Genomic DNA, 57,671 nt, shown 5'->3' with positions numbered 1-57,671 from the left:
GGGTTCTAATAGGGCTGCGAGCTATCTTGTGTTTAAGCGTTGTGGCTAGAAGCGCTTGGAAAGTTGGATGCCATAGCGTCTCGGTGGGGCGTAGTCCACCACGGCGACGTCGCCGCCGAAGCGATTGGCTCGGTTGAGCCGAAGCTCGTCAGTTAGATTCGAGGCAAGCAATTTGATAGAAAAGTTGTCGTCGCGAGGGTGCCAGGAGAGCGAGGCATCGATAAGGGTGAGGGAAGGTTGCTGCGCGAATTGATAGGGTTCGTCGTTTGCTCGGTAGCCGTCGTTATAATGTATAGAGATTCTGGGGACAATACGACTGTCGTTGGCTAAGTGATGGTCGTAACTCGCAAATAGCGATACGGAAAGGTCGGGGGAAAAGGCGACTTGCGTGTCGTACAGCTGGAACTGGTTGGGAGTGTTGCCGATCGTTTTTCCTCCGGTTTGGAAGGGGTTGGAGGATACGAAATCGTCGTAGCGGCTATTTGCGACTGAGGCTCTTGCTCCCAGATGGAGTTCTTCGATCGGTAGCCAGTCGAATTCTATCTCGAGACCGGTGGAAGATATTGAGCCTACGTTGTCTACGACTCCGAGTGTTGTGCCGTCTTGGTCGATGAAGGTTGTTGCGAGGAGGTCTTCATATTCGTTGAAGAAGAGAGCGGCGTTGAGGCGAATTCGATCGTCGTCGGAGGTCCTTTTGTAGCCGATCTCGAACGCGGTCACCGTTTGCTCGTCGTATTCATCCGTTCCCGTTTTGAAATTTCCAGCCATGAAGCCGGTGGTCCCTGTGGCGTAGAGGAATGTCTGGTCGTCTACGCTCCATTCGAGTCCGGCTTTCCAGGTCGGGCGGTTCCACTTGTGGTCCGAGTCTTCCACGACAGGGCGAGTGAAAGAGAGGATCGTAGGCGTATCGGTATTAAGACCGACGAGCGACCATGTTCGATTGTCAGCGGTGTACCTTGCTCCGAGTATGAGGTTTAATGAGTCGGTGATCTTGCTGGAAATTTGAAAGTAGGGAGCAAGGGACTCAGTCTGCATCCTTAGCTCCTCCATCCAGCTTGCCCATTCGTTTCGCGGAGGGGCGGTGGGATCGGGAGCGTTGTTGACCAGAATGGAGAGTTCTCGCCAAAGGTAGGCGTAACCCAAGTCCTCCTTGAGATAATACACTCCAAATATCCAGAGCAGATCGCGGTCGTCCGGGGAAATCAGCTGGAGCTCGGCGGTGCTGGTTTGCGAGTCCATACGTTGGCCACCGGCCGTTGAGTTGTAGGTTGAGAAGTCACCATCCTCTAATCTTTGGTCGAAAAAGTCTGAGTGCCCGAGAATGAGTCGCGCTTTGATTTCGTCGAAATTCTGCTCCCATTCGAGAAGGAGAGAATTCTCTTCGATCAGCTGTTGGGAAGGGTAGTCGCTATTGATCTGATAGGGATTTAACGATGCTTCAGCTGCTCCGTCGTTTTGAGGCGTATTTGCGAAGTCCATACCGGCTCCGGTTGTGCCAGTGGAGTTACCGAGCGTTTCGGACTTTCCGATGAGTGGAACAAGAGTGCCGAAAGGGCTGGTGAGGCCGCTTGCCGCATCGATTGGAATGCCGATAGGTTTGTATCCAAATGAAGCGTACCCGTTTGAATCTTCCTCCCAACGCTCGATTTTAATTCTTAAGCTGGTCTCTTCCGAGGGCGACCAAAGGAATTGCCCGCGAGCGAGGAACCCGTCCCGGTCTCCGAGCGATTTTTCGGAGTCGTAAAGATTTTCTATGTAGCCGTCCCGTGTGGTGTCGGCGATGGAAAAGCGAAAGGCTGAAGTATCGCCGACCGGTAGGTTCGTGAAGACTTTGGCCTCGACCAATGAATCGCTGCCTATGGAGAGGCTCGCCGCAGACTCCGTCGTCCCCAGCTCTGGTTTGTGGCTGAGTGCGTTTGTGGCGCCGCCGTAGCTGTTACGTCCGAAAAGGGTTCCCTGCGGTCCGCGAATGAATTCGACGCGCTCGAGGTCGAGGTAGGGGCGCATGGTCTGGGCGTGTCGGCTTTGGTAGACGCCGTCGTTGTAGGAGGCGAGAACGAGGTCGTTGTGTTCGACCTGCTGGGTTCTGGCCCCGCGCATCGCGGGCCTAGGGTCGTATCCAGAACGTCCGATCACTAGCCCGGGAACTTGAGACTCTAGGTCTAGGAAGCTTTCGATTTCCCAATCAGAGAGGTTTTGACCTTTGATTGCTGTTACTGAGAGCGATGCTTTTTGCGGGTCTTCCTCACGCTTTTGGGAGGTGATTTTGATCTTCAGCAGTTCGTCCAGGCTCAGGTCGAAAAGATCTTGGCCGAGTGTCATTAGCGGCATAGTGGCCGCAAGCATAAGCGTCATTTGGGTCCGCGCAGGCATGGGTACGAAAATGGATGGGGCAAAAGTCGTTCGTTCCTATCCCGCACATGAATTTGCGAGAGATTCACTGCTAAGGCACCAGATTTCGATAAGATGTCAAATTCGGCTGGAATTTTCAGGCGGACCTTTTGAAAGGGAGAAGGAATTGCGACTTCCTGAGCCTGAACTCTTAGGTGCTTAAAGCAATTTGTTTTGGCTTATCACTTCCTTGTACCAGTGGGCGGTGAGCTTGGGAATTCGTTTTTGCGTGGGATAATCAGTATAGCAGAGACCGAAGCGTTTGGTGTATCCGTCCAGCCATTCAAAGTTGTCCATGAAGGACCATAGGAAGTAACCATGGATCGGGTTTCCGTCTAGGATGCCTCGGTTCAGTTCAAGAAGGCATTGTCTGACGTATTGGCGACGGTGCAAGTCGAGGATTTCTCCTTCTGGGGTGGGCACGTCGTCGTAGCCAGCCCCGTTCTCAGTGATGTAGATCGACTCTATGCAATAGAGCTCCTTGAGGAATTTGGGTCCCCAGTAGAGGGCTTGGGGGATAAGCTTCAGCCAGTCCGCATCTGCGGCGGGGTACCCATCTGGAAAGGGGAGGATGTCGAATCGAGAATCCGTGCCCGCCCTGCAATAGACGCCCGTGTAGCAGTTGAGGCCGAAGAAGTCCATCGGGCTACAGATGATTTGTTGATCCTGAGCTTCCATATCAGCCGCGTTTTCTTTGGCGATGCTATGGTAGAGTTCCCCGTAGCCACCTGAAAGCAGGGGATCGGTGGAGCGGAAATTCAGATGACGGAATGCGGTTGCCGCGGCGCTTGCGTGCGCTGAGGTTTCGAGAAAGGGTACTGGGATGGTGCTATCGTCAGCGATTCCTACTCGAGCGCCCGGTCCTCCATGTTCACGGATAGCCCCAACGGCGAGGCCGTGGGCGAGGAGGGCGTGATGGTAGGTTTGGTTGACGACTTTCTCGCTTTCAACGATTCCAGGAGGACGAAGCACATCTCCGTAAGCAAGAACCGTAAAGCAGCGCATCTCGTTTAGAGTGATCCAGTTTTTGACATGATCGCGAAACGCTTTGACGGCTGATTCGGTGTAACGAAGGAACGAATACGCGGTCTCTCGATTTCTCCAGCCTCCTTTGTCCTCAAGCCCTTGAGGAAGGTCCCAGTGGAAGAGAGTGACCCAGGGAGTGATTCCGTTTCTTTCGAGCGAGTCGAAGATGCGTTTGTAAAAGTCGAAGCCCTTGAGATTGGGCTCGCCATCCCCCGTTGGGAATAGCCTTGGCCAGGCGATAGAGAGTCGGTAGTCTTTGATACCCATGCTCCGCATGAGAGCGAAGTCCTCTTCAAAGAGGTTGTAGTGGTCGCAGGCGACGTCGAGGTTCGCTCCCCCCTCGATCTTTCCAGGAATGCGTGCGAAGCGATCCCAAACCGATTCGCCTTTTCCATCCTTGAAGGCAGCTCCCTCGATTTGTGGGGCTGCGGCAGCAGTACCCCAAGTGAAATTTGCAGGAAACTGTAGTGAGTTCATAAATACTTATTGTTGTGTTGAAGCGGGTTATGTCCAAATCTAGGGCTGGACGGATTTTCTCTTTAAAATTGGCTGCTCAAGATAGGCAGAGATGGGAATGGGTGGGGCAAGCCATTGGTCTATTTGACGCGTAAAATTGATTTAGGAGCGCCTGACTCTATTGCGGTTGGTACTGGACGTGGGAAATGTGAGAAATGCTTGCTTGCCTAGGAGCATGAGCTGGTTTTTCGGCCATGAATCTTAGAGCAGATGGAATGAATTTAGAAGTTCACCAACGTTGGCAGATCTGTCTTTGGGTTGTCGTTTGCCTTTTTGTTTTCACAGAGATGAGGGGCCAGACCGATCCGAGTCGCTTTGAAGCGGACATCGTGGCGTTTGAGGAACGGGACCAAGAAGCGTTTCCAGCTAAAGGAGGGGCCTTGTTTGTTGGGAGTTCCTCGATTCGCAAATGGACGACGCTGGAGGCGGATTTCGCTGGCTACCCTGTGGTTAATCGTGGATTTGGCGGGGCACAGTTTAGCGACGTTATGTATTTCTTTGATCGTGTGGTGTTGGTCTATGAGCCGAGGGTCATTTTCATTTACGCAGGCAGCCACGACTTGAGGCGGAGCGATGGTGGACCGAAGGCGGTTTTGGAGAAGTTCATCGAATTTGAGAGTCGGGTGCATGCGGTCCTCCCGAACTGCCTCGTATGCTTTATCTCGATGAAGCCGAGTATACAGAAATGGGATACGATTGGTCTTGATCGGGAAGCAAATCGATTGGTGCGGAATTACACGGATAGTACCACTGGAACCGCCTACGTCGATATTTGGACGCCCATGATTGAGGAAGGCGAGCCGCCTCCTGAACACTTTTTCTTGCCCGACCTCAATCATCCAAGCGAGGAGGGGTATCGCGTATGGGCGGAAGCGATACGCCCGGTGCTGGAGGAGGTTTTCTGTCGTTAGGAAGTTCAAACCCTAATTGAAGCAAGGGGCTTGGAGGACTCGATGTCCTTCCTCTTTTCTATAATTGTAGGAAAGTCTCCGTAGGATCTTCACACACGGTAGGTGTGATTATGCGTTGGACTTGTCTAACGTATGCTGGAGTTGAATGCGCTGTTCATGGGGGAAGGCTGCTCACTTGAGTGAAGAGAGACTAAGAGTTGTCTATAGCGTTTTTTTCTTTGGAGAACAGGAATAGAGTCCGGTCGTTAATTATATTGGTGGGTTTCCAGCCTAGGGTCGTTGATATCAGGAACGGATAAGGTAGCCCCTTTGCGGTCCCTCTGCGTCCTTGCAACATCGGTGTGGATAAGCGGGCGTGGACTACGCCCTAACAGGGCATTATGGGAAGTGCTAGGAAATCTCTATTGGTACTGCGTTTCTCTTACTCAAGGAATGTGTAAATAGCACTTTAACGTTACAGATCGAACTGTACTGCAAAACGATCAAGGCGGTTCATATATCAAAATCTTTCTTTGGGGTATCCGAAGGATAGCAACGAGCCCTCCTTAAAATTCACAATGCTTATCAACAATTCCCTTGCAGTTCTCGTTTCGGTTTTTCTCTTTACATCCCATAGCTTTGCCAGTGAACGCAACCATAGCGCCTTGCAACCCAACATCGTTTTTATCCTTATTGACGATTTGGGAATTGACTGGGTTAGCGCTTATGGAGCTGCTCATAGCACTCCTAACATTGATTCATTGGCTTCTAAGGGTGTTCGATTCGGCACGGCTTGGACCGCTCCGATCTGTACGCCGAGCAGAGTGACAATACTGACGGGACGCTACAATGGTTACACAGGTTGGACTGAGCACTATGATGTGCCTCGGTGGGGTGGAGAAGGGCTCTCCGCGGATTTATTTCCAACCTGGCCTCAGTTGTTGGATGACGCGGGTTACACTACGGCAATTGTTGGGAAGTGGCAGATAAATGACCTGAGATTGGAGCCTGATATCCTCAAGCAGCACGGCTTTGACCGTCATTGTGTGTGGCCGGGGGTCGAATCAGACAATCCTCAGAGTGAAGAACGTTATTGGGATCCATACCTCCAGATTGATGGCGTGCGCCGCATCCATCGGGGTGCTTATGGCCCAGATGTTTGTCAGGCGTTCGCGTTACAGTTCCTTCGCGAAAACCATGATCGGCCTTTTTTACTCTTCTATCCCAAGATAGATGTGCACGACCCGATCGAGCCCACTCCATGGAATCGCGAGAATCCGCCTGATGAGTTGCCCGGCTTGTTTGGTGACGCGGTAACTTACATGGATCATCATATTGGCGAGATTCTCGATGAAATTGATGCTCTCGGAGTTTCTGAAAACACGATCGTTGTGTTTATGGGGGACAATGGGTCGCTAATTGGAGGAATCGTAAATGGTCGTCAATGGTCGCGGGGGAAGTCGTATACGACGAATGCTGGCGTTCAGGTGCCGTTGGTAGTAAGAGCTCCGATGTACACACGTGGGGGATGGGCGACCGAGGCTCTGGTTGATTCCTCTGACTTGTTTCCGACCCTGCTGGAAATGTCGGGCCTTTCCCAGGCAGGATTTCCAACCGATGGGCACTCCTTGGTGCCATTGCTGCAGCGGAGAGAGGACTACCGGCCTCGTGAATGGATATACGCGCAGCGCGGCGATAACAGAGTTGTGCGAGACCAACGCTACAAGCTCGATTCTGACGGACGTTTCTTCGATTTGAATCGCGATCCAGATGAATTAGAACCAATAGATCCCCATGGTTCAGTCGCGTCAAAAACCTCTCATGAGAAGCTGAGTTCGGTATTGGAGAGAATTCCAGCTACAGCGAAACCGCCTTTTGCAGAGTACTCCTCTGAGCGGCTCGAACAATATCTCGATAATTTGCGCAGGCAGAGGGATGGTGCGATAGAAAGGGAATAGACTGTCTGCCGGACGGACACTGGGAAAATGGGCCTGTGTGTTAGAGTGGATGCAGTAGCAGGGGGGGGCTTGGTTTCCGAGTTTCGAGAGCGTTAAACGGTTTTAAATATAGAGATACCCTATTGTGATTCGCTTGTTGACGTAACGATTTAAGCAAATCGTTGCATTTTAATGCATGTTTTAGCCAAAAAGATAGATATAAGAAATATGAAAAACCGTTTTTGCTTTTTTATCGTTGTTCTCAGTTCGCTAATTTTTACTCGTTTGGGTTTGGGTTCGTATGAACCTGAATGGGAGTCGTTAGATAAGAGGGAGGTGCCGGATTGGTGGACTGACGCCAAGTTTGGAATCTTTATACATTGGGGACCATACTCTGTACCTGCATTTACGAAGGTAGGGCAATATGCTGAATGGTACTGGAAAGATCTGAAGAGTCCGGGGCGGAAAGCTCATGAAGAAGTGTTAGGGTTCCACAATGACTTTTATGGAGCGAGCTTTACTTATCACGATTTCGTACCGAAATTTACGACCGAGCTTTTTGATCCGGATGAATGGGCTCAGCTATTTTCAGATTCCGGAGCTAAGTACGTAGTGCTTACGTCGAAACATCATGACGGTTACTGTCTATGGCCAAGCGATGAAGCAGATCGCTCCTGGGGGCGTCCTTGGAATAGCCTTGCGACGGGGCCACGGCGAGATCTATTGGGTGAACTTACGGCTTCGGTTCGAGAAGCTGAGCTAAGAATGGGAATATATTATTCACTGTATGAATGGTATAATCCGCTGTATGTTTCTGATGTGGATCTCTATGTAGAGAAACACATGATCCCGCAGTTTAAGGATGTGGTAAGCAGATACGCTCCTTCAGTTATATTCAGCGACGGAGAATGGGAGCATTCTGATAAAACTTGGAGATCTGAAGAGTTGCTTGCCTGGGTTTACAACGAGTCGCCCCGCAATGAGGAAATTGTCGTCAACGATCGTTGGGGTAAGGGCTCCCGGCATACTCATGGAGGATATCATACAACAGAGTACACCTCAGGGGTTGGAGAAACATCTGATCCGTGGGAAGAAAGCAGGGGGATGGGATATTCTTATGGCTTTAATCGTGCCGAAGCTATTGGTGATTACAAAACATCTCGCGAATTCATCTACATGCTTGTAGATATTGTGAGTAGGGGTGGTAACTTTCTACTTAATATCGGACCAACTGCGGATGGTCGTATACCCGTTATTATGCAGCAGAGGTTGATGGATATTGGCGAGTGGCTTGATGTTAACGGTGAGGCAATTTACGATACGAAGCCCTGGTTAGTCAGCTGCCAATGGTCTGAGGGTGAGCGACCCATTGAGAAAAGAGGGGAGTACATGGTTGAGTATGACATTTTGAAATTAACAGTGGAACCGGACGACGGAGTGGCCTACAAGGAAATTTGGTTCACTCAGAAAGATGATGTCTTATACTGTATCATGCCTCGGTATTCGGACGGTAAGATGTTTGTAGAGGATCTGACAGTAGAACCAGACTGTCAGATCACTCTACTAGGAATGAAGGAACCTCTTGAATGGACTCAGGCTGATCATGGGCTTGAAGTAGACCTTCCTGTAATGAACCCAAATTCCAAACCAAGTAAGTACGCATGGACTCTTAAGATTGACGGGTTGTCGCTCTAAATCTGCATGTATTACTGTAGTGCTTCACTCAGGAGTTTATCAAGTCAGCCTAAGAAACTGTCTACTAAGTGATTTTAAAACACTGATGTGCACTGATAACCACCGATATTTAAATGAACAGAATCCTGTTTTCTCTCAATCATCGATGTAAATCGGTGTCATCGGTGGTTCAATACGCGTTCTCATCAGTGTCGGAATTTTCATTTTCCGGACTTATTAGACAGTCCTAACGTGGTTCTGATCATGAAGCTGCTGGCTGAGGGAAGCAAGGAGAAGATCGCCTGAAGCAGCGGCAGCCACAAACGGGGTAGTTGACATTTAGATACCTTTAAGAAATAACCAAATAACGAATACGCCACTGCCTGAAGGTTCAGCTACCTTTTTGCGAAAGATTCCGGACACTGACTTTCGAGCAAAATGTAGGCTGGATTCATTCCTACCTCCGAATTGGATGGCTCAGGGCTCAAGACGGGGCGAAGGTCCCGCTTCAGCTTCAATCGCGATATTGAGCTGCGATGGGGGCGCTGCTCCTCGCATAGAAGCCCTGGAGTAGGCTGAGTGCTGAAAATGATTGCTGTAAAAACAGCCAATCGCGCAGTGAAATCGGGCGATGCGTTTTTGTATAAAGGTGGATGGGGGCGGGAATTGATGAATCCTTACTCAGCCTTTTCTGCCTGAAAACTCGATACCGTGGACTCGTCACGCTCGACCATTCCGATTCTTGCCGTGTGGCTCCACCAAGTTTCGAGTGCTTCCAAGAGCTCGTGGAGAATGGCTTGATGTGTGTGATCGTTCGCGAGGTTCTGCATTTCGCCTTCGTCTTCAGATAGGTTGAAAAGCTGCAGGCGCACCTCGCCACCCACCTCATATCGAATGAGCTTCCAGTGTTTCCAATTCACTGCTCGCTGAATATCGCGGTAGTGCGAAAAGTAAGGGGTGGGCTCCGTTACTCGATGTTCTCTTGGTTTTGTGAGCAGATCCACGAATGACTCTGCCTCCACTGTTGCCGGTATTGGGATGTCGAGCATATCGCAAAGGGTTGGAAATATTGAATAGGACGGTATATCGTTCTTGATTGGGTCCTGTTGGTCGACTCCGGGCCCCGCTAAGATCATCGGAACTTTAATACTATGCTCGTAGAGGTTTTGCTTTCCCAGCAAGCCATGGGATCCCATGGCAAGTCCATGGTCTGATGTGTAGATTATCAGTGTGTTTTCGTACTCCCCTGATTCTTTTAGCGCGCTAATGACGCGCCCTAGCTCGTTGTCGTGATGCTCGATGAGTGCATAGTAGTCCGCGGTTTGCCTCTGTACTTCGTCTTCGGTCCGAGGAAAGCTTGCCAGTTGTTCGTCGCGAATGAGTAGTTCGCCGTTGTCGAAGGGGTGCTCGGGCAAGAAGTTCTGCGGCAACTCTATGCGTTTGGCGTCATAGCGCTGCCGATACTCTTCAGGCGGGGTGCGAGGGTCGTGCGGGGATGTGAAGGCGAGGTAAAGAAAGAAGGGTGACTCGCCTTGTTCGCGCTTTTGCAAGAAATCGACGGCTCCATCCGCAAAAATTTGACTGGAGAAACCGGGGACCACGTGCGCTGTTTCCACTCCGTAATTACCCTTTGGACTGTAATCGTGCAGTAGGGGATTCTCGTGCTCGGACATTCCATCTAAGAAAATGTTGGTCCCTCCCACAAAGCTTCGGTTGAGCGACTTGGTGTCATTGTGCCACTTACCAACGACGTGAGTTATGTATCCGTTCTCTCTGAAAGTCTTGCCGATGGTCGTTAAGTCTTCGCGGATCTCTTGGTTCTCCGAATTGCACTGTGATCGGGGGTGTTTCAATGCTCGGTCAGGTGCTCTCCCTGTCATGATGGCGGCCCGGCTAGGTACGCAGACAGCAGGGTTGTGTCCTCCTCCAATGCGAGCTCCATTGATGAGGGTCCCTCGGTTTGCCAGGGCGTCTAAAACAGGTGTCGCGGGCCCTGATTCCCTGTTTCCAGCTATGCAGTCGGCGCGGTGGTCGTCTGCCACGATCAATAAGACATTGGGGCGAATAGTAACGGGCGAAGTAACCATGAGACCTGCACCATGGCCAGGTTGCTCTTCGGCCGGCAATTGGTCTCAGTGTTTAACAATAAAGTCCTTTTTGTGTGGCTCACACGACTGATCTGCAAGTTCACTTAGGTCTTCGGAGCGTTCCTCTACTTCGGGCTTTTTTTGGCTTTTCGGGGTGGTGCGGTCGGACCGTCGATCCAGTCGCCGTCAATGGTGGTTCCTGCTAAGCTATCAGGCATTCCGAAATCTGACCGAAGGAGACGAGAGTGAAGTAGGTCGATGCATGCAGCTCCCATTTCCTCACGGTGTTGATTTATGCCAGCGACAGGTTCGTCATTTACTTGTGTTTGCAGGCTGGCGAACGCGACGTCGTGAGGAATGGAGCGTCCTGATTCGAGGATGGCTTGCCAAAATTCGGGGGATGGGCTCAATACAACGTCAGGGTCGTATTGATTGATCCACTTATCGGTTTGCACCACGGGCAAACGAGCGTTCGGACTGCCCTCGACTATCAAGTTTGGTACCCGTTCTTTGGGGGCTTGATGTCTTATCTGCTGGATATACTGAGCGGCCTCCCATCGATTCTCGTTACGCTCGCTCAACCAGCTGAACGAGGCAAGACCCGGGCGATTATAGCCTAGGTTTAAAAGGTGATGCCAAGCTCGGGAGATGTCGGCGTAGTGATTGGGCGATACATGAGGAGTCGAGGGAAAATCGGAGTTTCTCTCCAAGGTAACTACCGCAAAGTGTTCCCAGGGGAAGTCTATCGCTGCCCATGGTAGAAGTATGGGGGCCAATATAACCCCTCTGATACCTCGACTCCTTAATATGTCTGCGGTCCGCTTGGCGTGAATTCCATTTTTTCCAATCCAAAAATGTTCTAGGCTATAGCCGAACTCTCCGGCCCGTTTTCTTGCTCCCTCCCAAGCTAGGCGCCCCACGCGAGAATCTATCCATTTCTCTCGGGTCTCCCAGCCGGTCACAAGTGCGAGGGCAGCTCTGATCTTTTTCGATTTGCTGCCTCGGTAATGGATTAGAGCGCTCAGGGCCGGGTCTGGTCGGTATCCCAAGCTGTCCGCGATTTTTCTAATTTGCTTCGCGTTTTCTTCGCTGATTCCGGGCTGGTTTCGCAGAGCTAAGGAAACGGCCATGACGCTAACGCCGGCTGCTTTAGCGACGTCCTTCTGGGTGACTTTGTTTCGGGAGGTAGGGCGGGGCATAAGGGGAGAGCTACTGCTTGCGGGGTCTGCTCTGTGGTTGTTTATCGAGCCGACCGTGGAATATTTAATGTTAAAGTCAAGGCGGCATCGCACTGACTGCTTGAGCTCAGTCTTAATGGTGGAGTGCTGCCTCTCCAAGTTCTTGGCAGTGCAAGCCCACCCCGCCCCTAATCGCATGAGACTTCAACAAAGGTTCCGAATCTGTACGCGCCACCTTGATCATTGGTCCGTGATTAGTCCGTGCCTGAGAAATTGGGAGTGAGGCAATTGTAACTTTGTACCTAAAAAACAAACTATATCACGAAGTATATGAAAATACCCTCAGTTCCGACTATTGCTTGCATCGATCTTATCGATGTTGTTCACCCGCCTGCTATCTTATGGGGAAAGCCCTTTTATATAAAAGATAACTAAGTGCATGGAGACCCGATAGATCTCTCTATTTATTGAAAAATACTTCAGCGGTTTGAGCATCTCCTGTTTTAGGGGGAGATAAAAGAACTGCATAATATACCTATTAAACTAAAAAAACAGTTAAGATGAATATCACTTATAGACTTTTTTTGGCGGCCGCCTTGGCTTTTGCTTCTGCGGAAGCTCAGACCGATGATGGCGAGCTCTTCATACTTGATCCTTTTACAGTTGAAAGCAAAGTCGAGACGGTCCAGGTCCAACAGTCGATCAGCTCGACGCGTTTCGCTTCTGACATAATTGATTTACCGTTTTCGGTGAACGTTCTCACTGATCAGCTTATTGAGGACGTTCTGGCTGTGGACCCTGAGGAGATGCTTCAATTCGCGGGGAATGTTGTCACTGGCGAAGGAAGTGGCAATTTTAACGGACTTTCGAACGGGCAGGTACGTCTGCGGGGATTTCCAACTCAATTCAACTTTGTTGACGGGTTCAAAGTGGGAACGGATTTTTCGATTCCAACCGGTTCCGTTGCGCGTGTTGAGGTTGTGAAGGGGCCTTCCTCGCTACTGTATGGATCAGTTCCTCCTGGGGGAGTGATAAACTACATCACTAAGACGCCTCGATCCAAGATGGGTGGGAAGGTCGCCTATACTTTGGGTGAGTTCGGTCACAATCGGGTCGAAGCTGAAGTTACAGGTCCAATATCCGAAAATGTTCGGTTTCTCGTATTCGGTAACTGGGAGGAAAGAGGTTATGAGCTGATTGGAGCCGAGCGCTCGATTCAGCAACTTACAACGATGCTCGAAACGGATTTCGCTGATAAGAAAGGCAATCTTTTGCTTACCTATTATGACTCGGAGGTTGATCAAGAAGGTATCGCCTATCGTTCGGGCTACAAGCGCAGAACATATGTTGACGAGTTTGGTCGGGAAATGGATGAAATTGACCCGGACTTCCCTGTGTTAGGCTACAATCAGAGAGACAGGGGCGGTGTCGCTAATCGGACGAACGAATCTCTGTCCGCACGGCTTCGTTACACTTTCAATGAATTCTATAGTTTGCGGGCTGCCTACCGAAAAGAAGATTTTAATTGGGATAACATCAATCAAACAGGCCTGCCTGCGGTGTATTTCAATGGGAATCTTCGACCGGTTGATTTGCCTGACCATCCGAATTACGGGTCAAGTCAGGGGCCAGTCTGGGACTCTGGGAATCAAATGGGATCCAATGAGAATCTGCAAATTAACCTATTGGCGAAATATGATACCGAATGGGGCCGCTTCCAAATAATGCCTGGCTTCGATCACAACACTCAAGACTTTTGGTTCTTCCGCTCTCGAGCGGGTAATATAGGCCCGGAGGGCCGTACGGGGAATTATCGTTCGCCCGGTAGGCGATCCGTGTTTTCAGATCCTGCTACTTGGGTCTGGGATGCTCCAACCGCGGAACAATATGTAGTAGACGATCCTGAAACTCCAGAAATTGAAGGTTACGGTTTGCTACGCGACAATGACGGAACGGAGGGCAGCTCTAAGGATCATTATATTTACGCTTCTGGTCATTTTCTTGATGATAGACTTACGCTAACCTATGGCTATAGAAATAGCGATTACGATTCGAGCACGCTTGGAACGGATGCGGTAGCCTTGGCTCAAGGACCGGAACGCTACACTGTGGATAGTGTAGAGGACTCTTCCTCGATCGAACAGGTGGGAGTGGTGTTCGGAGTTGTCCCTGAAAAACTGCATTTTTACGCGAACTATGCAGAATCCTTTGAGCCTCAGTTTAGAGGGATCAATCTACCGGATCCGGACGGTAACGCCTTTGATGGCGACTTCAATGGAGATGGCGTTTTAGACCCTGACCTGGCGGACAATGAAGTTGTTCTCGCCGAACCGCTCTTCGGGGAAGGTCGCGAATTCGGGATTAAGGGGAGTGTTTTTGACGGCAAGGTGACTTTCGGCGCCGCTTACTTCGAAAATACAAACAACAATCTCATTCGAAATATTGTTGTGTTGGTTAATTCTGATAACGTCGGCCAATTTCTTCCAAATACGAGTGATGAGGATATTGCCGCTTACTTGGCCGCCAATGACGGAGACACCTTTCTCAGGCTCGATGAGTTTCAGATTCAGTCTGGAGAGGAAGAGGCCAAAGGCGTTGAGTTAGAAGTTACTGCGACGCCGGTTGAGAATTGGAGTATTCGCATGACGTATACGAACTTAGATGCTAAGCTCGTAAGTGACGACACCAATCCGTTTGCCGAAGGTCGAGTCCTGCCTAATTCTCCGGAAGATATGTTTAATCTCTATACTCGCTATCGCTTTAATGAAGGTCGCCTCAAGGGGCTGTTCGTTGGGGGTACTGCTGATTATTTGAGTGGCCGCCATAGTCGAGCTCCGCAACAAGGGAGTGGAGGTACCTATTCTGCGGGCAGGACCTTGGTGAATCTCTTTGCCGGGTATAGTTGGAAAACTGAAAAGTTGACCTATAGGACTCAACTCAACTTCTCCAATGTTACAGACGAGTTCGCTATGGGGCCGGGGCCGAACTTTGGTCGCTTGATTCCTCGAAGCAGCTATCGATTGAGATTCAGCGTCAATTACTAGTAGGTTAACATTTGGATAATACTTGTAGCGGCTGCGTATAGTAGCCGCTCAATTTCTGATTAAAATGATTGGTTCATTTTCCGAAAATATCTTTAATATCTCTTGTTTTGCTCGTAACACTCGTACTCTGTTGGCCTCTTTATTTGCCTGTGTCGTTGTAGGAGTCTCGTGCGAAGGTAAGTCGTCTCGTCCAAACTTTATATTTATTTTAGCGGACGATTTGGGTTGGAGTGACACATCCGTTGCTATGGATCCCGCCGATAGCCGCTCGAGGTCGGATTACATAGAAACGCCCAACTTAGAGAAGCTGGCTAGTAATGGGGTCGTTTTCTCCAATGCGTATTCTCCTGCACCGCTTTGCACGCCGACACGAAGGAGTATCCAGTTTGGTATGACGCCGGCTCGCCAGCATGGAACTGAGTTTCTTGGAACGTTCGATCCTGCTCCTCATCTCTCGATTGCCCAGATGTTGAAGAAAATCGATCCTGCTTACTACTGTGTCCATTTTGGCAAATGGGGTTCGGTCTTTACGGGAACATTTCCTGACGCGGAATCGCATAAGCCGGGTTTGCCAGATCGATTGGGTTATGATGCGAGCGACGGGAAAACAGGCAATAACACAGGGGTATACTACCATCAGCGTCTGCAGGCTGCTGACCATCATCGAAACTTCAAGACCGAAGTGCTTGATGATCCGAAACTGACCTTCTCCGTTTCGGAACGGGCTTGTCGCTTTTTGAAGGAGCAGAACGAATCGGAACGTCCCTTCTATATGCAAGTCAGCTATTATGCAGTGCATACGGCTGCCAAGGCGAGACTAGCGACATTGGAGAAATATAAAAAGAAGGGACTGATCCCCGTCCAGGCTAGCGACGGCATTGCTCCTATGACTGAAGATATGGACGATGGGATCGGTATGATTCTGGATACGCTTACTGCTCTTGGGCTTGATGAGAATACGTTTGTGTTCTTTACTTCGGACAATGGGGGTGAGGTTCTTCCGGAGAAGTATCGGTCGGAGTTGGAGCGTGACCGCCTTGATCGCAGTCATCCGCTAAGGGGTTCTAAGCACTCGCTGTACGAGGGTGGTATTAGGGTTCCGTTTATTGTCTCCGGACCGGGCGTCCCGAAGGGAAGTCACTCCCTGGAATCGATTGTTGGATACGATCTATGGTCAACTCTATATGACCTAGCTGGAGGGGCTTTTCCAATTTCTGGGGAGATAGATGCTGCAAGCTTCCGCTCTTTGCTTTTGGATCCAGAAGGGGGAAGTATTGAACGACCGGGACCTGGCTTAGTCTTTCATCGCCCTAAGAATAAAACGGAACCGCAATCTGCTTTGAGGGCTGGGAAGTACAAGTTGATTGTGAATTGGGATACGCGAGGGGTCGAGCTCTTCGATCTCGATGAAGATCCTGATGAATCCAATGATTTGTCGATAGTCTTTCCTCAGGTTCGGCGAAGAATGCTCCTCGAATTAATCGCCTATCTTGAGGCGGTCGAAGCAGAAGGAGATATTGAGCTTTTGAAAGAGATTTTAGACTTTGATGGGCTCAATTAGCAGCGAACAAGATGTTTTATATATAGTATGTTTTCCTGAGTTATAAAATTATGAGTTTTTTGAGAAAAAGTATGGTCCATCTTGCTAAGGTTCTATTTGTCTGTTTTACGATTACGTCGTCGTCTGCTTCTGAAAGTCCGAATATAGTCCTAATCTTGCTAGATGACTTCGGTTGGAACGGAATGTCCGTTCAGATGGATGATCGAGTGCCTGATTCGAAGAGCGATTTTTATCAGACTCCTCATCTCGATGGAATTGCAGAGTCTGGAATTCGTTTCACTCAAGGTTATTCCTCGTCGCCCATTTGCGCTCCAACCCGCTATGCGATCCAGTATGGGCAGTCGCCCAGTAAGCTCGGGCGGGTCAGCAACTTTGGGCATGAAGCCAAGAAGATTGATCACGGGGCTCTATGGAGCCTTCCCAAAGCGGTCAAAGCTGCGAATCCTGATTATGTGACGGCTCATTTTGGAAAGTGGCACATCGCTACAATGCCGGCACTAGTGGGCTACGACGAAAGCGATGGGATCACCGACAACAAGGAAGGTTTCATGACCCCGGGAGAGGCGGAACATACGGTGAAGTATGTTATGGAGGATCCCAAGTTGTCCTACAGTTTGAGCCACCGAGCAGCGGATTTCATTTCCCGCCAAAACGAAAACGGTAGCCCCTTCTTCCTGCAGGTTTCCTACTACGCCAATCATACCAATGTAGTATGCTCTCCGGAGGAGTTCGCTCGATTTAGTGATTTGGAACCCGGTGAGATTCACGACAACGTGCATTATGCGGCTATGACGGCTGATCTCGATAATGGTATTGGAATACTCATGGAGCGCATTGAACAGCTTGGGATCCACGACGAAACATATGTCTTTGTGGTGGCGGACAACGGAGCTATTCCGGGATTTCCTCCGATCCCCAATGTTGAACGGAGTTTTAACCATCCGTTAAGGATGGGGAAGTGGGACCTGAATGAAGGTGGTATAAGAGTGCCGTTTTTTGTCCGGGGTCCGGGTATCACATCTGGAACCTTTAATCATACACCGGTGATAACACACGATTTGCTGCCTACGATTGCGGCGTTGGCGGGAAGTGAGCAGCCACGCCAACAGGGAGTGGAAGGCATCGATCTCGGTGCTCAACTCTTTCACGGGTCCGAGGATCCCGATCGTCTCCTTGTGATCAACTTTCCCCTTAAAACTGCTTGGGAGATGCACGATGCAACCACCGTCGTCCGTAAAGGAAAATATAAGACCATTCACTATCTGGAGGAGAATCGAATCGAATTGTTTGACTTGGAGAATGACATCTCCGAGCTGAACGACCTTGCAGACTCAATGCCCGAAAAGGTTCAGGATATGGATGCCGAACTTGAGTCCTATTTCAAGGGCATCGGTCGAGTGAACGTTTTGGTCACCAGAGACTAGTCAGGTTTCGCTGTGGAAACGCGAAGCCTTCTGAGAGTGTGTGTATCCCGGACGTTTATAGTTAAATGTCTGTGGGAGTGGAAGAGATGACGGCGTGCTGTCTGCATGCCGAGTGCTTAACCCCCAACCCCCCCAAAAAAAAATTGCCCCATGAAGAAAATTGCTCAGCTCCTTTGGACGACTGCGTTGGCTATGTTGTTCACGCCATCCGCCACCAACGCTTCCATTGTCTCAGTTTCCTCGGTCTTAGATAACGACGGATTTGAGGATGCGACCGATTTGAATCACTGGTCAGCAGAGGGAACCGCGACCGTTTCAATCACCTCGACAACTGGAAACGTATACGCAGGCGCGAAAGCGGCGTTGATTGATACGCCGGACGCGGCTTCTGGCCTAAAGCAGTCTCTAAATGGCAAAATGCAACTGGGTCGAAGCTATCTGGTCACCGCCCGGGTGAAACTGGACTCGACCGAAACCGAAGGTCGAATCGCAGCTCGGATCTTCGCCGACGTAAATGGCATCGAATATCCTGCGGATGGTGATATAAATCTTTCGATCTCAGACAGTGGGAGCGACTGGCACTACCTGAGTGGCACCTATTCGTTCGATACAAATGACAGCCCTGATGACCTCTACTTACTTATAACATCCGAGCTCGGACCGTTGAAGTTTTATGTCGACAATGTGGACGTGTTGCGTCTTGAGACTGGACTTTTTAATGCGTCTCCGGCTTCCGCAATCGGCGATTTGGGAGCCGAAACCACGAGAAGATTTATCAATATGCTTGGACTGTCCGATCAAGTAGCGGCCAGTAATAGGGATACTGTAAACGATGTGTGGAGCGTGTCTAGTGGCGTTTACACGCAACCTTTTCCCTACAGCTCATCGTCGGCGTACTATCATCCGATTCCAAATGATTGGACTGATTACGAATTGGAATTATCCCTACGAATTAACGATGGATCGGAAGCGGGTTTTAGCGTTTTCAATACGTCTACGGGATCCTATAAGGTATCTGTAAGCTCGAGTGAGGTATCGTTATCGAAACTGATCAGCGCGACGAATGTGCAGCAGTTGGTCGCGAGTGTAGATGATCCAATCAATGTGAACCAGTTTTATGACTATAAGGTGGTAGCGGACGCGACGAACGAGACTATTGAGGTCTATCGGGACGGGGTACTGAAGTTGACCTACTCGGATGGCGATCTCCAAGAGGGCGGGATAGGGCTTTCAACTTTTAGGGCGGATGCTTCTTTCGATGATATTGTCGTTTCGGAGATTGGATCCGGTACGGTTTTATATTCAAACGCTTTTTCTTCTTCGTCAGACGATGCGGGATGGTCGACATCGTATGCGACTCCATTTTCCAATGACATTGGAATTGGGGATGAGAATGTGCCTGCTGTATTAACTGTTTCCGGCTTTGATCCTAGGACTGCAGTTGGCGGTAAAATTTCGATACCGACCAGTACCTCTGATCCATCCGAGTCTGATGTTTTGGATTTGATCGAGGAGTTTGTCGAAAAGGTAGGCTCTAACTATTCAATTGTAGCTGTGGAGAACGAGCCGAACTACAAGTTTTCAAGCGCGGATCGGACACCAGATACAAATGGAGATTTTCCCGCAATCGAATGGATGAAGAAGGTTGCTCAGAGGGTTCGTGACACCATTACGGATCCTGCCAATAGTTCCAGTCTTGGCCATTTGAAGATTTCTTCGGGAAGTATGGATGGAGCTCTCAAAGCGTTTCATGATGAAGCTAGTTACCGCTCTTCTGTGGCGGGCGTCTTCCTGGATGCTATGATTGATTGGGCAAACTCAGATTCGAATATCGACTTCATCGATTTGCACATGCATGAAGCGTTGACGCAAGATGTTGAGAATAAAATAGCATACTTGAAGAATAGGGCGGACAAACCGTTGATTTCAACTGAGTGGTCTGAGGCCCGTGTTGCCAAGACTTGGATAAGTCAAGCTATCGATTCCTCATTCCTTTCAAGCTCTGCATTGCCAGCGAGTGTTAAGCTCGGCATCACAACGAATAAGGAGTACGTTCAGGCTTGCTATGTTAATCCTGTACCAAAGTTGGAGTGGGACGATTTTGTCTCTTCTGCTCCTTTGACGGAAACGTTTTTGCAGGAAGTCGTTGATATTTCCAATCGATCGGGGATCGTTCTCAACAATTATGGAGCGATGCGGCAATATGGCAGTCCGATGTTTGATTTGAAGCAGCTATATGCAAATTTGACGGTGGAGATATCACCTGCTCTGGCGTACCGGGCGAATCATACATATGTCACTCAGTTCGAGGGTTTAGATAGGACGCTCCCTGCGCCTGAAAACCAGATTTTCATTGATGGTTTTGAAGGCGGAGCAGGTAGTTGGACTGAGGTTCAGGGGACTTGGAGCGTTCAGACTTCACCTTATCGCTATAGTCAGGATGCCACCAACGGCAGCTCGGTTTCAGTGCGAGGCAGCGCGAGCTTGGGGGACTGCCACGTTATCACTGAAGTGACGCCCGTGACTTTCAATGGAAGCAGTAATTCAGTCGGCGTCTTGGCGAGGTACGTTGATAACAATAATCGCTATACAGCTCTCTATCGCCATAATTCGGGAGAGTTGCTTATTCAAAGAAAAGTTGGGGGCGTTCAGACAACCCTCGCTAGTAAGTCTTATTCTCTGAATACTGGCCAAAATTATCTATTTGAGTTTGGAGTAGTTGGTCAGAATTTGAAGCTATTCATCGATCACTCTCTCGAACTTGAGGTAGAGGATACCAATACGTCTCTCGATGTAGGTAAGGTCGGTCTGTTTACGTTTGGCACGCAAGCTACCTTTGATAACTTCGATCTACGAAAGGGGAAGTACTCTGATGACTTTAGTTCAGGCAGTGCTGCTGATTGGAGCACAACCAACGGCACTTGGGTGGTTAGCGGATCCGGAGAATATCAGCAGAATGCGACGAGTGGATCTGCATTCGCTACGTTGGACAGCATTCAGTGGACCGATTACGAGGTCGCTGTCGAAGTCACGCCGAAGGTGTTTAACGGGAGCAGCAATTCGATAGGCATCAATGTCCGATATTCAGATAGCGATAATCGCTATACTTTAATTTATCGGGACGCTACTGAGGAGCTTGTTTTGCTTAAAAAGGTCAATGGAGTGCAGACGATCCTGTGGGATATGCCTGATGTTGTTCTGAATGAGGACTCCAGTTATGAGTTTCGCGTGACGGTGAATGGAGATGAGATTAGAGCGTATCTGGATGGGCGACTCGTTGGAGCGGCAACGGATGGGTCTCTGACTTCGGGGGGAGCTGGCTTGTTCTGTTTCAATACCTCAGGAGAGTTTGACGATGTTTTCGTCAACGAGCTTTAGGTCCGAAGCTTGATGGCCCGAGAAGCGATCCTTTGATGGAGAGCTTCTCCGGTTCGCCTAGGTACTACCAATCGTGTTCGATTTTGCCTGTATACGTAAACTTAATACGCTGTGGCTTGTGGACAATAAGCGTCCGTCCTAGCGCGTGTTGACTTGGGCCTTCTTTGCAGTGTGAAGGCGTGAGTTCTTCGGCCTCGCGGGTCATCCAGTAGGGCAGCTAGTGAATATCTGCGCCCTTTGCTTGCCACCCTGCAGCAAGCTGTCGACTTCGTCGATCACGGGTGAACCGCGACGGGGCATTATGGCAAGCAAACGCTTCGCGCTTTCGGGCTTGATGTACCGAGATTCGAAGATCCGACATATGCATCGCAGGAGTCAGCAGCGAAGCAAGCTACGCGGAATGGACCCAGTTGCGATTCAAGGAGTTCCTGAGGTCGGCTGGCGGTTTGACGCTGTGGTGGCGGCAACACTACAGGATCGTGTGGATCATGGCGATTGATTTGCCAGCGTAGAGGCTGCGATAATGAACAGCCTACTTTTTATGCTCAGAGCATTCCGGTAGCATAGCAGATCAAAAGTGCTGGGGGGTAGACGCGTTAGGGCGTACGCTTACTTACAACGACTGTGGATGCAGCCCACGGTGGCTTACTTTCAGTGAAAGTCTCAGGTTACTACTCTGTTTACGAATTTAGTGTATTTAATGTTATAGTGCGTCGGCTGTTGTTCACTAAGGTCGTTCGATAACAACATCGATTCTACCAACCTAGGATAGGGGTTGGTATTTGTTTCACCTCGCCAGTATTCACAGTTTTAGACTCGAATTCCACCTCAATGGATACACTTCGTATTACTCAGCTAGACATTGCCATCGTGGCTGTGGCGTTTTTCACTACCATGGGGTTTGGCCTCTGGTTTGGTCGACGGAAGGTCGCCAGTTCGGAGGCTTTGTTTTTGGCAGACCGAGATGCTACATGGCCCTTAATCGGTGCGTCTTTGTTTTCCGCCAATATATCGAGCCAGCAGTTTGTGGGGCAAGCGGGGCTTGCCTATGCCATTGGCCTAGCAGCCGGGGCATTTCAGCTCGTGGGCGCGCTCTGTTTCGCCTTGCTCGCCATCTTCTTCGTCGACGTGTACCTCGGCCTGCGATTGCGAACGGCCCCAGAATTTTTTGAGAAGCGGTATCACGTTGGGGCTCGAATGTGCGTTTCCGGAATTAATTTGGTCATTATTCTAGCGGCCAATGTCGCGACGGCGTTATATGCGGGCGCAACTGTACTCGCCGATTTGGCTGGTTGGAATGGGGAAACTCAATTTGCCTTAGCCGTCGGGGTGATCGCCTTGGCGGCGGGGGTCACCACCATTGCGGGGGGCTTGCGATCGGTTCTTTGGATGGATTTGCTGCTAGCCACTCTTCTCATTACGGGTGGGGCGATCACTCTGGTTATGAGCATTCAGCATGCGGGAGGTTGGAGTGAGGCGACAGCAGTTTTCGATGCGGATGGAAACAGTTTCTGGTCGGTTATCCAGCCTTGGTTCCGAGAGTTTGGTTGGTTGCCTTTAGCGACAGGTGCGGTCATTCTGGGCGTCCATGGCCACTGCACGGATCAGGATTACGTTCAAAGAGCGTTGGCGGCCCGAAGTGTCTACCACTCAAAGATGGGCGCCTTGTTTGCGGGTGTCTTGAAGGTGGTTGCCCTGTTGATCATCGCAGCTCCTGGCGTCGTGGCAGCAAAACTGATGCCGGGCTTGGAGCATCCTGACCAGGCCTACGCTCGTGTCGTCGCGATGTATGTTCCGTCGGGATTGGCTGGCTTGGTGTTCGCTGGTTTGTTCTCGGCCATCTTGGGAACGGTTGCCGCGGGACTGGCAGCGTCCTCCTCGCTTATTTCTTTCGACTTTATCGGAAGGCTGGCCCCGGGCTTGTCTGAGCGACGTCGGGTGGTAATCGGGCGCATCGTGATGGCTTCGTTGCTAACTGTATGCGCATTGCTAGCGCCTTCAATCCGTGAGTTTCAAGGTGTCTATGTCTACATCGTTAGGCTAGGGGCGGCACTTGGACCGGCTGTGTTTGTCTGTGTCGTTGCGGGGATTTTCACTCGCCGTGCGTCGGGAAGAGGGGCGACAGCTACGCTTGTTGCAGGAACTATTTTCGGAGTGTCCGCTTACTTTATCCAATCGTCTCCCGAGATGGCGGAATCGCTGCCTTTGTACCTAAGAAGTTCCTTGAATACCAGTTTCCTCAACACGCTGTTTTGCGCGGTGGTCATGTATCTTGCGAGCGACCCGGTTGAAGGTGCGGCTCGAGCCGAGGTGGTACTCGAAGAACGGCGTGATGCGCCTGATCGGGAAACGATGACTGATGTCGAGCGCCGCAAGTATCGACTAGCTCTGCTGACCCTGGCGATTGTATGGAGCGCCACTCTGTTTGTGTTTTCGCCATGGGGCGTGGCAGGTGACAGAGAGGAGCCCCAATCGGCCCAGATCGAATCAACCCCTTAGCGACTATGCGTTTCTTTTCATTTTTATTCCTTTGGTCCAGTCTGGTCGCGACTCTGTCGCTTTTCGGCGATGGAAGAGTATGGGTAGTCGCGGCCGGGGATCCGGCTGCGAACGACGAGGGCTCAGGGACTATCGAAGAGCCCTTCCGAACCATCTCCCGCGCCGCGTTGCTTGCCCAACCTGGTGACACGGTAAGGGTGTTCGGAGGCGTTTACCGAGAACGCGTGGCGCCTGCCCGTGGTGGGACTGCGGAGCGCAGGATCGTCTATGAAGCTGCCAAAGGCGAGCGGGTAGTTGTAACTGGAGCGGATGTTTGGAGACCGCAGTGGCGGGTCGAACCTGGCCAGCCGGGTTTGGTGAGCGCTATTTTGGAAGACGATCGTCTTGGCTATTTCGAACAGTTTAGCGAGCCGTACCTCCGCAGGGAAGGGCGTTCCTTGGGACAGGTAGCGGTTCGTGGAGCCTTGCTTGATGAAATGCCAAGTCGCCAAACGATGGAGTCGCGGCGCGGTACGTGGTGGATCGACCGTTCCGAAATGCGCCTATATATGCATTTGCCTGTTGGAGTGGATATTGCCCAAGACCCTTTTATTGAATTGACTGTGAGAGATCGCCTATTCGCTCCGCATAGAAGAGGCCTTGGTTACATCACAGTACGCGGGTTTGTTTTCGACAGGGCGGCCAATCAGTTCCCGTTGCGGTTTTGGTTTCCGCGTGAAGTTGGCAATAACCATCCTCAAACTGGAGCTATTGGTACGCGCAGTGGCCACCACTGGATCATTGAGCACAACGTCGTCCGCCATGCCGCCTCGATTGGTATCGATATTGGCAATGAAGGGGGATGGGACACTGAAGGGGACCAGCCTACGCCGGAATACCTCGGCCGACATCTGATCCAGGGTAACCATATCCACGATTGTGGCAGCACCGGAATAATGGGGCTCGGATCGCATGAAACGCGGATTATAGGCAACGTCATCGAGCGGATCAATTTGATGGGCAATACGGCCTTCGAGTGGGGAGGCATAAAAGTGCATGACTTTGTGAACGGCGAAATCAGGGGTAACCTGGTGCGTGACAGCGACTGCGCTGGTATCTGGCTTGATAATGGATTTGCAGGCGCACGGGTAACTCAGAACCTGATCCTTAACAACGAGGAAATGGGCATTTTCGTTGAGTTGGGATTCGGTCCCGTGCTGATCGACCACAACATCGTTGGGTTTTCTCGGGGAGCTGGAATCTACACTCACGATGCCTCGGGAGTCACGATCGCCCACAACCTCCTCCATGCCAACTCACACTACGGTGTCTATTCGCATGTAATTTCTGCGAGGAAGTTCAAGGGAGCCGATGGAAGTCGGCGACCGGTGGAGTGCTCGAACAATGTTGTTCAGAACAACCTTTTTATCGATAACTTTGGAGGGACTATCTCCATGCCGCCGGAAGCGCCGCGTTCGAGCAACAACAGGTCTGATTACAATCTCTTCCTCACGGGAACGCGAGGTTGGTGGGAGAACGAGGAGTTCTTGGATTTCCGACTCAATACCAACAGTGGACACGCGACCGCAGCCCTGCCGGAGGGCGTCGACGTTTTGAGCTTCTCCTTGGAGTCTTGGAATGAGAGCACGGGATGGGACTTGAACAGCAGAATTGAGCGAATCAAATCCAAGAGTCCGCCGAGTTTTTTGAAGGGAGCGGGGCCAGAGCCAGCTGCTCAACTTGCCGCTCGAGCGCTTCGCTTCGATATGCTGGAGCCGGAGCTCTTGGGAGAGGTTCTAGGACCGAGGGTTGAGGGGACAGACTATGACTATCTGGGATTGCCGCTCGACCCCGAGAGGGTGAGCCCTGGCCCGTGGCGGGAACTCGCAGTGGAGATATTGCCCCTCCCATTATGGCCGCGCCCTTACACGGGCCTTGAGAACGATTTGATTCGATGAACAAACCTTTGAAAAAAAACGAGCAGGAAACGACTGTCTTGCGACAACGGCAGGTACACTTGGATTTTCATACATCGCCCCATATCTCAGATGTTGGGTCGGAGTTTGATGCAGATTACATCGCTCAGCAGTTCGAGGCAGCTTATGTCGACAGTGTCACCGTTTTCGCGAAGTGCCATCACGGCATGTGCTACTACCCGACGAAGACAGGGACATCCCATCCGGCAATCGGCTCGCGTGACCTGCTCGGCGAACTGATAGAGGCGTTGCATCGAAAGGGTATCAAGGCCCCCATCTACACCACAGTAGCCTGGGAGGAGGACGTGGCGGATCGTTTTCCCGCGTGGCGTCAGATGCTACGCGACGGCACCTTCGCAAGGGCTCACAATGCAGACCACACCAAGGAAGCCCATCCCGGTGGTTGGCGATTCATGGACTGGAGTCATCCGGAATACCAAGACTATATAGAATCGCACGTGCGCGAGCTCGTTGATTTGTATCCAATTGATGGATTGTTTTTCGATATATTGTTTTACAAAAAATATGCCCATTATTCGGATACGGCTATGAAACTGCGTCATCGATGGGGGCTTGAAGGTGATGGGGAGGCTGCCTTTCGACGGTTTGAAATCAAAGCTCAGCGGGCTTTTTGTCGGCGGTTCAGTTCTTTAGCTCAAGAGCTGGTCCCTAACGCTACCGTCTTCTACAATGCCGGGCTTGAGGTAAGCACAGAAACCGCCGCCAGCAGTCGTGTGCGCTACCGACATATGACTCATTTCGAAGTAGAGTCATTGCCTTCTGGTTTTTGGGGGTACTACCATTTTCCGCGATCGGCACGCAGCATCGCCCACTGGGGTAAACCGTGGCTTGGTATGACTGGGCGATTCCAGCGAATGTGGGGAGACTTTGGCGGAATAAAGCCAACCGCTGCCTTGGAGTACGAGTGTTTTCGCACGCAAGCTTTGGGCGGAGGAAATTCAGTGGGCGACCAATTGCCGCCTCGCGGGCAACTCGATCAGGCAGCGCTCCGCTTGATCGGAGACGTCTACCGACAGTGCGCTGAGGCCGAGCCGTTTTACAGTGGCAGCGAGCCCTGCTTCCAGGTCGGCGTGCTCACGGCATCGCATCCAGGTCGAGATCCGGACGATGCTTTGCGAAGCGATGAAGGCGCAGTCCAGATGCTGGAGGAGAGTCATTACGAGGCCGTGGTGTTGGATGGTCAGAGCAGCTTCAAAGGTTTAGATCTTATCGTTCTGCCGGATTGTACGGTCGTTTCCGAGTTGATGAGGCAGAAGCTAATGCGCTACTATCAGTCGGGTGGGAAACTAATCGTCAGTCATCACGCAGGTAGGGACCCGTCTGGTAAGTGGATGTTGGATTTTCTGCCTTTGGATATCGTAGGCGAGGGAGAGTTGTTTCCTACTTACTGGCGCTGTCGCACTTCCTTCTGGCCGGAGATGACCTCGAGCGATCGGGTTGTGTACTCGCAAGGAGTCAATGTGAACGCAGGTGAGGACACTGAAGTTCTCGTCGACCGCGTGCTTCCCTATTTCAACCGAACCGACCTCAAGTTCAGTTCTCATTTTCAAACTCCTCCAGTACGTCGTTCGGGTAAGTATCCTGCGGTCGTAGCTGGGACCGGGTTTGTTTATTTTTCAGATCCTGTATTCAGGGAATACCGACAAGTTGGGAACACCGCGTTGCGCGATGTTTTGTTAAGGGTTATGCATAGGGTGGTCGGGGAGCCGCCAGTCGGCGCGGGCTTGCCTACCACCATGCAGTGCGTAACTCGTCGCAAAGGGAACGATCTTCTCATCACTTTGCTGCACTATGTCCCGCTCCGAAAATCGTTAGAGTTGGATGTTCTTGAAGAACGGATGAGCTTCGCTGGGGAGGAATTGCGTTTCACTCAGCCGGTGGAACAGGTCAGGATGTTCGGGGCTGATTCGAGTTTGGATCGCCTAAATGAAAGCTGCTTTGTTCTGCCGGTTGCAAAAGGGCGACTCCTGCTGGAAGTGCCTGATTTTTTTGAGACTTAATTGGAATTCCTTCAACTGCGCTGATCCGATAGGAGTGTTCGGGGAAATTGGATATTCTAATATTTCGAGATGAGCTTAGTTGGCATCCTGATGCGCAAGTAATGTTCATGTCCGTTTGACTTGTTCACAAGTTGAGTCAGTTGAGCGCTTTCTGGTTTAGTTGGTGTTATATGAGCGCAATTCGCGGCGGGAAACTCCGTTTGGCGAATACTGTTCGTTAATCCTGAACTGCCTCAACCCATGACGTTAAGATGTTTCGTGCCCGCTATGATGGCACTATTTTGCGCTTTGCATCAGGTCGATGCTCAAAGTACCCCGGATACCTCGACGATCCGTTACGCAACCTACGAGGACGCAAATTATTGGCACAATGTGAATGTAGGAGATTATCTGCTCTTTCCTGATGGAGTTGCAAATGATCCGAAACCTTATCCGACCTTCTCTCCCTCCCTGTCGTTGGGCTCGAAGATCCTGATCTATGCAGGGACATATGATAGAATCTCGCTTGATGGAGCGGGCTGTCAGGCTACAGAGGGGCAGCCGACGATCATCACCAACTTCGGTGGTCAAGTGCGGGTCGGCGATGCGAATATTGGCGACAAGAAAGGGATCCATTTGGATGGATTTTTCTCCGCGCGATTGACCGGAAAGTACGACCCGGAAAATCAAACGGGTCATGTTTCCTTCAAGGGACATGACGAAGGGCGTGCGTTCTCAAGTGGCGACTACTATGAAAAGTATGGGATCTGGGGTGACTTCCGATGGTCTGGAAAGAGAGGAGGCAATGGCTTAGGGAATATTGTTCGCGGCTATGGAAATTTGTACTTAGAGATCGACTACATTGCCGCTTGGGGCGGGGGCTTCGCTTGCTTCAATCTCAAGGAGGATAGTCCAGCTTTAGCGAAGACTGTCTTTCTGAATGTGCATGACACCTTTAGCGGCTTTAGCAATGGCGAGGGATTCTATGTGGGCTACTCTTCAGGCTCCGCTGCAGGCCGAGACACGCCTCAGTTAACGCTCCGTAACAACATAGTCATGTTTCCTGGCGGAGATGGATTGCAGACTGACAAGTTGGCGCCTGGAAGCCTCATTGAAAACAACATTATTGTCGGATCAGGACGAGACTACCGGGCCCCTTTTCAGAAAGCGTACCATGACAATGCTCACCAGTTTTCGCATGTTGCGGGTGGCGTCACTATTCGAGACAACGTCTATTATGGATTTGTCGGAAACGCGATGGTGGGACCCCGCTTGGTTGGATCTGAGGAGGGTCGTTTCATCATAGATCAGAATGATCCGGATCCGGTTGTAATTGAAAACAACTACTGGGGGCATGGAGAGGGTACCATAGGTTTCGTTTGGCCCTCCAACGGGATTACGCCGCTCATCTGGTCCGAGAATACCTATGGCCCCTTGGCCTACCCCTCAACGGATGATACCTTTATCGTCCCAAAAATTCACGACGAGTGGATGCTGATTCATTCGCTTGGAGAACCGCTGCCTTTCCTGTTCGAGAACAACAAGTTCTCTCCAGAGCTTCCCTTTGTGACGATTAGAGATTTGTCGCAGGAGGGATCTCCCATTATCACCTTGGACCCGTCTCTGTATTACGGAAACACGGCACAAACGGTGGTGGACGTTACTTTCGAAAACTTAGGATTCGGAGCGAACTTCGATCCGCAGACGGTCGGTATTTACGAGCACACCTACGAAAATACGGACGATGTCGGTATGGAAACGCTTTATCAAATACCACAGCCGAATGGAACCCCGGTTACTTACCCGGTAGGCGAGATCGTAATCGTTTACAACAACTCTGGTGACACACTATTTTACGAATGTATCCAAGAACACACCGTCGACTTGCAGAATCCGAACGGTCCCTTGGATCCTGCCGGGGCGACACTTTGGCAACAAATGACTTGGAACGGTCGGGCCTTGCCGCCGCTGGATGTACGGTTGCCAGTGGGAAGCCACTATGAAGGTTTGGGGCTGGGACTTTCCTATAATGGCGTATCCGCGAGTGATCCGGACCTTACCCCACCTGCGATTAAGCTAGTGGGTGGCAAGCTATACGTTCGGCTCGGAGAGTCTTATGTCGAACCGGGTTATACGGCTGCAGACAATGTAGATGGCGACCTGACCTCTTCTGTCGGCACCAGCTGGTCAGGAGGCGCGTTTGATTCTAACACGATAGGACTCTATTTGAGGGCTTACAATGTGACGGATGCGGCTGGCAACGCGGCCGCGACCGTGATTCGAGAAGTCGAGGTGTACGATCTTTCGGTCGCTCCGAGCATCAGTTTGGTAGGGGGAGATTATGATGTGCCCTTAGGGTTTGCGTACACGGAACTTGGATACGCTGCCTCGGACCCGCAAGATGGCGACTTGACCGACCAGGTCTCCTCGACCTGGGTGGGAGCTGCTTTCGATCCTAATGTGACTGGCGTTTACCAGATTCAATATAACGTCAATGATTCCGATGGGTACCCTGCCATCACGCAAACGCGTTTAGTGGAGGTCTACGACCCCAGTCAACGTGCGGCACCGGTAGTATTCCTGAATCAAGGGTCGGTTAGCTTATCTGTGGGCGACGTTTATTCGGAGCCTGGCTATACCGCGCTTGATTTGAATGGAAGCGACGTGACTGCATCTGTAGTGTCGAGTTGGGCTGGCGCTGCTCTTGATATAAACACGGCAGGCACTTACTTGAGAAAGTACGTTGCGACTGATTCCGCAGGAAATTCCGGGACTGCCTACCGAGTGATCAATGTCTACCCAACGGATGCTCTCTTTTTTCAGGACTTCGAATCCAGCGGAAATGTCGCTTCTTATGTGGGGTCTCCGGCGAGTGGAGACTTGCTCGACGACATTTCCTCTGAGACTGGAGTAGGGAATTGGTACATCGATAGCGGGGCGCTTCGGATTGATCGGCTTGCAGGTGTGGACCCTGATTCCGACGCGGGCTTCGCTCGTATCACGGATATTTCTACGGGTTCTGGACCAGTGGTGTTCGCTATGGACCTTGGGATGAGCAATGTGCCAAGCACGACCGGACAGGTAGCTTATCTCGAGTTGGGGGATTGGTCGTCGATTTCCGACTACAATTCCGGTGGTTCGTACGGGGATATCTACGAGCGCTTGGAGATTAGGGGAGTTCAAGGAACTGGATTTCGATTCCGTTACGGCTCCACCTATTCTCCAACGTATCCGGAAGATGGTACGAAGCGTTCTTTTCGTTGGGTGTTGAACACATCTGCGAATCCATTGGACTACCAGGGCCCGGATGGGGAAAGCTATTCGCTTGCTGCTGGCTCTAGCGACATCTGGATGGACACCGATCTCGCAATTGGAGGGATCGTGCATGGAAACTACAGTGGAACTCAGGTTAGCGATTGTCGACTAAGACTGGCGCACACTTACGATGTAACAGTCGTTGTGGATGGAATCTATCTTAACGACGATCTGCTGCCGACGCCGGCAGGAAGCGCTCACCTGTTTTTCCAAGACTTCGAATCTAGTAGTAGCGTGAGTGGATATGTTTCCTCCCCCGCTGGCTCGAATCAGTTTGATGACATTTCAGCTGAAACGAATGGAGGCACTTGGAGTATCGAGAGTGGCAAGCTCAAGATTCAAAGGATAGCAACCACTAGTGGTGACAACGACGACGATGCTGGACTGGCAAGATTGGCCGACCTTCCGGTGGCTGGGAACCCAGTGACTTTCCGAGCAACGCTAGGATTTGAAGGCGTCGTTTCAGATTGGAGTCCTTTGTACTACATAGATCTCGGGGCCTGGTCGAGTCTGGGCGACTACAACTCAGGCGGGTCGTATCAAGATATCTATGACCAACTCACAGTTCGGGGCGGTGGAACGGATAGCTTCAGATTGACCTATGGCTCCTCTACCTCTGCGAACATAGCGACTGGAACTGGACTGTCTCATGTTTTGAGTTGGACTCATAATACGGGGGCAAGCTCAGTTCAGTATGAAGGGCCCGATGGTAACATCTACTCGATCGCTGCAGGAACGAGCGATATTTGGGTTGATACGAATCTCGTGTTCGACGATGTGAACTACACGGCTTTTACCGGAACTCAACTTAGTGACTTTAGGATTCGTTTCCGCAGTCAAAAAGCGTTTGCGGCTCTGTTTGATGATGTCACACTCACGGATGGTTCCGGCCCAAGCGGTACTGGGCCGATTGTCGATAAGTTGCCGGTACTGACACTGATCGGGGGCGATATCGATCTGTCTCTTGGTGAAGCATATCAAGAACCGGGATACGTAGCTACGGATCCTCAGGATGGCGATGTGTCCGATTCCGTCGTCGAGTCGTGGTCTGGAGCAACTCTAGACGTAAATACGCCCGGAACGTATTTGAAGCAATACCAAGCGTTCGATAGTTCTGGTAACGGTTCCTCTCTGTTGACTCGAAGCATCACGGTCGAGGATTCGCTCGGGCCGACGATCACGCTGGTTGGAGGTGATGTTTACCTCGACGTTGGCGAAGCGTTTATCGAGCCCGGATATACAGCGATTGATAGCATTGATGGAGATGTGACTGCCCAAGTGGTAGAATCTTGGAATGGTACGCCCCTTGATGTGAACCTTTCAGGCGTGTATCAAAGACAGTATGACGTGTCGGACTCTCAGGGCAACCCTGCCCAGACTGTCTACCGAAGCGTGATTGTCGCGTCATCGGCACTTTTCACTCAATCATTTGGAGGATCGACGGTTGTGGGAGACTATGTTTCCTCTCCGGCTCAATTGGACGAGTTTGACGATATCAGCGCTGAATCGAACGGGGGTAGTTGGACGATCTCCAATGGTTCTCTGACCATTGCTCGAGTGTCCACTAGTTCTTCGGATCCGGATAATGATGCGGGATTTGCCCGTGTGACGGATCTGCTCTCCGGAGGCGGGGCTGCTGTCCTAATGATGGATTTAGAAGTTGAGGGAGTGAGTTCCAACTGGGGGCCTTTGTTCTATCTCGACATCGGTAGTTGGAGTTCAGTCAGCGACTATTCCTCTGGTGGTGCCTATGGTGACCTCGTTGAAAGAATCGTCGTCAAGGGAGGCGGTACTGAATTGGTTCGCCTCGAGCAGAATGGCGTTTCTTCCGCGAACGTTGCAGCGGGGGCAGGCGTGACTGTACAGTTGTTCATTGCGTTGAACGATTCTGCAAGTTCCGTGAATTACACGGGTCCCGATAGTTCCAGCAATACGCTTGCAGCGGGTGCGAATGACATCTGGATCAATGGGAGTCTGGCGTTTGACGACGTGTCGGTTGGATCCTATGGCGGCTCTTTGACTGGAGATTTCCGTGTGCGGCTAGTCGGCGGAGACGCAATAACCGTGAGGTTCGATTCCATTGAACTAACGGACCAACTTTAGAGCTTTAGGTAGGAAATTTGACGGGCGTGGCGGATTGTTTTCCGTCACGCCTTTTCGTATTTAAGTATCCGATAGGCTCGGGACTTTTAAGTAGAGGGGGAGTCGTTTTAGAAAACGCGATTGGACTTGTACAATGGTCTCGGGTTTTGAGACGAGAAGGCTGGAGGGCATACAGATGAAGTTGCTTCGCTCTCTGCGAGCGTAGCCCTCGGATCGTTCGCGATCTACTCACCCTTTTAACCCCGAACACCTCGAATGAATATGATTCGCTCGCCCTTCCTTTTCCTCGTTGGACTCTTATTCTCTGTTTGCGCGATCACCGCGCATGCGGTGCCGGATATCGTGACAAGCCGGAATGCGACGGCAGAAGATGCCGCCTATTGGCATAATGTGAATGAGGGAGATTTTCTCATCTTCCCGGAGCCGCTTGCGTACTTTTTCCCGGATGAGATTGCCCTTCCCGTGGGTGGGAAGATCCTAATTTTTGCGGGTGATTACGGTCGTATCCGAATCGATGGTACGAATTGCCAGGGTACGGAGGATCAGCCAACGGTGATCACGAACTTCGGAGGGCAGGTGCGATTCGGAGATATCGATGATTCAAATCGGGGAATGCAGATAACCGGATTCGACTATGTTAAAATTACTGGTAAATACGATCCTGTCGCCCAGACGGGACACCCTTCCTACCTTGGACACGACGAGGGGCGGGCTTTCTCTAGCGGCGACTATTACGAGCGTTATGGAATTTGGGGAGATTTCAGATGGTCGGGAACCCGTTCTGGAACGGGCTTGGGGAATATCGTCCGCTGCTTGCGCAATCTGAATTTGGAAATCGAATACGTTGCTGCCTGGGGCGGAGGCTTTGCCGCGTTCAACATCAAGGACGACAACCCGCCAACACCCCGCACGGTAGTCGTTAATGTGCATGATACCTTTTCGGGTATGACAACTGGAGAAGGCTTCTACATCGGCTATTCTACAGGAACGGGTGTCGGACGCGATGCGACCTTGTTGACTTTGAGAAACAACATCGTCGCCTTCCCTGGAGGCGAAGGGCTCCAGACAGACAAGCTGGCGCCTGGCTCTTTGATCGAAAACAATGTGATTATCGGAGCGGGACGCGACTACCGCGCGCCATTCCAGGCTGCTTATCACGACAATGCTCATCAGTTTTCCCACTTAGCGGGCGATGTGACGATACGGAAAAACCTTTACTTAGGGTTTGTTGGGGCTGCAATGGTGGGACCTCGATACCTAACTTCCGAAGAGGGACGTTTCATTCCCGACCCCAGCAAGGGCATTGTAGTTGAGAACAACTACTGGGGCTATGGAGAAGCCTGGATTGGCTTTGTTTGGCCTGCGGTTGCTGAGATTCCCTACACCTGGCGCGATAATATCTACGGCCCGATTTCTCATCCGTCGACAGACGATATTTGGGTGACTCCTCCGACCTTTAATGGATGGATGCGTATCGATAATCCGCAATCGCCTATCGCGCTAGAGAATAATGTCTATCCTGTATCGAACCCGCAACTACCTTTCATTGAATGGGGGAATGGGGCCGGGCCAAACGTGATTTCCGATGTAGGAAATGTTGCGCAGGCGGCGGAAGACGTTGCGTTTCAGGACCTCGGCTTCGGGCCTGCATTCGATCCTGGTCGCGTGGCGATCTACTATGAGACCTACGAAAACATGGATAAGACAGGATCCTATGGCAGTGTGTCGAAGGAGAATGGAACTCCGATTACTTATCCGGTCGGGGAAATCGTCATTACCCACGACGAACTAGGCAATACGCTGTTTTTCGAATGTATCCAAGAACACACTGCAGATGGAACGAATGGACCGCTAGATGCGCCTACTCTTTGGCAGCAGATGGTCTGGGGCACTCGTGGGCTGCCTCCGTTTGACATTCGAATTGTTGCGGATACGACCTACGACCTGCGCGGAATCGGAACGACCTACAATCATGTCGAGCAGGGGTCTATCGACATCACCGCTCCGTTCATTACGCTGGTGGGCAGCAACCCGATGAACATCGAGGAGGGCTTTGCCTTCGTGGAGCCGGGTTACACGGCTATCGACTTGGAAGAAGGGGATCTCACCGGATCGGTTGTAGAAAGCTGGGAAGGCCCTGCTTTCGATAGCAGTATTGTCGGAAGCTATCAGCGTAAGTACGAAGTGAGCGATTCGTCTGGGAATGCTACCACTGAATATCGAGTCGTAAATGTCTACGATCCAGCAAGCGTAGATAGCACGCCGCCTGAAATTAGCTTGTTAGAGGGAGGCGTGCAGGTGCCACTGGGTGGATCGTATTCCGAGCCAGGATACGTCGCGACCGACGATGTCGATGGAGATGTTACCGGTCAGGTTGTAGAAAGCTGGGAGGGTGTTGCTCTCGATGTGAATACTGTTGGGATCTACGTGCGGCGTTACGATGTGAGTGATACTTGGGGCAATGAAGCGAGTCCTGCCTTTAGAACGATCGAAGTCTACGATCCTGACGCTGTTGATACGACCGCACCTGTTATCGCTTTGGTAGATGGGGCGATCAGCCTTTCTCTTGGGGAGTCGTTTGTAGAGCCTGGTTTCTCCGCTGTTGATGACTTCGATGGCGACTTAACGGCGGAAGTGGTGGAAGATTGGAGCGGACCTGTGTTTGACGCGTCAGTTCCTGGAAGCTATGCGAGAAGCTATTCTGCGACAGATGCGGCAGGAAACGAGACGATCGCATTGCGGGTTGTGAACGTTTACGATGCGGGACTTTTCTATCAGCCGTTTGAGGCGTTTGCCGATGTTAATAGCTACTGGGCGAGCCCAGCAGATAGTAACCAATTTGACGATATCGGCTCTGAAGCGACTGCTGGCTCGTGGAGCTTGGTCGACGACGGGTTGGTGATCGAGCGTACTGGTTCGACCAGTTCCGACAACGATGCCGGATTTGCGCGTATTACGGATCTGGACACGAATGTTAGTCCTGCGGTCTTCAGCATGGATATCTCTTTGGCGAATGTGCCTGCTACTTGGTCGACGCTCTACGAAATCGAGTTGGGCAATTGGAGTTCCGTGTCCGACTATGGAAGCGGTGGCGCCTATTCGAGTATCTACCAGAGGGTGGAGGTAAAAGGAAATGGGACGGATGCGTATGCGATCAAGCTCGCTGGGATTTTGTCCGAGCCATTTGCGGCCAATGGAAAGAAGCAGACGCTTAAGTGGATCCTAAACAACACTGATTCCGAGTTTACCTACCTCGGATTGGACGGAGATACGCACTTGTTGGAATCCGGTGAAAGCGATGTATGGATCGATACGAATTTGGCTATCGACGGAGCGGTCTATGGTACTTTTTCGGGAACGGTGATTAGAGACTTTCGCGTGCGCTTGTCGTCGAATTTCGCATTCACGGCAGGGTTTGACTCAATCTCGGTGAAGGCTGAGCTTTCCGCCACTACCGGGATCCCTGAGATTAACTTGGTGGGTGGCGATGTTTTGCTCCCTATCGGTCAAGTGTATGTGGATCCTGGCTACAGCGCATACGATCCTGAAGACGGGGATTTGACTGCATCTGTGGTGGGAAGCTGGATCGGAGCACCTTTGGATGAGTCAGTCGTAGGCATCTATGAAAAGCAGTACGATGTGACTGATAGCGATGGGTATGCGGCGGCGAGCGTTGTTCGTACCATTACAGTTTACGACAATGTTCCTCCAACCATTAGCCTGGTTGGTGGGAACGTGTCGATCGAGCAGGGTGGATCGTACATAGAGCCAGGATACACGGCGTTGGACAACGTAGACGGCGATATAAGCGCCGATGTTATTGAGAGTTGGGAAGGTCTAACGCTCGATAGCAGCGTGGCGGGCGATTACCTGCGGCGCTACGATGTGACAGACGCTTCAGGAAATGCTGCGGCATCGGTTTATCGTACGGTGACGGTAGAGCAGGTGGAAGACATTGAGGCTCCCGTCATCAGTTTGGTTGGTGGCGATCTGTTTGTGCCCTTGGGCGGAAGCTTTGAGGAGCCAGGCTACAGCGCCTTGGACAACATTGACGGAGACCTGAGCGACGCGGTCAGTGCTTCCTGGCTTGGAAGCGTTTTGAATGTCAACGTGGAGGCTGACTATTTCCTCGAATACACGGTAAGTGATATGGCAGGAAATGAAGCGGTTCCGGCGATTCGAAAAGTGACAGTCAAGTACATTCCTGATGATGTGGCTCCCGAGATTATTATTTCCGGTGGTTTGGTGAATTTGCCTCAAGGAGGACTGTATCAAGAGCCGGGATACGTTGCTACTGACAACTTGGATGGGGATTTGACCGACTCTGTTGTCACGAGCTGGGTTGGACCCGAGCTAAACGCGGATACCCTAGGCACTTATGTGTTGCGTTACGATGTTGCGGATGCTGCGGGCAACCCGGCAACCCCCGTTTTCCGAGCGGTGCGCGTTTTTGATAGGGCATTCTTTTTCCAAGGGTTTGCTGACTCAACTAATGTGTTGGACTATCAAACAGCGACGGGCGAAGCTCATTTGTTAGACGACGTTTCCTCGGAAGCGGAAGCGGGCGAATGGGTGGTTCAGAATGGCGCTCTGCACATCGAAAAGCCGGGCTCTTCCAGCGCGGACAACGACGCAGGTTTTGCTCGCATATCAGACTTGTCCGATGACCTCAGAGTTGGGGTGTTTAGCATGGAAATGAGTTTGGAGAACGTGACTCCGACCTACAGTCGTTTGTTCTACATTGAATTGGGAGATTGGAGCGGCGTGTCCGACTACAGCAGTGGAGGGTCCTATGATAGCATCTTCGAACGCATGGAAGTGAAGGGCAGTGGAGAAGGTCGATTCCTTGTTCGGCTTGAAGGGCGAAATTCTCCCGCGTTCGATGCAGATGGTTCCATGAAGACCTTCAGGTGGGTATTCAATCGGAACGCGGAGGAGCTTAATTATGTGGGACCCGATGGAAGTCCTCAAGTTCTCGGGGCAAACACGAGCGACATTTGGATGGACGACTCGCTTGCGATCAAGGGGGCTCCGCATGGAACCTTCCGTTCCGAAGTGTTCCGGGATTTCCGTGTGCGCCTGGAATCGACTTATGCGATGACGGCCTCGTTCGATGCGATCTCTCTGAGTGGCGAACTGCCTCAGGCGAAAACTCCGCCGGAGTTGAGTCTTGTCGGTGGCGACCTTGTTTTGCCGTCCGGCGAGGCATTTTTCGAGCCCGGGGTAGAAGCCTGGGATGCGGAAGATGGAGACATAAGCTCCTCGGTACTGTCCGTTTGGGTTGGACACAACTATGACGCCGATAGCGTGGGCGTGTATCAACTTCGCTATGACGTGTACGATAGCGACGGACTTGCTGCTAAATCTGTGTATCGTACCGTCGAGGTATTCGACAATGTCGCTCCCGTGATTGGCCTGCTCGGTTCCGACCTGGCGCTCGAATTTGGAAGTCCGTATATGGAGCCTGGGTACATTGCCACTGACAATGTCGATGGGGATCTTACTGGCGAGGTTGTGGCCACTTGGATTGGCCAGAGCTTTGATGCAAATCAGGTGGGCGTATACCAATTGCGGTACGATGTCACAGACTCGTCTGGGAATTCGGCAGAGCCGGGGTATCGCACCGTCACAGTGGTGGACAATATTGCTCCTTTGTTAACGTTGATCGGAGGGAGTTTGGAGCTTCCGTTTGGAAGTCCCTATTTGGAGTTGGGCTTTTCGGCTTTCGACAATGCGGATGGCGACCTGACGGCGTCGGTTATCGCAAGTTGGGAAGGCGATGCGTTCGATCCACTTTCTCCAGGATCTTACACGCGTCTTTACGAGGTCTCCGACTCGTCTGGGAACGCAGCAATTCCGGTGCGTCGTACAGTGTACGTGCTGGATCCTCCGGACGTCGATCCTCCCGTGTTGACGCTATTCGGAGGGGATATGAGCACCCCGCTGGGTGAAGTGTATGTGGAGCCAGGATACTCCGCCTACGACGAGAAGGACGGAGATCTGAGCGCGTCTGTGGTTGCCTCTTGGAGCGGGGATCCCTTTGATCCCGACGAGATTGGAGTCTATGTGCGCCAATACGACGTTGAAGACGCTGCGGGCAATAGGGCACCGACCCAATACCGGATGGTTTTGGTCTACGACGCCGGTTTGTTTATGCAGGATTTCGAGAGCTCGGCAGAGGTAGACGACTATCATTCTCCTAATCCGGGTATCGACATTCTGGATGATATTAGTAGCGAAATTAAGGGAGGAACGTGGTATCTGGACCAAGGAGCTCTCAAGATCGAGAGAGCGAACTCTGGGGGATCGAATGCAGGAGCCGGGCTCGCGAGGGTGACCAAGTTGGCGGAGAACCTACCGATAATCTGGCTGAGTATGGATCTATCCATTGAGAACCCGAACGCAAGAAGTGGATCTACCTTGTTCTCTATAGAGTTGGGAGATTGGGATGCCGTAGGGGACTACAGTAAAATGGGTGACACTGATTCGGTTTTTGAGTCGCTAGCAGTTCAATCGGTCGCGAGTTGCAGATTGCCTTTCAAGATTGGCGAAATCGAAAGACCAATCTTTTCAGTGGGCGGCCGCGAATCGTCTTTCTCACAGATCGTGAATATCTTTCGAGAGCTCAAAGACTACCTAGCTCTTTTAGCAGACTCGGTCTCCGATTCGTTTGAAGTTCGGCCGGGCGATGGTGGCGAATTCCTGTTCAAAATTGGCGATTACAAGAGCCCTGCTTTTTCAGCGGATGGCAGCGAATTTACTTTGTCGTGGGTCGTGAACAACAGCGGCGCGCTCATTGAATATATAGCTCCTGATGGACAACGCTACGAGCTCGGCGATGGATCGAGTTCGCTTTGGATAGACGAAGCTCTCGTCTTGGACAATGTGGACTGGGAGCATACTAAGGGCGTAATTGTGAGTGGATTCCGGATACGGTTCGATAAAAAGAGCGAAGTTAAGGTCTCTATCGACAATTTGTTCCTCACGGATCGCGTAGAGTAGGGGTGATCCGTGAGCTCTCGCATCGCATGTTTGGGGACATGCGATGCGTTCCTATTCTATTTTCCTGGATGAAGCGGATGGCACCTTGTTCGCTATTGCGGAGATTGAACATATCGAAGCGAGGGAATCGATTGCCCGGACAGAAGTGTGCAAGCGGTGGTGGAAGTTCATGGCCCCATTGATGGAGGTCAATCAGGACGATAGCCCATGTACGGTAGCATTGCGAAAAGTATTTGAGCTGTGACTACATTGTTGGGCACTTAGGGAGACTCACTTGTTTGTCACTTCATGGTTTTTAAATCGTACGATTGCTTTGGAATTCGTCCGATTGAGGCTAGGGCTAAGCTTTCGTGCTTTTCAAGAGGTTAGCAATCGTCGCATTTAGGTTTTATGCCGGTTGGACCGAGTGAACGTAAAATAGTGATGCGAGGTGTCGTAAACGTAAGGCGTTTGACTAGTTTACAAGACAGTAGGTTTGAGGGAATCGAGGGGGAAGATGAAGGTAGGAGTCGCGATGCACTTCGCGTATTTGAACCCCGGAGATTACAAACTATCCTGAAATGAAATATCTAAAATATACCTCAACAGCAGCTGCTGGCCTCGCTCTGCAGATGCTTTTAGCCCCTTCGAGTCTTGTAGCGGAAGAAAACGAAGACGTATATGAGCTCTCACCCTTTGTCGTAGATGCTTCAAGCGATCGCGGATATGTCGGTGTTAAATCTATCGGCGCAACACGCACTAATGTCAGCCTGAAAGATCTTCCCATGGCGATGAACATCGTGACCAAGGAGTTTATCGAAGACACCGTGGCCAACGATTTGCATGATGTTGTCCTCTACTCTTCTAACGTGAAGAGTGGCATCACGGGCGGATCGTTCGATGGAGACAACTCCAACTTTTCGATACGCGGACTTCCTACCTCCTACACTGTACGTAACGGCGTTCGTCGTCTACGTTTTGTCGATACGGCCACGGTGGATCGCGTCGAGGTGATCAAGGGGCCAGCTTCCTTGCTTTACGGGCAAATCGAGCCGGGTGGAGTCGTCAACTATCTTACGAAACGTCCGTTTTCGGAGAAGGGGGGAAGCGTCGATTTCCGTTTTGGATCCGACGACTTGAAGCGCGTTCAATTTGACGTCAACAATCCTCTAGGCGAGAAAGTAGGGTTTCGCGTTTCGGGCGCTTTCGGCGAGGAAGGGACCAGTTACGCGGATGAACTGATCGCAAAGAATGTGGTTAATCCCGTTTTTGCTTTTTATCCGAGCGAGAATTCAACGTTCATTCTCGAATACGAGTTCTCCGAGAAGAACGTGAATGGCATTCGTGGCAATCAGCCCTTTATCCCGGGGGTGGGCTTGTACACAGATTTACCACTGTTCTTCAATATTCGCAATGCGGATGACTACTATGATGAGCAATTGACGGTCTTTGGAGGCGAGTTCCTGCATCGTTTTAACGACAATTGGAATACGCGTATTGCTTTGAGCAATACGGAGCGCGAGAAGGAGAATCGAGTTACTGGTTCTGGCTATATCTGGGATAGCGTTTCGATGGTTAGCCGTCGCGTCGACTTGGTCATGGATCAGAATGACGAATTGTTCGCTCAGTGGGATCTGAACTACAAGGGGCAGCTAAGCGAGGGAATCAGTCTCTCGACTCTTGTTGGAGCTGAATACAGCGCGTGGAATGCGACCGGTGGTGCCTGGCGTCAGAACAATCCATCGGCGAGCCTGCTGGATTGGGAAAATTGGGACCGTTCACCTGGACCTAGCTTCCCGGACGACTACTTCAGCCGTTATTCGTATGACGTTCCTACGTACAATAAATCAGCCTACACCGTTAACCAGCTAGAGATGATGGGCGGCCGATTGAATGCTTTGCTGGGTCTACGCTACGATGAATACGAGACCCGTCCGGCCGGTGGAACGACTACTGGTGATAGCCAGACTTCGCCTCAAGCGGGCGTCATCTTCGATGCGTCTGAAACAACAAGCATATTTCTTAGCTACAGTGAGTCCTTCCTGCCGCAAGGTGGGTCGCGAACCGATCCGTTTGGCGATACTTTCCTTCCTAGCCCTCAAGTGGGTGAAGGCCTTGACCTCGGGATCAAGTATCAGTCTCCAGATGGAAACTGGTGGGCCACCTTCTCATTGTTCGATATCCAACGAACCAACATCCTGCAGTTCGTTTCCGCGACCGACTCCAACGGTAACGTGATTTTTGACGATGATGGCAATGCCTTGCAAGGTTGGGCTCAGTCTGGTGTCGAGGAGTCGAAAGGCTTCGAGGTCGACGTGACAGCAGTGCTGGGTAACGGCGTCAGCTTGATTTTCGCCTATGCCAATGCGGATCCGAAACTCAAGGACAATCCACAGAATCCAAGCCTTGAAGGCTTGCGCCGTGCAGACGTAGCTAAGAACCAGGGCTCGCTGTGGATCAAGAAAGAGTTCTCAGACGGGAACCTGGCAGGCTTCAGCTTCGGCGGCGGCATTCGATACGTGGGAGAGCGTCCAATGGAGCAAACAGTCAATACGCTCCATCATGACGCGTATACGGTTTCGGATCTGTCGTTTGCCTATGATCCAAATCCGGAAGAGAAGGGGCTTTCATTCCGTCTCAAAGTGAACAATATATTTGATGAAATTCACTTCAGAGATGCGTTTACTTACGGTCGTGAGCGTAACTTTATCTTCTCTACCGAGTGGGAATTTTAGGAAGTAGCTCAGATATTTGAATTCAACTTACGAACCCCGCCTTCGGGCGGGGTTCTTTTTCCTTCTAGTCAATGCGTAGTAGAAGTCAGGATACCAGAACTAGGTTTGTCGTACCGTTCTGCTTTCCTGTGCGAGGTGGACGCGTTCAGTTGCGTGTAGTTCGTCGCGTTGGACAAGAAGTGGAATGCTCCCATAATCTTTAAATTAGCTCATGAATCATACGGGAAATAGGCTTTCAGGGAGAGCGAGAGCTCGAGGCTTCAATTTGCAGGAAAAGTTCAACGCGACCTTGCGGAACGATCCGTTTCGCGAGGAAGACTTCGAATTGATGGCGGAGTGGGGCTTCGACTTTGTCCGCTTGCCCATGAGCTATCATTGTTGGTCGAGTCCTGAGAATTGGACGGCGTTGGACGAAGGGTGTCTAAAGGAAATCGATCAGGCTGTCGCATGGGGGCAGGAATATGGAATCCATGTGAGTCTTAATTTTCATCGTGCCCCGGGCTACTCGGTGAACAGGTCCGTAGAGGAACCTTTTTGCCTGTGGACTGACGATGAAGCCCTGGAAGCTTTTTGCTATCACTGGCGTCACTTTGCTGAGAGGTATCAAGATGTTGGTGACGGAGTGAGCTTCGATCTCCTAAACGAGCCAGCCTTCCATGCACCAGGAAGCTCTCGCTTCGTGAGTTTAGCGGAATGGCGGAGAGTCTACGAGCAGGCTTTGGCGGTGATCCGGGAGGTGAGTCCGGAACGAGTTGTTCTAGTGGAAGGCGGGGCTTGGGGAAGCCTGCCTGTCGGTCGGATTGACGACCCATTTGTATGGCAAAGCGCCCACTTGTACTCGCCACTCGCTGTTACCCACTGGAGAGCTCCTTTTATCGAGATCGATTGGACGAGTGAAGCTCCGGATTGGCCTTGGAATCCGGATACGGATGAGGATTGGGAAGCACGTGCGAAATTCGCCGACCTGTTTTATGGCTCGGGAACTGAGTTTTCAATTCCTGACGAATCTAATGCCAGCGTGTGGGATGCGGCGCGTTTTCGCCGTCGAATGCGAGTTTGGGCAGATGAGCAACGAGTGAGTGGCCGTGTTCATGTGGGAGAATTTGGAGTATTTAACGAGACGCCGCATGGGGTCTCCTTAGAATGGTTGTCAGGTGCCTTGGATTCGTTTCGCGAAGCGGAGTTGGGATGGGCTCTATGGGAATTGAGAGGTCCTTTTGGAGTGCTCGATAGCGAACGCAAAGACGTGGCATACGAGGATTTCAAGGGGATGCGTTTGGATCGGCGAATGCTTGAGCTTCTAAAAAATGGATAGGAACGTTGCGTCAGTAGTTTATGGATAAATACAGTTTTGAACGCTATGGATCATAGTCTGGAATACCTCACGATTGGCATTTACTTAACTTTCCTGCTTGGCATCGGTTTCGTGTTCGCCCGATTCAACCGGAACCTCAGCGACTATGTGAGAGGAGGAGGCCAGGGGACCTGGTGGATGGTCGGTATGTCCATCATGATGGCGAGCGTGAGCACGAACACGTTCGTGGGCAATGCGGGCGCCGCTTTTCAAGCGGGGTACACACCTGTTGTCGTCTATTTGGGAAGCGTAGTGGGCGGAGTGATTTGCGGCCTGTTTCTGGCGGCATGGTGTCGTCAGACGAGAGCTTTGACGGTGGCTGATTTATACCGAGAGCGTTTTGGACCGGAAGTGGAACACTTCTCGGTGATCGTCGGGATTTTTCTGTATCCGATATCTGGGGGCGTGATGCTGCTTGGACTGGCCATTTTTTGCAGCTCGGTTTTTGGAGTGCCGGTGATGCCGACCATTGTGGTGATTGGTATCGTGGTGATGACCTATTCCACCTTTGGGGGCAGATGGGCTGTGATGGCGACGGATTTCTTTCAAGGCTTGATCCTGATTCCGATCAGCATCTTGGTGGCCTGGCTATCGTGGAAGGCAGTCGGCGGCTGGGAGGGCTTTACTTCCTATTTTAGCGCTCCCGATATCGCGGCTGATTTCAAGTTCGTGAAGGACCCTGGACAATTCTCGGGCGACCGTTTTGGCTGGCGTTGGATCGTCGCGGTCTTTCTTTCGATGACGATGAGCGTTGTTAGCCTTAGTTATGCTGGACGCTACCTTTCCGTTAAGGATGGTCGCGAGGCGAAGAAGGCTGCTTGGTTTACGGTATTCGCGGGATTGTTCAATATCGTCGTCTTTTTCATTCCCCCGATTGTTGCCCGCTTTTTGTATGCGGACGAAGTCGCAGGGATGGCGTTAAAGACCCCTTCGGAATCCGCTTACGCGGTTATCGCGATGAAGCTCCTGCCGAATGGGCTACTGGGGATTTTGATGGTGGCGATGTTCGCGGCGACCATGAGTAGCATGGATTCTGGGCTCAATGGAATGACTGGAACGATTGTGCGAAACTTCTTTCCAGCATTGTGGAGACGTTGCGGATGGCCAGAGTTAGGAGAAAGAGGGACGATGCTTGCCTGTAAGCTCGTGACTGTCTGCCTTGGTTGCATCATCATTGGCGTAGCGCTTGCGTTGTCACTGTATCCGGGCTTGGAGTTGTTTGACGTATTTCTGATCGTCTCCTCGATCATTGGCCTGCCTATCGGAATGCCCTTGTTTTTTGGAATGTTCGTTAAGAAGCTTCCCCGTTGGTCCTTCTTCTTCATTATGGGGTGTTCGTTGTTGCCGCCGATTTGGTCGCAAATCGCAGGTGCTTTCTTTGATTCGCCGTGGAGCTATCACGATCGGATCCTTGGAGTGATCGTTGCGGGATCCATTGGGGCGGTGATCAGCCGTCTCATGTATTCATGGAGCAGCGACGACTATAAGAATCGGATAGAGGCTTTTTTCGTTAAGATGAAGACGCCGATCGACTATCAGCAGGAAGTTGGAGAGAATCGAGACTATTCCCAGTATCGCATGATGGGGAACGTTTCAGTCGTTGGGGGAGGCTTTATCCTCCTGCTGTTGTTGGTGCCGAATGAAACGAGCGGACGCTTGAACGTGCTGTTCGTTTCAGGCTTCGTGATGGCGGTCGGTTGCCTGCTGCTTTGGCTTGCCAAAGGAAAGCGGGGGAAGTCCTAGGCGAAGAACTCGCGGATTGCCCCGAGCAAACTCTTGTTCTCGCGCTCAAGATCTGGATACTCGCAATGGCTCCGTTGGCGGAGGAAAAGCTGTCGAGGTCCCTTGAGGGAGTTGAATACGGAAAACTGGCTTTCCGGAGGGACGACTTCATCCTTCAAAGCGCACTCGACTAGGACCGGTTTTTTAGTATAGGTCGCCGAGACACTTGAGTCGTAATAAGCGAGCACTTCGAGCGCTTCCGGATGGTCATGAACGTATTTTTGAACAAAGGCTCCGCTGCCACCGCAGGGGATTGCGAGCCGAACAGGATTGTTCCCGAAGCTCGGGACTCCTAGCACGCCGCTTTGAAGTCTGTCGTCCCATGGGAGGGCGAGCGCTCCGATGCCTCCGCCGAAAGATGTGCCCACATAATCGATACGACCTTCCGACTGAGGCGCAAGTTGAACGAGCGCGGTGACAGCGACCCAGACGTCGGCCACGCAGCCCCGGTGAATGTAGGTGCCTCGGCTCTCGATGCCTCTCAAAACGTGATGGCAAGGTTCCAGGCTCATTTCGGGAACGGAGATGGGCAACTCGCGTAGGCAAGGGAAGATCATTGCCGCATCCGGGAGCAGGGGAATGGTGTCGGGGCGTTCGCGCCCTCCATATCCGTGAGTAATAACGAGTCCGCGTCGGATTGGGTGGGCGGTGGGAATGGCGAGCCAGCCCTTGATGGATGCTCCCTGATAGGAAGTGTAGGTGAGATTGAAGGTATCGAAGCCTTCGAGTTTGTGATTGGACGGCGAGAGGGCAGGTTTGGGGTCTACTTGCAGAGCTTGTTGGTAGGTTTCTTTCCAAAAGCTTTCGAAGTCTTCGGGCTCTCTCGCATGCGATACTTGCAGTAGGCGAGGGAGTTCGCTCTCGGTATTGGCAGGGAGAACGCAATTTGGGGCAAAGGGGATATCTTCTAGGATGGAGGAAGGCATTGTTCGACTGTTCTTAGATTGAACCCAAACGGGTTGCTTAGCTGTACTGTCAAAGTTGAGCGTGAAATTCGTACGATTCAATTGAGGAGTCTCACTTCATTCACTGGACACGTTAAACGAGAGAATAAAGTGGACCCGTTTTACTAGGGAAACGCTATTAATGGCAGCAATGGTAGTGGTGCTTGGCCCATTCTTTGGCTATGAGTGAACTCCCGTTTAATGGCCTGAATGTCGACCTCGGAAATCTTTGGCGATTGTCCTCCGCAAGGAGTCGCTCGATTTCTCCTGAGAATCCGGATGGGAGCAAAAGCGGAGGAGGCCGCGCTTTTCCTGATCTGGAAGCGACGGGCGATGACGCCAGCCCTGCAAGAGAGTTGGGGCAAGGGTGGAAGGCACGTCCGTACGTGAAAATCGAAGCGGGTGAAGTTTTGGAAATCGCGTCCATTGAAGGTCCCGGGGCGATACAGCATATCTGGATGACTCCTACCGGAACGAATCGGTGCACGATATTGAGAGTGTATTGGGATGGCCAGGACACGCCGTCGATAGAATGCCCGATCGGCGACTTCTTCGCAAGCGCCTATACGGTGAATTGGGGCGACGAGTCGAGGGATCCCGTCTTTGCTCAAGTGACTTCTTCAGCGGTGTGCGTAAATCCGGGGAACGCGTTCAATTGCTACTGGGAGATGCCTTTTCGCGAGTCATGTCGGGTGACTATTGAGAACTTAGATGGCGAGTCGATGAACTTGTTTTATCAAATCGACTACGTCTTGACCGAGGTTCCTGAGGATGCGGCCTACTTCCATGCCCAGTTTCGACGCACGAATCCTGTTCCGAAAGGTGACGTTTACACGATACTGGATGGCGTTGTCGGACGAGGTCACTACGTCGGGACTTATCAGGCATGGCAGGTAAACAGCAATCGATGGTGGGGCGAGGGGGAGATTAAATTCTACCTCGATGGCGATGCGGATCCGGAAGTGTCGGAAGGCAAGGTCGTGGGTGGCTCAACGGGTTTTCCAACAATATGCGGAACAGGGGCTGAGGACTATTATTGCGGCTCCTACAATTTCGAGAATCGAGCTCGAAAACGGTATCAGGAATTTTGTACACCGTATGCGGGAATGCCGTATGTGGAGCGTCCGGACGGTTTGTACCAGGCGAATACGCGTTTCAGCCTGTACCGTTGGCACGTGAAGGATCCGATACGCTTTGAGGAGGACATAAAGGTTACGATTCAGGCTTTAGGCTGGACTAGAGATCGCCGCTTCAAGCATTTGCAGGATGACATTTCGTCGGTTGCGTTTTGGTACCAGTGTCTGCCGACTGTAGCCTTTCCCCCACTGCCTGGTCGAGACGATCTAGAAGTCGATTAGATGATCAGAGACCTCATGTTAGTGAGTGAAAGAAGAGCCATTAGACTTGTACACCGCGTGGGCGGTTGGCGCTGAGGGCGACCGCAGCAGATTATCTTAGACCATCACTCCTGTGGCTTCCTCGATGAGGAAGCGGAACCCCTTTTAGAATTTGATTTTGTATGAACGAAAAGACTACGAACGGTGAATCTGAATTTCCTGGACCAATGGATATCTTGTGGCACGGCGCTGCTTATTATCCGGAACTGTGGCCAATGCAGTCGCCGCGCGAGGAGCTTGAGCGTGTAAGGGATGCAGGTTTGTCTGTGGTTCGAATCGGAGAATTCGCATGGTCGAAGATGGAACCGTTAGAAGGTGAATTCGACTTTTCGTTGTTCGAGGAGGTCATGGACATTGCCCTCGAGCTCGGGCTGGCCGTAGTGTTGGGAACTCCGACTGCGACGCCGCCCATTTGGTTAACGCATGGCCATGCTGATCGTACGCTGCATGATCAGGAAGGGCGAGTGATGTCGCATGGAGGCCGCCAACATGCTGCGATCGAACATCCCTACGTGCGGGAACGGTGTCGAATCATTGTGACTGAAATGGCGAAGGCCTTGGGTGCGCATCCTGCCCTGATCGCTTGGCAGATCGACAACGAGTTCAAGTGCGACGTTTCCGAGGACTACGGCCCCAGCGTTCGCCCAGTATGGGAAGAGTGGTTGAAGGAACGCTACGAGACGATTGAGAATCTGAATACGGCGTGGGGAACGGGCGTTTGGAGTCAGGAGTATCAGGACTTTGAGCAAGTGCCGTTTCCGGTTAAGTGTCCTGGACTTCACAACGCCTCTTTGCTTACTGCTTGGAAACGTTTTCATAGGGAGCGGATTGCGGGATACGGGGCAGAGCAGGCTGAGATTGTGCGTCAGTTTTCCAAAGCTCCGATCACTCACAACGCCGGAATGTTGTTCCAGTCGAATCCGGAACTCGTAATGGAGTCGATGGATTTCGTATCATTCGACCACTATGTTGACTCGGATAATTGGTACCGGATGGTAACGAACTATGACTATTGGAGAAACCTGAAGCCAGATAGAAGCTTCTGGCTTATGGAGACGAGTTCTGCGCATAACGGAAGCCTTTTAGGCTTTCACAAACCTCATCCGAAAGGCTTTGTGAAGGCGGAGGCGGTTGCAGCTTATGCGCTCGGGGCGAAAGCGTTTTGCTATTGGGTTTGGAGACAGCAGAGAGCGGGAGCCGAGCTTACGCACGGATGCCTGATGCAGTCTTGGGATTCTCCGACCGTGGGGATGCAGGCTTGCCGGGAAGTGGAGGCAGCGAGACAGATCCTGGAGCCAGCTTTGAGTGGTAAGCGTGTCAAACGGGCGGAAGTGGCGTTGATGTGGTCCGATACGGGGCGGGTAATGTTGGATACAGAACCTCACAATGGTCTCGATTACTGCGAACTGCTTACGCAATGGTCCCGGGTCTTGCGTTCGACGGGTATGCATGTCGATGTCGTTCCAGAAGGAGACTCGCTGGAGGGCCGAAGAGTATTGATCACTCCGTTTATGCCAGCTGTCTCCGAAGAGATGCTCGGTCGGATCGAGGCTTTTGTTCGTGCTGGCGGGACTTGGATCGCTGGTCCGTTGACTGGGGGAAGGACAATTGAGCACACGGTGCCCGTTGACCGTGGATTGGGGTGTGTCGAGGCGATTGCTGGCATACGAGTCAAACACTCGTATCCACTTTTCAACAGTGGTGCCGAGGGAGTCGCGTTCGATGCCCGAGTCGAACTGACTGGTTGGTCCTATCTGTTGGAATCCGAAGGAGCGAAAATGGTGGGCACTATTGAAGGAGGGCCGACGCCGGGATTAGGTTTCCTGAGTGAAAATGCTCTGGGTGAGGGGAAGGTTGTCGTGTTGGGATCGGAGCCCTGTGGCGAAAGGCATGATGAATTCCTGAAAGCGCTTTTTTCTCATTACGCACAAGGGGCTGCAGTTGAACAATGGTTTACTGTTTCCGAAGGTTCCTTTGTCTCTCCTTGGGAGTCCTTGGACAGCGAGAGTTCGGAGACTTTGATCGCTTGTAATTTCGATGGCGAAGGAGGGAGCTTGAGGCTTCCGGGTCGGTGCATAGATACTGAGACCGGCGTCGAGATCGATTCAGAGGAGCTCGTCAGCATCCCTGCCTATGGCTTTAGAATCCTGGCGGTGGAGCCGAAAGCGTACTTTCGAAGGGACGAGGAAGGAACGGCGGTATTGGTGGACAGAGTCTAGTTGCCGCTGGACAGTGGCTCCAATCAGTCGGGTGGCCTGGTTGACTAGTCCAATGAGGCTTGCGGTGCATAGCTGATCGTTTTTCTATCGAGTGTTTGTACTGCCTCGGAAGGGGCGTACGTCCTTTGATTGTAACCCTTACCCCCGACTAGATTATGACGACGCTGCGCGACATCGCTCGAGAGAGTGGATATTCGAAAACCTCGGTGTGGCTGGCTCTTAAGGAAAGCCCCAAGATTCCAGAGGATACGCGGATTCGGATTAGGCAGATCGCTGACGCTCTAGGATATGTGCCGAATGCGGCCTACAAGCATATGCTCAAGCAGGTAAGAGCGGGGAAGGAGATCAGCTATCGGTCTACGGTCGCCTTGATTCACTGTTTCGACATTCCGGATCCCGAAGAGCGAAATCCCTTTCATCGAGAACTCGTGAATGGCGCCCACTCTCAGGCGAAAGCGTTGGGCTATGAAGTGGAGACGTTTTGGGCCAAGCAGCCGAAAATGCGCGGCAAGCGCTTGAGCCAGATCATAGAATCGAGAGGAATTAAAGGCGTCGTGGTGATGCCCATGGAGACGCATCAGACGATCGACTTGGATTGGGAGAAGTTTGCGGCAGTGACAATCGGACACACACTGACCAAACCGCGTCTGAATTTGGTGGAAACCAACAATCAGCAAGCGATGGCGCTTTGCCTGAAAAAATTGCATGAGAAGGGGTACCGTAAGATTGGAGTCGTGATGCGGCCGGACCATGAGGACTATCGGCGTTACAGTCTTTCTGTACCCTATTTGTGGTTACAGTCGCAGTTGCCCAAGGACGAGCGCTCTGAGGTGTTCATGATAGATCCGAGCGACCCATCGAGTTTTATCGATTGGTACGAATCGAATAAGTTCGAAGCGATCGTGACTACACATACCTATGTGGTCGATTGGCTCAAACAATGCGGGTACCGGGTGCCGGAGGATGTCGGGATTGTTTTCCCGACTCCAGTCTACGAATACACTGACTTCGCTCGGGTGAATCAGACTCCCTACAAGATTGGAATGGCCATCATCGATATGCTAGACGCCCAACTGGGCAGAGCCGAGTTTGGGTGTCCGGTGAATCCGAAAGTCGCTTACACGGATGTCGATTGGGTCGAGGGACCGTCGTTGACGGAAATCGAACCGAAGGGAGATGCCCCGATCATGCATAGCTTGTTCCTGCATCGGGACGGCTGAACGTATTCGAAAGCTCAGCGCTGCTCATCCTGCTTTCGTTGTGAGAACATCCAGTCGTAGAACTCAGCGGAGGCGAATACGAGGTGGGAGGCGTCGTGTCCGGCATTCGGATAGCTCTTAAGTTTGGCCTTTTGGCCACCGGCGGCGCGGATAGCTTTGACCATGCGTTCGGATCGCTCGGCAGGAACGACTTTATCCAGAGCCCCGGCGAATGCGTAGACGGGTACTTTGACTAGGTTGGATGCCCATTGGTCGAGATCGGGCGTTACCTCTTTGGGGCCGCCTACGATGGGGGCGATCGCCGCGAACTGTTCGGGATTGTGGCCACCCCACATCCACGCTCCGTACCCGCCCATGCTATTTCCGCTGAGGTAGATTCGTTCCGAATCTATGGGAAAGCGTGCCTTTAGGTCTTGGAGGAGGAGGTTTAGATCATCCACTTGCCAGCCACCGTCTTTGCTTTCCCGAGGACTTCTCAGACACTGCGGGGCGACGATGATGCAAGGGCCTTTTTCGAATCGTTGGATGCCTTTCCAGACGCCCATTGGCTGTCCTTTGATCTTGTGGATATCGCTTCCGGTGCCGCCTCCGCCGTGCAGGAATAGGATCAGGGGCAGTTTGGCCGCGGTCGTTTCTGAGGGGAGGTAGGCCCAGTATTTTGAATTGAGGCTGGTGGTCTGCTCGTGCGGCTCCGGGGCGAGGGTTTGGAGGGCTGGGGGGGCGCTGTTTGCGAGGGTGGCGAAGGCTAGGACGGCTAGGATTAGGGGCTTCATTGCTGGGGTTATTTGACGGTTTTTCCGGTGACGAGTTCTGGCTTGATCGCGATCGAGGGGATGTCGCCCGAGTTGTTTGAGTTAACGAGCCGCAGCGCCATTTCGAAGGCGGCTTTCGAATCTGATGGCCGTGATGGAGGATTTCCCTGTTCTGGAAAGGCGTTTGGGTCACTTTACTTCGAGCGGCTTTGGGTTTCGTTCGTTTTTGTGTGGTGACTAAAACAATGCGTTGCCGATCAGCATCTTGCTCTATCTTATCCGCTATTTGGATACGCTTTATGGAACTTTTGGGCTAAGTTATCTTATGGATCATTACTCTCTCGAGGGATATGGGTTGTCTTGATGGGAAGGTTGGTTTTCCTTCTGGAAATATGAAGTCCAATCGGTCAGTTTGTTTGCGTGATATCGCTGAAGTAGCAGGCGTGACTCGGATGACTGTTTCGAAGGCACTTCGTGGGGTTCCCGGAGTTTCTGAAGAGAATCGTCGACGGATCAAAAAAATCGCGCAGGAGTTGGGTTACAAACCAAACCCGAATGTTGCTAAGGCGTTGGCGGCTGTCGCGGAGACTGGGCATTCGTCGGTTGGAGAACGCCTTGCCTTTCTGACTACTCATAAGACAGCAGAAGGGTGGAGGGATTTCCCTCATATTACTGGATGTTTCGAAGGGGCAAAGGAACGGGCAAAGGAAATTGGTTATGAACTTGAGTCCTTTTGGGCTTTGGAGCCTGGGATCAAACTCGCTGACGTTCTTTATGCCAGGGGAATTGACGGTATCGTTCTAGCTCCTACAGGGGCTGAGCTTATGTCCGAGGGAAGGCGTACGATCGACTTTGATTGGAGTCGCGCGAGTGTGGTGGAAATTAACGAGCAACTTGATGATCCGCATTTCCGAGTCGTTCGTCATGATCACTATTCCTCGATGCTGGAGTCGCTCTACCAGTTAGAGTCGTTGGGCTATCGAAGAATTGGCTTTGCTATGTCTCGAACGACTGAAGCGCGCAACCGGCATCGCTGGAGTTCCGCTTATTTGCTTTGGTCGAGAATGCGCAATGCTGAGGGGGAGATTCCTCTGTATTTGTATGACGATGACGATGTCTCTGCGTTTGGGCAATGGGCTAGGGCGAATCGACTAGACTCGATAATTGGACTTCCTCGCGAGTTTTTGATGATGAAGAAGGCGGGATTAGAGTGCCCAAAAGAGCTTGGGTTTGCTTCGCTGGACCACCAAGCGGTGCCTGGTGAAGACATCGTCTGCTCTGGGGTTGATCAGAATAGTCATTCAATTGGAGCTTCCGCGGTAGATCTTTTGGTAGGGCTTATTCATACTGGTGAGAAGGGCCCGCCACCCAACCCTGTGAAGCTTGTTTGTGCCGGACGATGGGTGTCTGGCGAGAGCACGATGAAGGTCGGTGAGCCGCTAGAGGATCGAAGCCTCTACGAGGCCGCCCTTACTTTTTAGCGTAAGGTGCTGTTGTTGGCGACCTTGCTTCGTTGGTAGGGTTACGTAACTTTTTGACGAGTTTGAAAACGGTTGTCTCGTGGGTGAGGCTACTGAAGTTTCAAGCCCGTACGCAATTGTTGTTCAATTGCTGAACCCCAGTACACTTTGAATGAAAGATTCTGAAAAACATCAGCATGACACCCCATTAGAGGACCGCGTCCCATTTTGGCGAAAAATGGGGTATGGCACCGGAATGATGTCCTATGTCTTGATGGTTCGTGGAGTTAACCAGTTTGCGAATCCAGTTTTTAATGACAGCTTGGGAGTAGATCCGCGCCTTGTTAGTTGGGTTATGGGCGGTTCCCGGCTTTGGGATGCGATGACTGACCCCATAATGGGGAGTTTGACGGATAATACGCGAAGCAAGTGGGGACGGCGCCGACCTTGGATTGCTCTCGGTGCGATGTTAAGTGGTATAACCTTTTCGTCGATTTGGCTGTTCCCGTCCGGGTTGTCTGAGATGGGATATTTCACCTGGTTTCTGGTGACGTCGTTAATTTTCTTCCTGGCGTTCACTGTCTACTCGGTCCCTTACATCGCGTTGGGAATGGAGTTGAGTCCTGACTATAACGAGAGGACGGCGGTGATGTCGTACCGTACTGTTATCAGTCAGGTCGGGGCGTTCGGGGTGTCTGGGATCTACTGGTTCATTAGTTTGGACCGCTTCGATAGCATGGCGGAAGGGATGAGGTATGCCGGGATCATGGCGGGTATCCTCATCTGCGCGGCGGGAATGGTGACTGCATTTTTCGCTCGCGAGCACGAGTCGGCCTTAAGTCGTCTGAAGGGAGAGAAGATCAAGAAAGTATCTTTCTTCAGGAGTTTTAAAGAGACGGTTCGAGAGGGTCCGTTTCAGATTTTGATTGGCATCACTGTGCTGATGTTGATCGGACTGATGCTGGTTGGGCATTTGGGCTACTATGTGACCGTTTACCACATCTTTGCTGGGGAGAAGTCCGAGATGGTTGGCGTACTGATGGCTGTGGGAGGCATCGTCTCGCAGGTTTGCTGTATGATCGCGGTCCCGATACTCGCGAAAATATCGAGAAGTATTGGAAAAACGGGTACGCTCGGAATCGCAATGATCCTGTCGATCGTAGGATCGGCTCTGAAATGGGTGTGCTTTACGCCTGAGAACCCTTGGTTGAGTATTATCCCTGGGATTGTGATGTCGGGAGGTCTCGCGGCAACCTGGACATTGATTAACGCGATGATACCGGATATCGTCGATCTTGACGAGCTTCATACCGGGGAGCGTCGTGAAGGGATGTACAGTGCCGTGCATGGTTGGGTCTTCAAGCTGGGCGTGTCATTAGCTCTTGTTGTTTCGGGCTATGTTCTAACCTGGTCGGGATTTGATGCAGCCCTCGGAGCCGGACAGGATCAGCAAGCCGTTTTCTACATGCGTCTGTATTTCTGTATCATTCCTGTTATCGCGATCTCGATCGCATTTCTGTTGTTGCTTGTGTATCCGCTGAAGGAATCTCGCGTTCGGGAAATTCAGGCAGAGCTGGAGAAACGCAAGGAGGCTGCTGAATCATGAAGGGACGTGGACTGAGCTTTGGGTTACTCGGCTTGTTTGTGAGCTGTGTAGTTGGATTTTTGAACGGAGAGACTGAAATGAAGAAATACAATATAGTGCTGATGGTCTCGGATGACCACGGTCGTGAGACTCTCGGGTGTTATGGCAATCCTGTCGCGAAGACGCCAAACCTCGATAGATTGGCTAGTGAGGGGACGATGTTCCAAAATGCGTTTTGTACATCGCCATCCTGTGCTGCGAGTCGTTCGGTGATCCTTACCGGAACGCATAATCATACCAATGGGACCTATGGTCATACTCATCACTATCACCATTTTTCCGCGTTTAACTGGGTGAAGACTTTGCCTGCCCTGCTGGCTGAAGCGGGTTACCGAACTGGGCGCGTAGGCAAGAAGCATTTCGCTCCAGAGTCTATCTATCCTTTCGATTTTGGAGGTGAAGAACGTGAGTTTGATCGTGATGATGTGGCTGCTTCTGAGTCATGCCGCGAGTTTATCGAAGCGGATGATCCGTTCTTTCTCTATTGGTGTTCCTTTAATCCGCATCGCGACGGACGCACTATCGACTCTCACCCTTGTAAGCCGAACAGTTTTGGCAATCCAGTAGAGCCGTTCGAAGGGGACGTTGAAGAGACGTTTACTGATGAAGAAGTGATTGTTCCACCGTTCCTGACTGACAATCCTGAGGCGCGTGCGGAGTTGGCTCAATACTACCAATCTATTGCCCGCTTGGATCGCGGGGTTGGTCGTCTAATGCAGGTTCTTAAGGATGCTGGCAAATACGATGACACCTTGATCATTTACCTGTCGGACAATGGAGCCGCGTTTCCGGCTTCAAAGACTACTCTGTACGATCCAGGAATGCGTTTGCCGTTTATTGTTCGTAGTCCTGAGCAGGCGCGACGTGGCGTCTCCACTGACGCGTTGGCAAGTTGGGTTGATATAACGCCGACCGTCTTAGATGCAGCTGGCGTGGTTCCCGAAGGTGTAAGCTTCCAAGGTCGTTCGATTCTTCCAGTCCTTGATCAGGAGTCTCCAGAAGATTGGAGGGAAGAGATCTACGGGTCGCACAGTTTTCACGAGCTCACGAACTACTACCCGATGCGCATCATTCGTTCCAAGAAGTACAAGTTTATCTGGAATATCGCTCACCCGCTAGATTTCTCATTTGCTGAGGATTTGTGGAACTCGGCGACCTGGGAGGTCGTGAAACGGGACAAGCCAGAGTACTTCGGAGTTCGAAAAGTGGATGCCTATATCAAGCGGCCGAAGTTCGAGCTGTACGATTTGGAGAACGACCCTGATGAGATCGATAATCTGGCAGGGAAAACTGAATACGCCGAAATGGTTGAAGCCTATTGTGAGAAATTGAAGGCTTTTCAGAAGGAGACTAAGGACCCTTGGCTCCATAAGTGGGAATATGAATAAGATGAATTTTCGTAAGTTGTTAGGTGGGCTTTGCTTCCTCGTTGTTGGGGCTACGGTCTTCGCTGGGGAGCGGCCCAATATTTTGGTCATCATGACCGATGACCTGCGTATCGGTATGTTATCGAGTGAGGGGCATCCATTTATGGAGACTCCCAGCTTGGATCGTCTCGCGGAGGAAGGTGTCCGTTTTAATAATTGCTATGCGCTGAGCCCTGTTTGTGGTCCGTCTAGGGCTTCGATTTTTACAGGGCAGTATTCGACTCATCACATGCGTCGTGATAATTTTTACTATCCCGAAACGTTTGAATATTACCTACCTCAGAGCTTCAAGGACTCTGGTTATAGAACTGCTCTCATTGGTAAATACTACGAAGGTACTGAATTTCAGGATACAGCGAGAAAAGCGTGGGATCGATGGTTCATAAACAAGGGGCCCTCTCGCGATAAGCTAACTCCGGACATTTCGCACTATGATTGGTGGAACACGTTTTTGTATCGGGATCAGGAGTATTCAATTGATGGCAAAACCAAGCAAGTAATGGGACATCAGACCGATATCCTATTCGATGAGGCTGCTCGCTTTGCGTCTGAGGATGAGAATGATCCGTTCTGTATCTTTCTAAGCCCGTTTGCCCCTCACGCTCCGTTCATTATGAGCGAACGAAATGAGGGGAAATACAGGGGGAAGGGGCTTCCTGATCGAGATAACCAGGAGCTGGATAAAGGATTTTTCAAGGATGCGAAGAAAGCAGCGGAAATGCCTGAAGCGTATGAGAAATACTGTGAGATGATCGCGGATTTGGACGACGCTATGGG

Annotated in this window: 30 protein-coding genes (1 of these 30 cut by a window edge); 24 read left to right on the top strand and 6 right to left on the bottom strand. The window is 51.5% G+C overall.

The window, feature by feature from the left end:
- Positions 1-45: 45 nt before the first annotated feature.
- Both JIN87_RS04580 and JIN87_RS04575 read right to left on the bottom strand, forming a co-directional pair.
- Complete coding sequence (locus JIN87_RS04580) at positions 46-2,355, bottom strand: TonB-dependent receptor (protein WP_234033233.1); 2,310 nt, start codon at positions 2,353-2,355, stop codon at positions 46-48.
- A 195-nt stretch (positions 2,356-2,550) separates the two neighbouring features.
- Positions 2,551-3,894 (bottom strand): glycoside hydrolase family 1 protein, encoded by a 1,344-nt coding sequence (locus JIN87_RS04575; protein ID WP_200354347.1) that lies wholly within the window; start codon positions 3,892-3,894, stop codon positions 2,551-2,553.
- A gap of 233 nt (positions 3,895-4,127) precedes the next feature.
- Between JIN87_RS04575 and JIN87_RS04570 the strand changes: the two genes are divergently transcribed.
- From JIN87_RS04570 to JIN87_RS04560, 3 genes are all read left to right on the top strand, one after another.
- Positions 4,128-4,844 carry a GDSL-type esterase/lipase family protein gene (locus JIN87_RS04570; RefSeq protein WP_200354346.1) on the top strand — a complete coding sequence of 239 codons (717 nt, stop codon included), beginning with the start codon at positions 4,128-4,130 and terminating at the stop codon, positions 4,842-4,844.
- A gap of 557 nt (positions 4,845-5,401) precedes the next feature.
- Positions 5,402-6,781 (top strand): sulfatase-like hydrolase/transferase, encoded by a 1,380-nt coding sequence (locus tag JIN87_RS04565; RefSeq protein WP_200354345.1) that lies wholly within the window; start codon positions 5,402-5,404, stop codon positions 6,779-6,781.
- A 207-nt stretch (positions 6,782-6,988) separates the two neighbouring features.
- Positions 6,989-8,455, top strand: coding sequence for an alpha-L-fucosidase (locus JIN87_RS04560; RefSeq protein ID WP_200354344.1), 1,467 nt, complete (start codon positions 6,989-6,991; stop codon positions 8,453-8,455).
- 656 nt (positions 8,456-9,111) lie between these two features.
- On the opposite strand, the gene JIN87_RS04555 is transcribed toward JIN87_RS04560, so the two are convergent.
- Together JIN87_RS04555 and JIN87_RS04550 are read right to left on the bottom strand one after the other, a co-directional pair.
- Complete coding sequence (locus JIN87_RS04555) at positions 9,112-10,521, bottom strand: sulfatase family protein (RefSeq protein ID WP_234033232.1); 1,410 nt, start codon at positions 10,519-10,521, stop codon at positions 9,112-9,114.
- Between the two features lie 125 nt (positions 10,522-10,646).
- Complete coding sequence (locus tag JIN87_RS04550; RefSeq protein WP_200354342.1) at positions 10,647-11,720, bottom strand: LacI family DNA-binding transcriptional regulator; 1,074 nt, start codon at positions 11,718-11,720, stop codon at positions 10,647-10,649.
- Between the two features lie 539 nt (positions 11,721-12,259).
- Between JIN87_RS04550 and JIN87_RS04545 the strand changes: the two genes are divergently transcribed.
- The 14 genes from JIN87_RS04545 to JIN87_RS04480 all read left to right on the top strand — a co-directional run bounded on the left by JIN87_RS04545 (position 12,260) and on the right by JIN87_RS04480 (position 45,791).
- Positions 12,260-14,743 (top strand): TonB-dependent siderophore receptor, encoded by a 2,484-nt coding sequence (locus JIN87_RS04545; protein ID WP_200354341.1) that lies wholly within the window; start codon positions 12,260-12,262, stop codon positions 14,741-14,743.
- Positions 14,744-14,807: 64 nt separating this feature from the next.
- Positions 14,808-16,304 (top strand): sulfatase-like hydrolase/transferase, encoded by a 1,497-nt coding sequence (locus JIN87_RS04540; protein ID WP_267909345.1) that lies wholly within the window; start codon positions 14,808-14,810, stop codon positions 16,302-16,304.
- 50 nt (positions 16,305-16,354) lie between these two features.
- Positions 16,355-17,728, top strand: a complete 1,374-nt coding sequence (locus JIN87_RS04535; RefSeq protein WP_325176365.1) for a sulfatase-like hydrolase/transferase — start codon at positions 16,355-16,357, stop codon at positions 17,726-17,728.
- Between the two features lie 150 nt (positions 17,729-17,878).
- Positions 17,879-21,106: a carbohydrate binding domain-containing protein gene (locus tag JIN87_RS04530; protein WP_200354338.1), complete on the top strand. Its 3,228-nt coding sequence runs from the start codon at positions 17,879-17,881 to the stop codon at positions 21,104-21,106.
- A 301-nt stretch (positions 21,107-21,407) separates the two neighbouring features.
- Positions 21,408-21,605 carry a hypothetical protein gene (locus JIN87_RS04525; protein ID WP_200354337.1) on the top strand — a complete coding sequence of 66 codons (198 nt, stop codon included), beginning with the start codon at positions 21,408-21,410 and terminating at the stop codon, positions 21,603-21,605.
- A 332-nt stretch (positions 21,606-21,937) separates the two neighbouring features.
- Positions 21,938-23,605, top strand: a complete 1,668-nt coding sequence (locus JIN87_RS04520) for an SLC5 family protein (RefSeq protein WP_200354336.1) — start codon at positions 21,938-21,940, stop codon at positions 23,603-23,605.
- Positions 23,606-23,610: 5 nt separating this feature from the next.
- Positions 23,611-25,542: a right-handed parallel beta-helix repeat-containing protein gene (locus tag JIN87_RS04515; RefSeq protein ID WP_200354335.1), complete on the top strand. Its 1,932-nt coding sequence runs from the start codon at positions 23,611-23,613 to the stop codon at positions 25,540-25,542.
- Positions 25,539-27,581, top strand: a complete 2,043-nt coding sequence (locus JIN87_RS04510) for an alpha-L-fucosidase (protein ID WP_200354334.1) — start codon at positions 25,539-25,541, stop codon at positions 27,579-27,581. Before JIN87_RS04515 ends, JIN87_RS04510 begins: the two co-directional genes overlap by 4 nt.
- Positions 27,582-27,848: 267 nt before the next feature.
- Positions 27,849-32,978 (top strand): immunoglobulin-like domain-containing protein, encoded by a 5,130-nt coding sequence (locus tag JIN87_RS04505; RefSeq protein WP_200354333.1) that lies wholly within the window; start codon positions 27,849-27,851, stop codon positions 32,976-32,978.
- Between the two features lie 255 nt (positions 32,979-33,233).
- Positions 33,234-39,980 (top strand): immunoglobulin-like domain-containing protein, encoded by a 6,747-nt coding sequence (locus tag JIN87_RS04500; RefSeq protein WP_200354332.1) that lies wholly within the window; start codon positions 33,234-33,236, stop codon positions 39,978-39,980.
- A 43-nt stretch (positions 39,981-40,023) separates the two neighbouring features.
- The gene (locus tag JIN87_RS28880) at positions 40,024-40,224 is read left to right on the top strand and encodes an L-rhamnose mutarotase (RefSeq protein WP_200354331.1); all 201 of its coding nucleotides are present in this window, start codon (positions 40,024-40,026) and stop codon (positions 40,222-40,224) included.
- 316 nt (positions 40,225-40,540) lie between these two features.
- Positions 40,541-42,694, top strand: coding sequence for a TonB-dependent siderophore receptor (locus JIN87_RS04490; RefSeq protein WP_200354330.1), 2,154 nt, complete (start codon positions 40,541-40,543; stop codon positions 42,692-42,694).
- A gap of 211 nt (positions 42,695-42,905) precedes the next feature.
- Positions 42,906-44,009: a glycoside hydrolase family 5 protein gene (locus tag JIN87_RS04485; RefSeq protein ID WP_200354329.1), complete on the top strand. Its 1,104-nt coding sequence runs from the start codon at positions 42,906-42,908 to the stop codon at positions 44,007-44,009.
- A gap of 45 nt (positions 44,010-44,054) precedes the next feature.
- Positions 44,055-45,791: a sodium:solute symporter family protein gene (locus JIN87_RS04480; protein WP_200354328.1), complete on the top strand. Its 1,737-nt coding sequence runs from the start codon at positions 44,055-44,057 to the stop codon at positions 45,789-45,791.
- Here JIN87_RS04480 and JIN87_RS04475 read toward each other — a convergent pair.
- Positions 45,788-46,756, bottom strand: a complete 969-nt coding sequence (locus tag JIN87_RS04475; RefSeq protein WP_200354327.1) for an acetylxylan esterase — start codon at positions 46,754-46,756, stop codon at positions 45,788-45,790. The genes JIN87_RS04480 and JIN87_RS04475 overlap by 4 nt on opposite strands.
- Positions 46,757-46,956: 200 nt before the next feature.
- Between JIN87_RS04475 and JIN87_RS04470 the strand changes: the two genes are divergently transcribed.
- The 3 genes from JIN87_RS04470 (at position 46,957) to JIN87_RS04460 (ending at position 51,610) form a co-directional block, all read left to right on the top strand.
- Positions 46,957-48,132 carry a glycoside hydrolase family 172 protein gene (locus JIN87_RS04470; protein ID WP_200354326.1) on the top strand — a complete coding sequence of 392 codons (1,176 nt, stop codon included), beginning with the start codon at positions 46,957-46,959 and terminating at the stop codon, positions 48,130-48,132.
- A 161-nt stretch (positions 48,133-48,293) separates the two neighbouring features.
- The gene (locus JIN87_RS04465) at positions 48,294-50,390 is read left to right on the top strand and encodes a beta-galactosidase (RefSeq protein WP_200354325.1); all 2,097 of its coding nucleotides are present in this window, start codon (positions 48,294-48,296) and stop codon (positions 50,388-50,390) included.
- A 155-nt stretch (positions 50,391-50,545) separates the two neighbouring features.
- On the top strand, positions 50,546-51,610 hold the full coding sequence (locus JIN87_RS04460) for a LacI family DNA-binding transcriptional regulator (RefSeq protein WP_200354324.1): 1,065 nt from the start codon (positions 50,546-50,548) through the stop codon (positions 51,608-51,610).
- A 14-nt stretch (positions 51,611-51,624) separates the two neighbouring features.
- Here the strand turns inward: JIN87_RS04460 and JIN87_RS04455 are convergent, their stop codons facing one another.
- Complete coding sequence (locus tag JIN87_RS04455) at positions 51,625-52,383, bottom strand: carboxylesterase family protein (protein ID WP_200354323.1); 759 nt, start codon at positions 52,381-52,383, stop codon at positions 51,625-51,627.
- A 371-nt stretch (positions 52,384-52,754) separates the two neighbouring features.
- Here JIN87_RS04455 and JIN87_RS04450 point away from each other — a divergent pair, with 371 nt between their 5' ends.
- The 4 genes from JIN87_RS04450 to JIN87_RS04435 form a co-directional block, all read left to right on the top strand.
- Positions 52,755-53,843, top strand: a complete 1,089-nt coding sequence (locus tag JIN87_RS04450) for a LacI family DNA-binding transcriptional regulator (RefSeq protein WP_200354322.1) — start codon at positions 52,755-52,757, stop codon at positions 53,841-53,843.
- Positions 53,844-53,994: 151 nt separating this feature from the next.
- Positions 53,995-55,428 (top strand): MFS transporter, encoded by a 1,434-nt coding sequence (locus JIN87_RS04445; RefSeq protein ID WP_200354321.1) that lies wholly within the window; start codon positions 53,995-53,997, stop codon positions 55,426-55,428.
- A gap of 77 nt (positions 55,429-55,505) precedes the next feature.
- Positions 55,506-56,855, top strand: a complete 1,350-nt coding sequence (locus JIN87_RS04440) for a sulfatase family protein (protein ID WP_200354320.1) — start codon at positions 55,506-55,508, stop codon at positions 56,853-56,855.
- A protein-coding gene (locus tag JIN87_RS04435; RefSeq protein WP_200354319.1) for a sulfatase-like hydrolase/transferase crosses the window boundary here: on the top strand, positions 56,848-57,671 show its 5' portion. It continues 613 nt past the right edge of the window; 824 of the gene's 1,437 nt are visible here — the first part of the coding sequence; it begins with the start codon at positions 56,848-56,850; its stop codon lies off the right edge, out of view. The genes JIN87_RS04440 and JIN87_RS04435 overlap by 8 nt, the downstream gene beginning before the upstream one ends.

Origin of the sequence: Pelagicoccus mobilis, assembly GCF_016595505.1 — a bacterium.
GTDB classification, from domain to species: Bacteria; Verrucomicrobiota; Verrucomicrobiia; order Opitutales; family Opitutaceae; genus Pelagicoccus; species Pelagicoccus mobilis.
This window is presented reverse-complemented; position numbering and strand designations above follow the sequence as displayed.

Excerpts from the sequence above, each read along its gene's own strand:
- JIN87_RS04580 (WP_234033233.1), bottom strand. The coding sequence starts at position 2,355 with ATGACGCTTATGCTTGCGGCCACTATGCCGCTAATGACACTCGGCCAA.
- JIN87_RS04575 (WP_200354347.1), bottom strand. The coding sequence starts at position 3,894 with ATGAACTCACTACAGTTTCCTGCAAATTTCACTTGGGGTACTGCTGCC.
- JIN87_RS04570 (WP_200354346.1), top strand. The coding sequence starts at position 4,128 with ATGAATCTTAGAGCAGATGGAATGAATTTAGAAGTTCACCAACGTTGG.
- JIN87_RS04565 (WP_200354345.1), top strand. The coding sequence starts at position 5,402 with ATGCTTATCAACAATTCCCTTGCAGTTCTCGTTTCGGTTTTTCTCTTT.
- JIN87_RS04560 (WP_200354344.1), top strand. The coding sequence starts at position 6,989 with ATGAAAAACCGTTTTTGCTTTTTTATCGTTGTTCTCAGTTCGCTAATT.
- JIN87_RS04555 (WP_234033232.1), bottom strand. The coding sequence starts at position 10,521 with ATGGTTACTTCGCCCGTTACTATTCGCCCCAATGTCTTATTGATCGTG.
- JIN87_RS04550 (WP_200354342.1), bottom strand. The coding sequence starts at position 11,720 with ATGCCCCGCCCTACCTCCCGAAACAAAGTCACCCAGAAGGACGTCGCT.
- JIN87_RS04545 (WP_200354341.1), top strand. The coding sequence starts at position 12,260 with ATGAATATCACTTATAGACTTTTTTTGGCGGCCGCCTTGGCTTTTGCT.
- JIN87_RS04540 (WP_267909345.1), top strand. The coding sequence starts at position 14,808 with ATGATTGGTTCATTTTCCGAAAATATCTTTAATATCTCTTGTTTTGCT.
- JIN87_RS04535 (WP_325176365.1), top strand. The coding sequence starts at position 16,355 with ATGAGTTTTTTGAGAAAAAGTATGGTCCATCTTGCTAAGGTTCTATTT.
- JIN87_RS04530 (WP_200354338.1), top strand. The coding sequence starts at position 17,879 with ATGAAGAAAATTGCTCAGCTCCTTTGGACGACTGCGTTGGCTATGTTG.
- JIN87_RS04525 (WP_200354337.1), top strand. The coding sequence starts at position 21,408 with ATGGCAAGCAAACGCTTCGCGCTTTCGGGCTTGATGTACCGAGATTCG.
- JIN87_RS04520 (WP_200354336.1), top strand. The coding sequence starts at position 21,938 with ATGGATACACTTCGTATTACTCAGCTAGACATTGCCATCGTGGCTGTG.
- JIN87_RS04515 (WP_200354335.1), top strand. The coding sequence starts at position 23,611 with ATGCGTTTCTTTTCATTTTTATTCCTTTGGTCCAGTCTGGTCGCGACT.
- JIN87_RS04510 (WP_200354334.1), top strand. The coding sequence starts at position 25,539 with ATGAACAAACCTTTGAAAAAAAACGAGCAGGAAACGACTGTCTTGCGA.
- JIN87_RS04505 (WP_200354333.1), top strand. The coding sequence starts at position 27,849 with ATGATGGCACTATTTTGCGCTTTGCATCAGGTCGATGCTCAAAGTACC.
- JIN87_RS04500 (WP_200354332.1), top strand. The coding sequence starts at position 33,234 with ATGAATATGATTCGCTCGCCCTTCCTTTTCCTCGTTGGACTCTTATTC.
- JIN87_RS28880 (WP_200354331.1), top strand. The coding sequence starts at position 40,024 with ATGCGTTCCTATTCTATTTTCCTGGATGAAGCGGATGGCACCTTGTTC.
- JIN87_RS04490 (WP_200354330.1), top strand. The coding sequence starts at position 40,541 with ATGAAATATCTAAAATATACCTCAACAGCAGCTGCTGGCCTCGCTCTG.
- JIN87_RS04485 (WP_200354329.1), top strand. The coding sequence starts at position 42,906 with ATGAATCATACGGGAAATAGGCTTTCAGGGAGAGCGAGAGCTCGAGGC.
- JIN87_RS04480 (WP_200354328.1), top strand. The coding sequence starts at position 44,055 with ATGGATCATAGTCTGGAATACCTCACGATTGGCATTTACTTAACTTTC.
- JIN87_RS04475 (WP_200354327.1), bottom strand. The coding sequence starts at position 46,756 with ATGCCTTCCTCCATCCTAGAAGATATCCCCTTTGCCCCAAATTGCGTT.
- JIN87_RS04470 (WP_200354326.1), top strand. The coding sequence starts at position 46,957 with ATGAGTGAACTCCCGTTTAATGGCCTGAATGTCGACCTCGGAAATCTT.
- JIN87_RS04465 (WP_200354325.1), top strand. The coding sequence starts at position 48,294 with ATGAACGAAAAGACTACGAACGGTGAATCTGAATTTCCTGGACCAATG.
- JIN87_RS04460 (WP_200354324.1), top strand. The coding sequence starts at position 50,546 with ATGACGACGCTGCGCGACATCGCTCGAGAGAGTGGATATTCGAAAACC.
- JIN87_RS04455 (WP_200354323.1), bottom strand. The coding sequence starts at position 52,383 with ATGAAGCCCCTAATCCTAGCCGTCCTAGCCTTCGCCACCCTCGCAAAC.
- JIN87_RS04450 (WP_200354322.1), top strand. The coding sequence starts at position 52,755 with ATGAAGTCCAATCGGTCAGTTTGTTTGCGTGATATCGCTGAAGTAGCA.
- JIN87_RS04445 (WP_200354321.1), top strand. The coding sequence starts at position 53,995 with ATGAAAGATTCTGAAAAACATCAGCATGACACCCCATTAGAGGACCGC.
- JIN87_RS04440 (WP_200354320.1), top strand. The coding sequence starts at position 55,506 with ATGAAGAAATACAATATAGTGCTGATGGTCTCGGATGACCACGGTCGT.